Origin of the sequence: Kocuria kalidii, assembly GCF_044462225.1 — a bacterium.
Taxonomy (GTDB): domain Bacteria; phylum Actinomycetota; class Actinomycetes; order Actinomycetales; family Micrococcaceae; genus Kocuria; species Kocuria kalidii.
This window is the reverse complement of record NZ_JBISWJ010000076.1, coordinates 1-56,245: the sequence shown is the minus strand read 5'-3', so window position 1 is coordinate 56,245 and position 56,245 is coordinate 1. Positions and strand designations below refer to the sequence as shown.

The window sequence follows — 56,245 nt, the reverse complement described above, 5'->3', positions numbered from 1 at the left end:
ACGCCCCGGCCCTTCTCGACCGGGGTGAACACCGAGACGGTGCCGTAGTCCTCCGGCTCGCCCGTGGCGCGGCCGTCCGTGCCGACCGGGGGCATGACCTCCTCGAGGGTGATGCCCGCCGCGGGGCCGTCCGCGGTCCGGGGCAGGGCGCCCTTGCCGTGGCGGCTCGAGACCACCCCGTACGGCACGCGCAGGTCGGCGCGCAGCGTCTCGATCTTGAGGACGTCGCCGGGTCGCGCCTCCTCGACGAACACGGGGCCGGTGACCACGTGCGGGCCGTCCCGGTCGAAGTCGCGCTCGGTGCGGTCGTAGTCGCGGGCGATCTCGGTCGCGTCCTCCAGGACCTGCGCACGGGGCACCCCCTGCTCGCCGAAGAACCCCACCGGGTCCCGGCCCTGGTCCTCGAGGATCCCCTCGTGCGAGACGGCGTCGATGGTGACCGTCCGGCCCGAGCCCATCCGCAGCGAGGGCTCGGCGTCCAGGGACGGGACGTAGCCCCACAGCACGCTGTCCACGTCCGAGGGGAGGTAGTGGTCACCGGGGATCGGACCCCGGCCCGACTGGAGGACGGTGCCGCGGAAGCCGGGACGCCCGCCCCGGGGAGCGGAGTGCTGGGCACCTGCGGCCGAGGCGGCGGCGGTGGCCGCGCTCGCCCCGGTGGTGGTGACGGCACCGGCGGCGGCCACGCCGGCGGCCGCCCGGAAGAAGGTGCGCCGCCCGAGCCCGCGCTGGAGTTCGTCGGCGGCTCGTCGTGCGAAGTGCTCACGCATGGGGTGTCTCCCGTGGTCAGAGGCGGGTTCGTGGAACGACTACGACCCTAGGGAGACGGTGTTACGGGTTCGGCGCCCCGGTGTTTCCGCACCGAGACGGCGCCGGGGACTCGCACCGGGAAGCCGCGGCGATTTCGTGCGGCGGGTGCGGGACGTTGGACAGGTCACCGGGCGCCCCGGCCGTGGTGCTACCGGCGGCAGTCGGCCCGACCTCGTTGTCGGGACCGTGCACGGACGCCCGCGTGACCTGCGTCACCCACAGTAGGGTGTCGAGCCGGCTTCTCGCGCCGTCCATGCGAAATATGACGGTTACGAAAGCACATCAATCGGGTGCGACGGTGCGGGCCGGGGCTTCAGGAGAAGTCGGCCTTGCGGATCCGCCCGTGGGCGCCCACGGAGCTGTCCTCCAGCCGGGTGACGGCGAACTCCGCGGCGGTGGAGAGATAGGCCTGGGCGATGGGCCGGTCCATCCCGCGGTCGCCCGCCAGGAAGTCCACCCCGGCGCTCACGGCCCGCTGCATGGCCGCGGTCAGGCAGAACGTGCGCTCGTCGTCGGCGCCCTCCGTCCCCGAGCGCCCGACGACGATCCAGTGCTCGTCGGTCTCGGCGAACGGCTGGCGGTGCGCCACGGAGGGGACGTCCCGGCCGCCGGCCCGGCACACGGTCACCCGGAAGGTGCCGCACAGGGGCCGGCCCGCCGCACCCAGGGCCCGGTGGAGCTCCCGGGGGCAGAAGGCGGCGCCGTCCGCGCGGACCGGCAGATAGGCGGTGCACCCGGCCTCGAGGGGCCCGCCGCACGGGTCGGGGTCCACGACGGCGAGCACCTCGACCTTGAGCGCGTCCCCGGACCGGGCCGCCGGTAGGAGCACCGCTCCCGTGACCGTGTGCGGGCCGATCCCGTCGAGCACGGGGACGCCGGAGCCCTGGTCGTTCTGCCGGTCGCCCTGGTGCCCGTCGGGCCGATCGTTCTGCTCGTCGTCCCCCGGCGCCGCCGCGGCCGGCCCGCCGGGCGTCGAGGCCCCGTCCCGGCCGGGGCCCGCCGCGGGCTGCGGCCGCTGGAAGCCCGGCACGCCCAGCCCGGACGACGGGTGGGCGGCCCGCGCCGCCGCGGCACGCGCCCGGCGCCGCTCGTCCTCGGTCCCCGCGGGCTCCACGGCCGTGCCGCCCACCACCCGCAGGTCCGGTCGCCGCCCGTGCGGCACCACGGGCGCGGGTCCTGGTCCGGCGTGCTCGGTCATGGGGTGCTCCTCGGGGGCGGGGCGAGCGGAACTGCTCCGACAGTAGGAAGTCCGTGTTACTGCCACGGGCACGAGGTGTTTCCGGAGCATGACGGTCCTCATAACGAGACGAAGCATGTCACGGCGGGACGCGCAAGCCCCACTCATGACGATTGCGACGGAAGCGCCCCCGGCCCGGCACCGCCCGCGCGGCGCGCAGGCGGGCACGCCGGGGCGGCCCTCGTCGTCGACCCCCACCACGGCACCGGAGCGCTCGGCGCGCACCGGTGCCGGGACGTCGGCGGCGGTGCGGGGCGGTCGGGTCACGGAAGTCCTCCGGCAGTCGGGCGGATGTTGCACAGATCACATTTCCACGAATCTCTGTGAAACTGCAACTACCTGATGCGCTCGTCCGCGGGTCCGGACGTCGGCCGCTCCCGTCCGCCTGCCGTGCAGGTCCCGGATGCGCCATCCTCGTCAAAGGCACCCGACCGCCCCGATCCCAGGAGGACCCATGACCCCCGCCGCGACCGACCTGCTCGACGTCGAGGCAGACCTCAGCCCGGAGGAGCTCGGGACCCGGGACGCGGTCCGCGAGTTCGTGGACCGGAGGGTCCGGCCGAACATCGCCCGGTGGTACGCCGACGCCGTCTTCCCGCAGGAGATCGTTCCCGAGCTGGCGGAGCTCGGACTGCTCGGCATGCACCTCCGGGGCCACGGCTGCGCCGGGAGGACCGCGGTGCAGTACGGGATCGCGATGCAGGAGCTCGAGGCCGGGGACTCCGGGCTGCGCACGTTCGTGTCCGTGCAGGGCTCGCTCGCGATGTCCGCGATCGCCGAGCACGGCTCCGAGGAGCAGAAGCGGCGCTGGCTGCCCGGCATGGCCGCCGGCGAGATCATCGGCTGCTTCGGTCTCACCGAGCCCACCGCCGGCTCGGACCCCTCGACCATGGCGACCACGGCGGTGCGCGACCGCGACGAGTGGGTCATCGACGGCGCCAAGCGCTGGATCGGTCTCGCCTCGATCGCCCACGTGGCCGTGATCTGGGCCCAGGCCGCCGACGAGAGCGGGCAGGAGCGCGTCCGGGGGTTCCTCGTGCCCACGGACACCCCCGGGTTCACGGCCACGCCGATCGAGCCGAAGCTGTCCATGCGCGCCTCCGTCCAGTGCGACATCGCCTCGAGGGCGTCCGGCTCCCGGCCGACGCCCTCCTGCCGCTGAACCCGGGCCTGCGGGGACCGTTCTCCTGCCTCAACGAGGCCCGCTACGGCATCGTGTGGGGCGTGCTGGGCGCCGCCCGGGACAGTTTCGACGCCGCGCTGGCCTACTCCCAGCAGCGGATCCAGTTCGACAAGCCGCTCGCGGCCTACCAGCTGTCCCAGGCGAAGCTCGTGAACATGGCCCTGGAGATCCAGAAGGGACAGCTGCTGGCGCTGCGGATCGGGCGGCTCAAGGACGAGGGCCGCCTGGAGAACCACATGATCTCGGTGGGCAAGCTCAACAACTGCCGGATCGCGGTCGACGTGTGCCGGGAGGCGCGCACGATGCTCGGCGGCAACGGGGTCACCCTGGAGCACTCGCCCCTCCGGCATGCCGGCAACCTGGAGTCGGTGCGCACCTACGAGGGCACCGACGAGGTGCACACCCTCATCCTCGGCCGGCACCTGACCGGGCACTCCGCGTTCCGCTGACCCCGCGGCCGCCGACCGCCCCGCAGGGCCCGGCCGACCCCGTGCCGGCGTGGTGGGCCGGGCTCCCGCGGGGCAGGGGACGGCGGCAGGGGCACGCGCCGGCGCCGGCCGAGCTGACGAAGATCACACTCCGGGGGCATGGGATGCCCGGGAGGACGCGCGTAGCATCGAAAGTCACCCCCTCCTTTCGCTCGGGCTCGACGACGTGCTCGTTCACCGTCCCTGCGCCCTCTCCGGAAGGACCCGCCGTGTCCGCACCCAGCACCGCCCTGCTCCAGGTCGTCAACGCCCCCGGTCCCGCCGGCACCCGGCTCGCTCTCTTCGCGCTGGCGATGGGCGGCTTCGGCGTGGGCACCACCGAGTTCGCCTCGATGGGCCTGCTGCCGTTCATCGCCGAGGACCTCGGCGCCTCGATCCCCGCCGTCGGCCAGTCCATCTCGCTCTACGCGCTGGGCGTGGTGATCGGCGCCCCGCTCATCACGACCCTGGCCGCCCGGGTGGAGCGCAAGACCCTGCTCCTGGCACTGATGCTCACGTTCGTGGTGGGCAACGGGCTCTCGGCGGCCGCACCCTCCCTCGGGTGGCTGTTCGCCGCCCGGTTCCTCTCGGGCCTGCCCCACGGCGCCTACTTCGGGGTCGCCGCGGTGGTGGCATCCTCCCTGGTGGCCCGTGACCGGCGCGGCACCGCGGTGGCCCGGGTGATGCTGGGGCTGACGATCGCCAACATCGTGGGCGTGCCGTTCGCCGCGGCCCTGGGCGGGGCCTTCGGCTGGCGCTCCGCGTACCTGCTGGTGGTGCTCCTGGGCGCCCTGACCATCGGGGCCCTGGCCCTCTGGGTGCCGCGCACCTGCAACGAGGGCATGGCCTCGGCCCTCCAGGAGGTCCGCGCCCTCGCCCGGCCGCAGGTGGCCCTGACGCTTCTGGCCGGGGCCGTCGGCTTCGGCGGGATGTTCGCGGTCTACACCTACATCTCCCCGACCCTCACCGAGCTCACCGGTCTCGACATCGGCACCGTGCCGTGGGTGCTGGCCGTGTTCGGCGTGGGCATGACCGTGGGCTCGCTGCTGGCCGGCCCGCTCATCGACCGCTCGATCGAGCGCACCGCCCTGGGCGCCGGCGCCGTCTCCGGCGTGGCCCTGGCCTTCTTCGCCCTGTTCGTCCACGTCCCGGCCGCCGCCGTCCTGGGGGCGCTGTGGATCGGCATCATGGGCTCGATCTTCACGACCTCGCTCCAGGTGCGCCTGCTGCGCGAGGCCAAGGACGCCCCCTCCCTGACCGCCGCCATGAACCACGCGGCGTTCAACCTGGCCAACGCCTCGGGCGCCTTCCTCGGGGGCATCGTGATCTCCGCCGGCTGGGGCTACCGCTCCCCCGCGTGGGTGGGCGTGGGCCTGGCCGTGGCCGGGCTGCTCATCCTGGGCTACGCGGCGCAGCGGCGCCGGCACGAGGCGCTCGCGGCCCGGTAGGCACGCCGCACGCCGGGCACACCGTGCGTCGGGCACACCGTGCGTCGGGCACACCGTGCGTGCGGCCCCGGACCGGTCCTGGGCCGCACGCACGTTCGGGCCGGTCCCCATCCGGGCCGGTCCCCGTCCGCGCCGGTCCCTATCCGGGCCGGTCCCCGTCCGGGCCGGTCCCCATCCGGGCCGGACTTCCGTCCGGGCCGAGACGACACCCGGGCTCGTACGTCAGTCCGTGCCACGCTCCCGGGACAGCACGCGACGGCGGGTGACGCGCACCAGCCCGGCCACCAGCCGCTCGAGGGGTCCCTGGCCCATGGCCATGCGCCAGAGGAGGGCGAAGGCCACGGCCACCCCGACGTGGACGAAGAACCACAGCGGCTGGTCGTAGTGCACCTCGGTGGACAGGGCCAGGAGATGGGCGGAGTAGACGGTCAGCGTCATGGCGCCCATGGCGCTCAGGGGCAGCAGCCAGGTCCCGAAGCGGCGGGCGAGCAGGAGGAAGGCGCCCAGCGCGGCCACCGCCGAGCCCAGGCCCAGCAGCAGGGCCGGTGGGGTGTTCGTGTACGGGCCGGCGATCGTCAGCCACCACCAGGTGGTGGTCGGCAGCGTCGGGTCGGGGCCCCACACGATGACGTCGTTGACGAGCTCCGGGTCGAGGCCGGGGGTGCGGTCCACGAGCTGGTCGAAGCCGCCGGCCAGGTCGACGAGCACCCAGGAGGTCAGCGCGGCCGCGACGGCCAGCAGCACCCCGCCGAGCAGCAGCCGGGCCTGGACCCGGATCGCGGCCAGGTCGAGCCGGCCGAGCGCCAGGCCGGTCAGCAGGTACGCCAGGTACGGCAGGGCCGGGTAGGTGCCGGTCAGCAGCAGCTGGGCGGCCGTGGCACCCGGGTCCATGACCAGGTCGGTGAGAGCCGGGTTGGAGCCGCCGGCGGCCGGCAGGACGTCACGGAGGACGTGCACGAGCACCGGTCCGGCCAGGGCGAAGCAACCCGCCCAGGCGAACAGCGCTCCCGCGGACAGACCCAGGAAGGGAATGGTCAGGAGGAAGAAGGCCCCGTAGTAGACGAGGATGTTGACGGCCGGGACCTCGGCGACCGTGTTGCCCGGGATCACCTGGTTGAGCGCCAGGCCCAGACCCGCGATCAGGAGTGCGCGCACGGCCACGCCCGCCCGGTCGGCGGTCATCGGCCGGCCGCTGTGCGGTCTCCGGCCACCGGTGCTGAACGCCAGTCCCACTCCGGCGAGGAGGGCGAACAGGGCGACGGAGCGGCCGGCGAAGACGGTCCACTGCGCGGTGGGCTCGAACGTGTCCGGATCCCACGAGGGCAGGATGTGGATCGCGATCATCCCGATCAGGGCCAGGCCGCGGGCGGCGTCGATCCCCACCAGGCGGCGTTTGCCCGGTGCCGCGACGGCCGGCCCTGCGGCCGAGCCGTCGGTCGAGGCCTCGTCCGCAGGAAGGGCACCGGTCCGCTGCGCGGAGGGTCCCTCCCAGGGGACGCCCCGCGATCGGTGGTCCCGGGAATCGGTCATGACGGCGGCCCCCTCGGCGCATCGCGACGGCGGACCCCCTGCCCACCGGCCCGGACCCGAAGGACCGGTCTGCGCCCCACCCTGGTGTCCGCGCATGTGCCGGATGTATCAGGATGCTGTGGTTCTCCTGTGAAAGGTGACGCGTCCCGGACCGGTGCCCGACCGCCGGCGCGGCCCCGCAGCTCCTGGCCGGGCGGAGGGCACCGAGGAGTCCCGCTGTGAAGTCCCGCCGTGAAGTCCCGCCGTGAAGTCCCGTCGTGAACTTCCGCCGTGACGTCCCACGGTGACGTCCCGCTGGCCGCCCGGTGCTGGTGCCGGGGCTGTGCCGGCGCACGCGGTCTTCCTCCGAGCCGCGGCACCACGGCACAGGCTGCGCACAGCCTGCACAGGAGATGCGCCTAATCTGGTGGGGAAGAGTGGCCGTGTCACGTCCGCCCGGAACCGGGAGCTCCCATGTCCCACGCCTCCAGCTTCTCCGCCCTCACCGAGGTCCTGCCCCGGCTGACCCACCCGGACGGTTCGCCGATCCGGGTGCTGGTCGTGGACGACGAGCCGGCGCTGGCCGATCTCGTGGCCATGGGCACGGGGCTGTGCGGGTGGGAGGCGAGGATCTCCCACGAGGGCTACGACGCCGTCGCCCAGGCCCGCGACTTCGCCCCCGACGTGCTGGTCCTGGACCGGATGCTGCCCGGCCTGGACGGGCTGGAGGTCCTGGCCCGGATCCGCCAGTCCTTTCCGGAGGTGCCGGTGCTGTTCCTCACGGCCAAGGACACCGTGGCCGACCGGATCGAGGGGCTGGCCTCGGGCGGGGACGACTACGTGACCAAGCCCTTCTCGATCGAGGAGGTGCTGATCCGGCTGCACCGGCTCGTCCAGCGCTCCGGGGCCGCCGCCCAGGACAGCGCCACCCTGGTGGTGGGTGATCTGGTGCTGAACATCGACAGCCGCGAGGTCACCCGCGCCGGGGAGCCGATCGAGCTGACCACCACCCAGTTCGAGCTGCTGCGCTATCTGATGGAGAACCCGCGCCGGGTGCTGTCCAAGGCCCAGATCCTGGACAACGTGTGGCACTACGACTTCTCGGGTCAGGCCAACATCGTGGAGCTCTACATCTCCTACCTGCGCAAGCGGATCGACGCCGGCCGCACCCCGATGATCCACACCGTGCGCGGCGCCGGATACGTCATCAAACCCGCGCCCTGATGCCGCACGGCCTCCGGACCCCGCCGACCGGGCGACACCTGCGGCTGTCCACCCGGCTCATCGCCGGGGTCCTCACCCTCATGGCCGTGGTCCTCCTCGTGCTCGGCGCGACCATCGTCGAGCTCACCCGCCAGGACCTCGTCGAGCGGCTCGACGGGTCCTTGCGCCAGGCCACCGGGCGGGCGCTGACCTTCACCGGGGGCGACCCGATCCAGGAGCGGGACCCCCTCGACGCCCCCGGCCAGCCGGTGGGCATCCTGGTCGCCGTGATGCAGGAGGGGGAGGTCGTCACGGCGTCCTACCGCACCGGGTCCGGGGTACCCGCCCCGCTGCCCGAGCGGGACGTCGCGGCGCTGCGGGAGGCGGGCGCCTTCGCCGCCGAGAGGTCCGAGCGCCGAGGCTTCGCAGACCGCCGCCGCTCCACGGGCACGGAGCAGGGCCGGCTCTCCGACGTGGTCCTGTCCGTGGGCGAGTACCGGGTCGAGTCGGTCGCCAAGGGCCCACGGGGACTCGACCGGGTGCTCGTCGTCGGGCTGCCCACGGCGACGGTCGACGACACCGTGGCGGAGCTCGTGACCACCATGGCCGTGGGCAGTCTCGTCGCGCTGCTCACCGTCGCAGTGGCCGGCACCGTCGTCGTGCGCCGCGCCCTGCGCCCGCTGGAGCAGGTCTCGGCCGCGGCGGCCGACGTGGCCCGTCTTCCGCTGGCCTCCGGGGAGGTCTCCCTGGCCGAGCAGCACGTGCCCGCCGAGCTCGCCCGGCCCGGCACCGAGGTCGGGGAGGTCGGTCACGCGCTGAACTCCCTGCTCGGCAACGTCGACTCCGCCCTGGCCGCGCGCCAGCAGTCCGAGACCCGGTTGCGCGAGTTCGTGGCCGACGCCTCCCACGAGCTGCGCACCCCCCTGGCCGCCGTGCGCGGCTACACGGACATGCTCCAGCTCACCGAGCCCCTGACCGACACCGGCCGGACCTCGCTCGCCCGGGTCGAGCAGCAGACCCTGCGGATGACCGCCCTGGTCGAGGACCTGCTGCTGCTGGCCCGCCTGGACGAGGGCCGCCCCCCGGAGCTGCGGAACGCGGACCTCGGCGAACTCGTGCTCGAGGCCCTCACCGACGCCTCGGCCGCGGGCCCCGACCACGACTGGTCCCTGGACGTGCCCCAGGAGCCGGTGCCCGTGCGCGCGGACGTCGTCCAGCTGCACCAGGTGCTGGCCAACCTGCTCTCCAACGCCCGCAAGCACACCCCGCCCGGCACCGCCGTGACCGCGGCCGTGCGGGCCACCCCGGACGGCTGGGCGGAGGCCTCCGTCCTGGACGAGGGCCCGGGCATCCCACGGGAGTTCCAGGCCAAGCTCTTCGAGCGCTTCAGCCGGCTGGACACCTCCCGGGCCTCCCGGGAGGGCAGCACCGGGCTGGGTCTGTCGATCGTCCGCTCGGTGGTCCACGCCCACGGCGGCACGGTGGGCGTCGAGTCCCGTCCGGGACGCACGCGCTTCACCGTCCGGCTCCCCCTGCTGGGCTCCGCCTGAGCCGCCCCCGCCGGGGGGCCTGCCGAGCCGTCCTTCCGAGCCGTCCTCCCACGGACATTCCGGCGTGGGGATACCGTGGAGGACCAGGACGATCCGACCTGGACCGGTCATCCCGGTCCTGGTCCTGCCGAAAAGGTCGACGAGGGTTGATCGGAGTCGATGAGGACCGATGACGAGGAGAAGAGACATGAGCGGCAGGCGCAGCAGCGGGACCGGGCCCCGCCCCGACCGGACCACCGCGCGGTGGGTGCTCCTGTCCGGCGCGGCCGCCGCCGTGGCCCTGAGCGCTCTCCTCCGGTCCCTGTTCCCGGCCTCCCGGGCGGCGGACGGCCCGGACCGGGTCCGCACGGACGACGGGGTGGAGCTGTGCACGGAGGTCCTGGGCCGGGAGGACGCACCGGTGACCGTGGTGTTCGCGCACGGGTTCGCCTCCCACGCACAGGAGTTCCGGCACCAGTACGAGGCCCTGGGGCGGCGTGTCCGGGTGGTGGTCTTCGATCAGCGCGGCCACGGCGGCAGCGGGTGGGGCAGCTATCGGTCCGCCACCATGGACCGGCTGGGGCAGGACCTGGGAGAGGTCATCGACCAGCGGACGGGCGAGGAGCCGGTCGTGCTCGTGGGGCACTCCATGGGCGGGATGGCGGTCATCTCGCTGGCCGGCCAGCGCCCCGAGCTGTTCGGGCGCCGCATCACCGGGGTGGCGCTGCTGTCCACGGCCGCGGGGCACCTGCCGAAGATGGAGATGCCCGACCCGATGGCGCGCTACGGGGTGCGCACCGGGCTGGCCCGGGCCGTGGCGTGGTCGCTGTGGCTTCTCGCTCCGGCCATCGACCGGATGGCCCCGTTCCGCCGGGCCGGGGGTCGCCGCTGGCTGCAGAAGCAGCTGTTCGGCGACGAGGAGCTCTCGCCCGAGACGATCTCGACCGTGCAGGACACGTGGGTCCGCACCCGGCAGTCCGTGGTGTCCGCCTTCTACCCGGCCATGGTGGGCTACAACCGGACGGACTCCCTGGGCGTCTTCCGGCGCGTCCCCACGGTGGTGCTCACCGGCGACCGGGATCGGACCATCCCCTGGGAGCGCGGCGAGCACCTGGCCGAGACCATCGGGGACAGCGCCCGCTTCGTGCGCGTCCCCGGCGCCGGGCACATGGTCAACCTCACCCACCCCCGGGCCGTGAACGACGCCCTCGCCGAGCTGCTGGACCGGGCGGAAACCGGCACCGGGCCGAAGCATTCGTCCTGAGTCCCGCGGAGGTTCCGGACTATCACGATACGGTCACGATGTGCAGCCGACCCGTCCCTGGGCGGCATTCCGATTGTGCCCCCTCCTCACCTGTGCCTACGGTCGGGGATCAGCCGCTACGCACGCCGCGGGGACACCCGTTGCCGGCCCACTCGCAGGAGGTCCACCGTGACACCGTCCCGACGTCCCACTCTCCGCACGACCGCCGCAGCCGCCCTCGCCGTCGCCGGTCTGGGGCTGACCTCCTGCGGCGCAGCCACGACGGACACGACGGATGAGGTCGAGGAGACTCAGGAGGAGGGGATCCTGGAAGGCGGGGCGCCGGCCGAACCGTACATCGGCCCCTACGACAGCGACTTCGTCGACGTCCGGGACGACTACGCCGGCATGGACGTGGTGCTGACCGGGCAGGTCCAGGAGACCGTGGACGCCGTCGGCTTCACGATCACCGGCCCCGAGGACTCCACCGTCGAGCCGTTGCTGGTGTTCTACAACCCGGACGAGGCCAGCCCCGAGGCCGGGGAGACCGTGGCCGTCACCGGCACGATCCACGACGTGTTCAACCCTCCGGTCGTCGAGGAGAACGTCGGGGGAGAGCCCGGGAGCGGCGAACTGGCGTACTACCACGGCCAGCCCTTCCTCCGGGCCGAGAACGTGGCCGTCGCAGCACCGGAGGACGCGGCTCCGACCGGCTGATCCCACACCGGTCCGGGTGGTCACCGCCGACGTTCCTCCGCGCGGACCGGCCGCTCTCGCGCAGGGACTCCCCCTGCCTCACGCCGTGTCCTTTTCCGAGGCATCCTCCTCGGCGGCGTCCTTCTGGGCGCCTCCGGTCCCGGCACGCCGGCGGTCCGCCGTTCGGGCCCGGTGGAACCGCTCCAGCCGTGCGTGCAGCTGCTGCGGGGTCATCCCGTGACGCCGGACCTGCCTGCGGATCTCCCAGGGATGGTAGAAGGGTTCCCCGTCGATCTCGTCGTCCGTGCGCCACTCCCCGCCCGCGAGATAGCGCACCACCGTGTTGAGGAAGGCCACGACCGGCACCGCGAACAGCGCGCCGACGATGCCGTAGAGGACCGCGCCGGTCGCCACGGCCAGGAACACGGCCAGTGGATGCACGGAGACGGCCTTGCCCATGATCAACGGCTGGAGCACGTTGCCCTCGAGCTGCTGCACGAGCAGCACCACGCCCAGCATCAGCAGCGCGGTCGTCGTGCCGTTGGCCACCAGTGCCACGAGCACCGCGACCGCACCCGTGACCACCGCACCCACGATGGGGATGAACGACCCCAGGAACACGAGGATGCCGATCGGCAGGGCCAGCGGCACCCCGAGCAGGGCGGCACCCACCCCGATGCCCACGGCGTCCAGGGCCGCCACCAGGCCCTGGGCCCGGGCGTACTGGACGAGCGCCGTCCAGCCGTGCCGGCCCGCGCCGTTGACCGCGCGACGCACCGGGACCGGGAAGAGCCGGACCAGGAACAACCAGATCCGCTCGCCGTCCATGAGCAGGAAGAACAGGGTGAAGAGCAGGATCACGACACCGGTCAGCACGTGGCCGGCCGTGGAGCCGAAGGACATCGCCCCGTCCAGGATCGCCTGGCTGTTGTCCTGGACCGTGAGCCCCACGTCGCCGATCCAGTCGTCGAAGGTGCCCACGTCCCACCCGAACGGTGTGCCCTCGAGCCGGTCCAGCAACTGCCGGACGCCGGTCACCGCGCTGCCGGAGACCTCGGCGAAGCCTGCGACGATCTGCCGCCCGGCCAGGACGAGCAGTCCCACCACCACACCGACCAGTCCGAGGACCGTCAGGCCGGCGGCCGCTCCCGCCGGCACGCGGTGGCTGCGGGCCCAGCGCACCAGCGGGAAGAGGAGGCCGGCCAGCAGACCGGCGATCAGCACCGGGATGACGACCACCGCGACCGTCGAGAGCAGGTAGCCGCACAGGCCCACCGCGGCGACGACGACGAGGAGCCGCCAGGACCATGCGGCGGCCACGCGCACCGGCACCGGCACCCCCGAGGCGGCATCGCCGTGCAGCGACGGCAGGTGACGGTCGGGTCCCGGGTCACCGGCACGCCCGGCGCCGTGTGCGGTGGAAGGCATGGTGGCATCCTGACACGGTCACCAGCACGCAAGCTGGTGGAACGCCGCCGACGACCGTGGAACCGGAGGATCGGGACAGGTCGCGCGGGACCAGTGGGTCAGCTCTCCGGGTCAGGACTCCGGGTCACAGAACTCCGGTGAGGACCTTGGGCCGGTCACTCCTCGGGTGCCGGCTGCACGTCGTCGGCGACCACGCCGAGATCGAGCTCGCGCTCGACGAGATAGTTGTTCTCCTCCTGGTCGAAGTCGAAGCCGCCCCAGGCCTCGACGTCCGTGAGCACGATCTGGCGGACGGTGCCGGTGACCTCCACGCGGTCGCCGTCCTCGAGACCTGCGGCGGCCGCGTCGAAGCCGACCACGGGGGTGTCCTCGTCACCGACGGTGAACAGGTTGGGGCCGTGGACCTCGGTGACCTCGTTCTCGAAGGTGACCGTCTCGCCCAGCACGGCCGACGCCGCTTCCGTGCCCTCGTCCTGGGCCTCCTGCACGGGCGTCTCGTCCGCACAGCCCACCATCAGCACGGAGGCGAAGGCCGCGGCCACCGGCCACGCCGCCAGTCTCTGTCGTCGGGTCCGCATCATGTTCTCCTTCGGTCGGTCTGTTCGATGGCTTCGAGCGCTCCCACCGGGCCCCGCCCCGGGGCGGGGCCGATCCGAGGGTGCTGTGGATGTCGCTGCGGGTCGTGGCCGGGGTCAGCTTCCGACGCCGGTGACCGTCCCGTCCTCGGCGTTGATCCCGACGTCGAGCACCTCGCCGGTGCCGGTCTCGTTGATCTGCACGACCCAGGTCAGCAGGCCGCCGATCTCTCCGAGGTCCCCGGCACGGGCCAGCGTCCCGTCGACCTCTCCGAAGGCGGTCTCCACCGCCTCGGCGAGCGTGACGGTGGCCCGGTCCAGCTCGGCGACCTTGTCGTCGGTCAGGGCCACCTCGTCACGCACCTCGAGGACCTCCTGGCCGTCGGCCGAGACGATGACGTCCTGGCGGGTCTGCCCGGAGGCGACGGCCACGATCCAGCTCTCGCCCTGACCCTCGCGGTCGAGCGTCACGGCCCGGCCGTCGTCCACCGCGCCCTCCGCGGTGGCGATGACGGCAACCGCACCGGCCGCACCGGCCACGGGATCACCGGCCGGTGCCGCGGAGTCGGTCGGCGTGGAAGTGGGCGTGGAGGTGGACGTGGCGGCGCCGGGGGCGGTGCTGGGGGTGGCGGTCATGTCCCCGCCGGGGGTGCTGGTCTCGGTGGCGACGGGGCCCACGACCTCTGCCGTGGTGTCCTCCTCGGTGCAGCCCGTCAGGGCGAGTGCGGACACGGCCAGTGCGGCCAGGATCGGCTTTCGATAATAAGTAGGCTTCATCTTTCCCATGCTCGCCCATGTCAGACCACAATTCAAGGGGTGCCCCGCCGCGGTGACACGTCCGCCCTCGGAGGCCGCGGTCCTCGGCGCAATGTTTCTGAGGATCGCCTGTCAGTCTCCGGATGCGGGCCTCCGGCGGTTCCCCATCCCGGGCACGGCGGCTACGGTCGGACCTGTGCGAGGTGGCCGGGTCCAGCGGCTCGGATCCACGTCGTCGCACCCATGACCGCAGAGTCCGGACGAAGGAGCGAGACCATGATGCATGTGCCATCGATGCTCAAGAGCTACCCGAAGGACCTGGGCGGGGTGGACCCGGTGAAGCTCGCGGCGTGCATCGCCGCGTGCTTCGAGAGTGCCCAGACCTGTACGGCCTGTGCCGACGCGTGCCTGTCCGAGGACTCGGTGGGAGAGCTGACCCAGTGCATCCGCACCAACCTGGACTGCGCCGATCTGGCCTCGGCCACCGGCAACGTGCTCTCCCGGCACACCGGCTACGACGTCAACATCACCCTGTCGGCGCTGCGCGCGTGCTGGATGGTGTCCAAGGCCTGCGCGGACGAGTGCGAGCAGCACGCGGACAAGCACGAGCACTGCCGCATCTGCGCCGAGGCCTGCCGGCGGTCCGAGCAGGCGTGCATGGACCTGATCACGGCGCTGGGCTGACCCGTGGCACAGCACACGGAGCACACGAACGAGCAGTCCGGGAACAGGAGATCGATGTCGACGTCCATCCACGCGCAGCACCGCCTCGCCGGGGTCCGGAAGCCGGCCACCGTCCTGGCCCTGGCCCTCGCCGCCGGTGTCATCACCGGCTGCGGGCCCGGCGGCGCGCCGGAGTCCGGCGTCGACGCGGACTCCAGCCCCGCCCAGCTCGAACAGACTCCCGGCGAGGAGGTCGTCAGCGTCTACACCGGCCCGTACGACGAGGAGTTCCGCGCGGACGTGTCCTCCTACGCCGGTCAGCAGGTGACCCTCACCGGGGCGGTCTCCGAGCTGGTTCCCTCCCGTTCCGCCCTGGTCCTCACCAGCACCGAGGACCCGGACCTGGACCCGTTCCTGGTCAGCGCCCAGTACGCGTTCCCCGAGGCCGAGCAGGGCGCCGTCATCGAGGTCACCGGCATCCTGCAGGAGGAGTTCCAGGCGCGGATCGACCAGGACGACCAGGACAACGAGGCCGGCTTCTACGACCGTCACGTCGGGGAGCCCTACCTCGACCAGGCCGCCCTCAGCACCGAGCCGTGACGGGGCGCCCGCCTCAGGCGGGCTGCAGCTCGATCGTCAGCAGCTGGGGCGGGGCGTTGATCCGCACGGGCAGCAGGCTGAACCCGATCCCGCAGGTGACGAACATGTCGTTGCCCTCGGCCCCGTAGCCCTCGGGGGCGAAGCCGTCGGCCACGAGCTCCTCCTCCTCGGTCAGGCCCAGGTAGGACCATTGGGAGAGCAGCGGCAGGGCGATCTGCCCGCAGTGCGTGTGCCCCGCCACCGACATCGGGGCCGCATCGGCCGGCAGCTCCTGGAACGTGGTGGGGTTGTGCATCATCACGAGCCGTGGTGCCGCGTCGGGCACGTCGTCCAAGGCCGCCGACGGGTCGGCCTCCCCGACCGAGGACGGTCCCACCCCGACCACGAACAACCCCGGTCCGGGGCCGGCGCCGGGGGCGGGCACGGAGGTGGCCTCGTTGGCCAGGACCTCGATGCCGCGGTCCTCGAGGGCGGTGGTGAGCTCGTCCACGGCGCCGACGGCGTAGTCGTGGTTGCCCATGATGGCGTACACGGGGATGTCCGTCTCCGTCAGGGGCTCCAGCAGCCGGGTCACGTCCCGGACCTTCTCCTGGATGCTGCTCTCGCTCTGGTACAGGAAGTCACCGGGCAGCAGGACGGCGTCGGGCTCCGCCGCCACGGTCCGCTCCACCACCCGCTCGACCATCCCGGTGTTGTCCCACCACATGCCCACCTGCAGGTCGGAGAACACCATCACCTCCGCCCCGTCCCAGTCCGGACCCAGCCCGGGGATGCGGGCCTGGATGCGCTCCTCGTCGAGGACGAACCGCGGTTCGACCGCCACCCCGTAGACGGTCACAAGCAACCCCAGGGTGACCACGACCGCGACCAGACCGGTCAGGAAGGACCGGGCACGACTGCGCCGATGCCCTCGGCGGCCGGGCCCGCCCGCGTCGTCCCGGGCAGCTGGGTGGGTCATTCGAAGTCCTCTCGCAGGTGACCTTGCCGGCACTCGTGGCCGCGGCATGGCGGCGAACCGACCTCACAGCGCCGGACCGCCCGGGCTCCACCCTAGCGACCTCCCCCCGGCCGCCGACGGCTCCGGCGCTCCGATCCTCCGCCGGAGGACGTCCCGACCGGCGCACGACGAGCAGGAGGGGGTGCACCTGCCCGCCGTTGTCACTGGCCGGCCAGCTTCGGCGGCTAGGGTGGCAGAACGCAGGTCCATGACATGCCACCGTAAACAACCGACGCCGGAGCACCGAGGAGCACGCTGATGACCCACCGCACACTGACCCTTGCCGCGGCCGGATTGGCCGGGGCGATGCTGCTGACCGGATGCCAGGACGAGACCAGGCTGACCCAGCTGGACCAGTCCGGAGTGTCCACCGAAGAACTGGTCGGGGAGGAGATGACCCTGACCAACGAGGTGGAGGAGATCTTCGGTGAAACTTTCCTGACCATGGGGGACGAACAGACGGTGGTCTTCGTGACCGAGATGCCCGAGGACCTGCGCCCCGGCGACGAGGTCGAGGCCACCGGCACCGTCGCGGCGGACGACCTGTTCAGCGAACCCGGCGACCGTGACCGGCTCCTCCAGCTGACGGACGAGGAGACCGCCAACTACCTCGTCAACCGGGAGTCCGAGCCCTACCTCACCGAGGCCACCGTCACCGTGGTCGAGTAGGAGCCCGACCCGGCCGACCGCAGGCGGGTCCGCTCGGCGGCCGTGATGCAGCGGTCCCGCCGCCGGGCGGCGGAGCCAGGACGACGAGAGAACCCCTCCGACCGCTTCCGCGGCCGGAGGGGTTCTTCTCTCGTCGTCCAGGGTGGGGCCTACTCCTGCTCGAGCACCTGGGCGTCGTCCGCGACGACCCCGAGGTCGAGCTCGCGATCGACGAGGTAGGACACCTCGTCGTCGTCGAAGTCGACTCCCCAGCCGGTCTCGATGTCGGTCTCCACGATCTGGCGGACCGTGCCCGTCACCTGGACCATGTCGCCGTCCTGGATGTCCATGGCGGAGGCGTCCACGCCCACCACCGGGGTGTCGTCCTCACCGACGGTGAACAGGTTCGGGCCGACGATCTCGGTGACCTCGTTCTGCATCGTGACCGTCTCCCCGAGAATGGCCGCCTGCGCCGTGGCCTCTCCCTCCTCGGCCTCCTGCACCGGGGTCTCCTCGGCGCAGCCGACCATCAGGGCCGACGCGAAGGCCGCCGCGGCGGGCAGGGCGAACATCTTCTTCTTCGAACTGGTCAACATGGCGTTCTCCATTCGATCGTGCGGACAGTTACCTGCTTCACCCTAGGAGCACAGCCTGCTTCGTTCCTCTGCATGCCGTCACACCGCCATAACGAATTCCTGGCCTTTCCGTCGGTGCCACCTGGTCGGACGCTCCACGCATGTCCCGTGGCGGCCGTCGCAGGGACCCCCTGGGCCGGGCTACTGGAGGGCGGAGGTGAGCCGGGCGGTGTTGTCGAAGTACTTCTGGTACCAAGGGCGGGCCAGCCAGTCCTCGAGCCGCAGTTCGTGGCTGTGCTCCCGGTAGCCCGCGACGACGTCGTCCAGGCGGGACAGGAACTGCCGGCCGATGACCATGAGGTTGATCTCGTGGTCGAGCACGAAGGAGCGGATGTCCATGTTGGAGGAGCCGACCACCGCGGCCTCGTCGTCGATGAGCACGAACTTGGAGTGCAGGACGTACGGGGCCCGGTAGAGGAAGATCTGGACGCCGTCCTTGATCAGCCGCTCGTAGAAGGACCGCTGGGCGTGGTGGGTGAGCGCGTGGCTGGAGGTCTCGCCCATGTAGAGGTGCACCTGCACACCACGGCCCACCGCGGTGCGCAGGGAGTTGTACATGGAGTCCTCCGGCACGAAGTACGGGCTGCACACCGTGATCCGCCGCTTGGCGGAGGCGAAGAGGTGGTTGAACAGCTGCAGGTTCGACTCCTGGGCCAGCCCCGGCCCGGAGGGCAGCACCTGGCAGACCAGGTTCCCCGGGGCCGGCTCCTCGTCCCGTTCCCGCTCGGGGACGGAATCCGGATCCAGGATCATGTCGTCGGTCTCGCAGTACCAGTCGGTGGCGAAGACCGCGTCGAGGTGCTCCACCGCCGGACCCTCGACGCGCAGCACCAGGCCGATCCACTGCAGGCCCTTCTTCCGGTTCTTCTTCTTGTTGTAGCTGCGGTCGATGACGTTCTGCGATCCGGTGAACCCCACCGTCCCGTCCACCACGAGGATCTTGCGGTGGTTGCGCAGATCCGGTCGCTGGTACTCCCCGCGCCAGGGCCGCACCGGCAGCATCCGCCGCCAGTCGATCCCGGCCGCGTCCAGCCGGCGCACCAGCTGCTTGTACCCGGGATAGCCGGCCGAGCCGAGGTGATCGAGCAGCACCCGCACGGTGACCCCGCGGCGGTGGGCGTCCTCCAGGGCGGCGATCACCGGCTCGGTCGTGGGATCGGCGACGGTGATGTAGAACTCGAAGTGCACGTAGTGCTCGGCGCCGCGGATCTGCTCGGCCATCGTGCGCAACGAGGCGTCGTAGTCGTCGAGGATCTCGATGCGGTGGCCGTCCACCACGGGGAAGGCCCCGTTGTGCCGGTTCAGCCGGACCGTCTCGGCCAGCCAGTCGGGCATCTGCTGGAGCTGCTGAGCACCGGAGCCGCGGCCCCCGACCAGTTCCGCCGCCTCGCGCTGCTTCTGCTTGCGCGCCTCGGGCAGGTCCGAGCGCCCCAGCACCAGGAACACCAGCCCGCCCAGGATCGGGAAGAAGAAGATCACCAGCAGCCAGCCCCAGGCCGCCGAGGGCCGCCGGTTGTGCGGGACCGTGCCCAGTGCCACGAGGCGGATGACGAGGTCCACCGCAAACAGCACCGCCGCGGCCCACGGTGGCACAGCGTTCGAGATCAGCTGCGGAACGTCCATCCGCCCACCCTACGGGCACTCCGTCCACCGCGTCCCCGGTGGACGGTGCCGCGGACGGGCGGGGACGGCCGGGATCCCCGGCGAGCGCACCGGTCACAGGGCACGTGCGTCCCACCCGGTCCCCGGGGCGCGACCGCTCAGCCGCGCTGCGCCGGACCGGTCCGCAGGACGAGCTCCCGGCCTGCGCCGGCGGCCCGCGCCACCACCCGCTCCAGTGGGCCCCGCCCGAAGGAGCGGTGCCAGGCCACGGCGAAGAGCCCCGCGACCACCACGTGGACGAGGAACCACAGGAAGGGCATCTCGTAGTGCAGCATCGCGGCCAGGGCGAGCAGGTGCGCCGAGTAGAGGGTGAGCGTCATCGAGCCCATGGCAGCCAGGGGCAGCAGCCAGGACTCGGCCCGGCGGGCCACGAGGAGGAACAGGCCGAGCACGGCCGTGCCGGTGCCCAGGTCCTGCAGGATCGCCACCGGGGTGTTGGTGTGCGGGCCGGGGATCAGCAGCCACCACCAGGAGGTGTCGGGCAGCTCCGGGTCCGGGCCCCAGACGATGATCTCGTCGATCCGGTCCTCGCTCAGCCAGGGCGTCGAGGCCATCAGCTGGTCGTAGCCGCCCGACTGCAGGATCAGCACCCAGTAGACCAGCCACGCACCCACGGCCAGGGCGGCCCCGGCCCGGACGAGCCGGGTCTGGACCCGCAGCGACCGCAGGTTCAGCCGGCCGATCGCCAGACCCGCGAGCAGGTACGCCAGATACGGGACCGCGGGATAGGTGCCCGTGAACAGGAGCTGGGCGAGGACCGTCCCGGGCTCGGAGAACACGTAGGAGACGGTCGGGTTGTAGATCTCGAAGGCCGGCAGCACGCCGCGCAGCGCCTGCATCAGGACCGGCCCCACCACGGCGGTCGTCCCGGCGAGGACGAACAGGGTCCGTGCGGGCAGGTGCAGGAAGGGGATCACCAGCAAGAAGAACATCCCGTAGTAGACGAGGATGCCGTAGGCGGGCGGGTCCTCGGGCATGACCTGGTTGATCAGCAGCCCCAGCACGGTGATCAGCACCGCCCGGATCAGCAGCCCCACCCGGTCGGCGGTCATCGTGCGGCCCCGGTGCGGGGTGCGCCCGCCGGAGGAGAAGGCCAGGCCCACTCCGGCCAGCAGGGCGAACAGGGCCGCGGCGCGGCCCGCGAACAGCTCCCACTGGAGCGTGGCCCCGTAGGTCTCGGGGTTCCAGGCGGGGAGGATGTGGATCGAGATCATGCCGATCAGGGCGAGGCCCCGGGCGGCGTCGATCCCGACCAGGCGCCGCTTCCGGGCCGGCGGCAGCGCCGGACCCTCTGTTGCTGACCGTGCACCGGGTGCAGGGTGGTGGAGGTTGACCATGGCGGCGCGTTCCTTCTGTCGGACGTGCCGACGGGCCCCGCCCGCCGGCCCGGACCTCCCGGTCCGTCTCGTCCTCCAGCTGACCAGGCCGGATTGTGCCCGCCTTGTGGCGATCCTGTGCCGGGGCTGTCCAAGCCGCGCGGGTGCGCCTACCGCCGCGCGGTCTTCTCCAGCCCGCTCACCAGCAGCACCGCGCACGCGGACCAGATCGCCCCCGCCGGGCCGAGGGGTGCGGCGACCAGGCCGGCGAGCAGGGGCATGGCCACCTGCCCCGCCCGGTTGCCGACGAGCCGCACGGCGAGCGCCGAGCCCCGCCACGACGGGGGCACCGAGGTGGACACCAGCGTCATGGTGATGGGCTGTCCCAGTCCCAGGCAGAAGCCGCCCCCGAAGAGGAGGAGCGCGGCGAGCCACGGCACCGAGATGACCGCCGGCGGAACGGCCAGCGCGCACCCGGCGCCGTAGAGACTGACCAGCAGGAGGGCCCGCCGGGACATCCGGTGGGCCAGCCACGGCAGCAGGACGCGGGAGAGGATCGAGGCGCCGCCGCGCACGGCCAGCAGGACGCCGATCCACGCCGGGGAGACCCCGGCGCGCTCGCCCACGAGCGGCAGGAACGCGGTGAGGATGTCGAGCATCGCGAGCAGGGCCAGGGACGCCAGCATGTGGGACGGGACGCCGGGGACCTTCAGGATCCGCAGCATCGACGCGCGCGGTGCCGCCTCCGGGACCGCCTCGAGCTCACCGGTGGCCGGAACGGTCCGCCCGGCGGCGGCCGCGTCGTCGTCGGCGCGTGCGGGCTGCCGGGGGGTCCCGGACGCCCGGGGGCGCAGGAGCATGACCGGCACGACGAGCAGCGAGAGCCCTGCGCCGATCCACAGGGACAGCGTGATGTCGGCGACCCGCTCGGGCGAGGCGACGTCGCCGTCCGAGCCGAGCAGCGCACCGGCCAGCAGCGGTCCCACGAGCTGACCGGCGGAGAAGGCCGCGGTGAACCAGCCGAAGCCCTTGTCCAGCTGGTCCGGCGGGGAGAAGCGGGCGACCGCCGACTGACCGGCGATGGTGAACAGCAGGTGCCCCATCCCGAGCAGGGCGCTCGCCGCGGCGACGAGCGCCGCGCTGGGCGCGACGGCCAGCGCCACCGCGCCGAGGGCCAGGACCAGGGCCCCGGCGACGACCATCGTCCGCAGGTCCCGCACCCGGTCGGTCATCCGGCCCAGCCACATCGCGGTGGCCAGGGGCAGCACCGCGTAGGCGGCCGTGACCAGGCCGACCGTCACGGAGTCGGCGTCCAGGGACAGCAGCTTGTAGGTGGTGACCGGGCGCACCAGGTTCAGGGCGGTCTGCGTGAGCAGCGCCCCGGCCACGAGGAACCACAGCCAGGCCCCGGACCGGGCCCCCGGGGCGGTCGAGGGCATGGCTCAGGGGCGCCGGGGCTTGACCGCGATCACCGGGGCGTTGGCCTCGAGGAGGATCTGCTGGGCCGAGCTGCCCAGCAGCAGCTTGCCCACGGGGCTGCGGTGCTTCACGCCGATCACCACGGCGGAGGCGTCCACCTGCTCCGCGGCGTCGAGGAGCTCGCCCACGGCGTCCCGGTTGCGGGAGTCGGGGGTGCGGAAGGTGACGGGCACGCCGTCGATCGCACCGGTCTCGGGGTCGAGCTGGGCGCCCTCGAGGTTGAAGACCAGCAGGTCCTCCTGGCGGCGTCCGGCCTCCTCGACCGCGGCCGCGAGCGCGGCCTCGCCCTCGGGGGTGCTGGTTCGGGCAACGACGACGGTCATGGGAGCCTCCGCGGTGGGATGGGGGATGTCGGGTGGGGAGATCGGGATGGGAGCTCGACGAACAGAGCGAGATCCACCCTACGGCCGAACCTGTGAGCGGCGTCTCTCCCGGCGTGAGCAGAATGCGCAGAACCAGCACAACGATCACTACGCACGAAAGGCGGATCAACGGCCGCCGCGTGATGGGGGTCACTTATCGTCGGATGAGCGGCTCGGACGGAGCCATGCACCCGCACCCCACGACCCAGGAAAGTGGATCCCCGTGAGTTCACCACCAGATCAGGCCCGGTCGGGCACCCGGCGCCGGCACCCGGTCGTCATGACGGTCTACGGCGTCGTCGCCGCCGCAGTGATCGGCCTGGCCGCCTTCTTCTCGTTCCAGTCGGCCACGGCCGGCTCGGACATCCGCTCGAACCTCACCCTCATCGCCCCGGCCGGCGCCGGCGGCGGGTGGGACACCTTCATGCGGGAGCAGCAGCAGGCCATGCGCGTCAACAGCCTGGTCAACAACTCCCAGGTGGTGAACATCCCCGGCGCGGCCGGCACCATCGGCCTCGGCCAGCTCTCCACCATGGAGGGGCAGGCCAACACCCTGATGGTCACGGGTGCGGGTCTGGTCGCCGGCGTCGCGCAGCTCGACTCGGCCGTCACCCACGACGACGTGCGGCCGATCGCCCGGGTCGTCGAGGAGTACGACGTCGTGGTCGTCCCCGCGGACTCGCCCTACGAGACGATCGACGATCTCGTGCAGGCCTGGCGGGCGAACCCCGCCGAGGTCGCCTGGACCGGTGGCGGCACCTTCGACCAGCTCGTGATGACCGAGCTCGCGCTCGAGGCCGGCATCGAGCCCTCGGAGACCACCTACATCCCCAAGTCCGGCGGCGGCGAGGCCACCCAGGCGCTCATCACCGGCACCGCGGACGCGGCCACCTCCGGGTACATGGACGTGGCGGACCAGATCGAGGCCGGACGCCTGAAGGCGCTGGGCATGGCGGCCCCGCAGCGGCTGGAGGGCGTCGAGATCCCGACGCTCACCGAGCAGGGCTTCGCGGTGGACCTGGCGAACTGGCGGGCCGTCCTGGCACCCCCCGGGATCACCGACGAGGAGTTCGCCGAGCTGCGGACCCTGCTCGAGGAGTCCGTCGCCACCCCGGAGTGGCAGGAGGCCGTCGAGCGCAACAAGTGGACCGAGGTGTACCTGGCGGGCGACGAGTTCGACGCGTTCATGGCCGCGGAGCAGGAGCGCATCGCCGCCCTGGTGGAGGAGATTTCCTGATGAGCACACCCACGTCCTCGCACACCGGCGCCGCCGGGGAGCACCAGACCGACACCCGGTCCCCGGAGTCCGGACCGGAGACGGCGACGTCCTGGTGGAGCGGACGCAGCGGCCTCGTGGTGCCCGCGGTCATGGCAGCCTTCAGCACCTACCTGCTGATCGGCGCCCTGACCATGGAGATCCCCGAGGGCACCGACTTCCCGGGTCCCACCTTCTATCCGCTGATCCTGACCGTGGCCGGCTACGTCCTGGCCGCCCTGCTGGTGCTCCACTACCTGCGCACCCCCGAGCACGCGGTGGAGCTCTCGGACCGCACCTGGCGGACGCACTCGGACTGGTCCGCGGTGGTCTGGTCCGCGGGCGGGTTCCTGGTCTTCGCGCTGGCGCTCGAGGTCCTGGGCTGGATCCTGGCCGCCGCCCTGCTGTTCTGGGCCGTGGCCCGCGGCTTCGGCAGTCGCCGGCCCTTGTTCGACATCACGCTCGCCCTGTTCGTGAGCAGCGCGATCTACCTGGCATTCACCGTCGGCCTGGGGCTCAACCTCCCGTCCGGCATCCTGGGAGGCGGAATCTGACATGGATTCACTCAATCTGCTGATGGAGGGGTTCGCCGGCGCGCTGACCCCCATGAACCTGCTGTGGGTCGTGGTGGGCTGTCTGCTCGGCACCGCCGTGGGTGTCCTGCCCGGCCTGGGCTCGTCCATGGCCGTGGCCCTGCTGCTGCCCATGACCTTCGCCCTGGACCCCACCGCGGCGTTCATCCTCTTCGCCGGCGTGTACTTCGGCGGCCTGTTCGGCGACTCGACCATGGCCATCCTGATGAACACCCCGGGCCAGGGCTCGGCGATCGCCTCCACGTTCGAGGGCCACAAGATGGCCAAGGACGGCCGGGCCCCGCAGGCCCTGGCCACCGCGGCGATCGGCGCGTTCATCGGCGGCATGATCGCCTCCGTGGTCGTGGTGTTCCTGGCGCCCCGGCTCGCGGACTTCTCCGCGAACTTCGGCCCGGCCGAGTACTTCGCCCTGGCGCTGTTCGCCTTCGTCGCCACGTCCTCGGTGGTCTCCGACTCGGCGGTCAAGGGCCTCGCCTCCCTGGTCCTGGGCCTGGGCATCGCGACGGTGGGCATCGACGCGATCTCCGGCTCGGAACGCTTCACCTACGGCTCCGCGAACCTGTTCGACGGCGTCTCCCTGGTGACCGTCTCCGTCGCGGTCCTGGCCCTCGGCGAGGTCCTGCACGTGGCCTCCCGGATCCGCCGGGACCCCGCGGCCCACCAGATGAAGGTCACCGGGCGCCCCTTCCTCTCCCGTGCCGAGCTCAAGGAGGCCGCCCCGGCCTGGGCCCGCGGCACCGCGATCGGCCTGCCCTTCGGCGTCATCCCCGTGGGCGGGGCCGAGGTGCCGACCTTCATGTCCTACGACCTCGAGCGCCGCCTCGACCGCCGCCGGAAGAACCCGACGTTCGGCAAGGGCGCCATCCGCGGTCTGGCCGCCCCCGAGGCCGCCGGCAACGCCACCACCGGCACCGCGATGGGTGCGCTGCTGGCCCTGGGCCTGCCCGTCTCGGCGACCGCGGCGATCATGCTCGCGGCCTTCCAGCAGTACGGCCTCCAGCCCGGCCCGCTGCTGTTCGACCGCGCCCCCGAGCTGGTGTGGGCGCTGCTGGCCAGCTTCTTCATCGCGATGGTCGTGCTGCTGGTCATCAACCTGCCCTTCGCCCAGGTGTGGGCGAAGCTCCTGCTGATCCCCAGCCAGTACCTCTACGCCGGGATCACCGTGTTCTGCGGGCTCGGCATCTACGCCACGTCCGGGGCCATCTTCGACCTGCTGCTGCTCCTCGGCCTGGGTCTGCTGGGCTTCGTCATGCGCCGCCACGGCGTGCCGGTGGCCCCGCTGCTGATCGGCATGGTGCTGGGCCCGCTGGCCGAGACGAGCCTGCGCGACGGCCTGCTGTCCTCCAACGGCGACTACTCGATCTTCGTGACCGGGCCCATCCCGCTGGTGCTCTACGGGCTGCTCTTCGTCGTGCTGGCGCTGACCGTGCGGTCCAAGATCGTCAACCGGTCCCGCAAGGACGTGTAGCCCCCCGTTCCCCCGTGTGCCGCCGCACCCCGCCCCGGACGTCCCCGGGGCGGGGTGCGGCGGTTAAACACAGACGTTACGGAGGAGAAACCACTCCGCCGCACCCCCCGGACATGCTTTACCTGTCAGATGACAGGAACTCCGCTCGGGCGGAGCCCAGGCGGGGAGACGCACATGATCATTCTCGGGGTCGGCATCACCGTGCTGGCGGTGCTCATCATCGGCGTGCTCATGGCGCGCAAGGTGGACGGCGACAGCACCAACTACCTCGTGGCCGGCCGGTCGCTGGGGATGCCGCTGGTCGCGGTGTCCCTGACCGCGGCGGCCGTGGACTCGAACGCCACCGTGGGCAACACGGACCTCACCTCCGGCTACGGCTTCTGGGCCGGCGCCTCGCTGGCCCTCGGCCTGGCGGTGTGCCTGCTGCTCGCCGGACTGTTCCTGGCCAAGCCCATGAACCGGCTGCGCCTGTTCACCCTCGGTGACTTCTTCCGGATCCGCTACGGCCGGACCACCGAGGCGCTCGCCTCCGTGATCATGATCTTCGCGTTCACCTTCCTGCTGGCCGGCAACCTGGTGGCGTGCGGCTTCCTGCTCGAGCACTTCGCGAACGTCCCGTACTCCATCGGCGTGGTCGTGGCCAGCGCCCTGGTGCTCAGCTACACCCTGGCCGGCGGCCTGTTCTCGGACGCCTACACGGCGGTGCTCCAGACCGTGATCACCGTGGTGGCCGCCGTGGCGCTGATCGTGTGGGTCGCCCTGACCTACGGCATCGTGGTCCCGGAGGGCATGGGCCCGTTCGACCTCGAGCAGCTCACCAGCTCGGAGGCCGGCGCCCCGATCAACTGGGCCACGCTCATCGCCCTCGGCATCGGCGACCTCGTGGCGATCGACTTCATGCAGCGGATCTTCGGGGCGAAGAGTCCCACGGTGGCCCAGCGCTCGTGCTTCCTGGCTGCCGGCACCACCGCGGTCATCGGCACGATCTTCGCCCTCGTGGCCCTCACCGCCACGTCCGTGCTGGGCCTCTCCGCGCAGGACGGTCCGATCCTCTACACGCTGCTGGGCGAGTACGCTCCCCCGCTGCTGGCCGTCCTCGTGCTCTCCGGGATCGTGGCCGCGTCCTTCTCCACCGCCTCCGGGGCCATTCTGGCCACCTCCGCCGTGACCGTGCGCAACGTCTTCAACGTCCGCCGCACCGAGATCACCGGCGCCCACGACCCCCTGCTGCGCTGGACGCGCCTGGCCATGCTCCCGGTGGTGGTCATCGGGATCCTGCTGGCCGTGCGGGTGAGCCAGACCGGGATCCTGCTGACCCTGGCCTTCGACCTGATGCTCGCGAGCCTGTCCGCCTCGTTCATCCTCGGCACCTTCTGGCGGCGCCCCGGCGCCCGGGCCGCCCTGGCCGCGGCGGTCGTGGGTCTGACCAGCCGGCTGGTGCTCCTCGTGCTGACGCCCACGATCTACGGCGCCCCCAACGAGCTCCTCCACGTCGAGAACAGCATCGTCACCAGCGCGTTCGACGGCTGGGCCACCCTCGTGGCCGGTGCCCTGGGCTGGCTCACCTACGTCCTGGTCGGTCTCACCGCGGCCCGCGCCCAGGTCGAGACCGACACGCAGCGGCTCGAGCTGTACCGCCTCTACCGCGAGCAGACCTCCTCCGGGTTCACGCCCCGGGTCCGCGCGGCTCCGTCCCCCGCGCAGCCGGCCGATCCGCAGGTCCCGGCCGGGGTCTGAGCGCCCGCGACGACGGACCGGTCCGGGCGCCCCGGTTCACCGGGCGGCGGCGCGGACGCCGTTCAGCGCTGCGGTGCCCCTCGCGCCCGGAGCCGGCGCGTGCCGCCCCGGCGGTCCGGACGGAGACCGGAGGCGTGGTCGGGCAGAGGCGCAGGGGCGCGGAAGTGCGGTGGTGCGGTGGTGCGGTAGTGCGGAGGTCATCCCGCCCTGGCGGTGTGCTGGCCGTCGGCCGCGCCGGCGGGCAGGGCCGCGATCTGGTCCTCGAGGTGGAAGACCTCGGTCAGCCGGAGGAAGCCCTGGTCGGGAGGGACGTCGAGGTCCTCGAAGAAGGGGGCCATCTCGGCCTGCCACCGGGCGTTCACCGCGGTGCTCTCCATCCCGGCGCGGGCCGCCGTCAGGTCCTCCGTCTCGAGGTACCCGATCAGCAGGCCGTCCTCCCCGAGGAACAGCGAGTAGTTGTGCCAACCGGTGGCCTGCAGCGCCCGGAGCATGTCGGGCCAGACCTCGGCGTGCCGGCGGGTGTACTCGGCCAGCCGGTCCTGCTTGATCTGCAGCCGGAAGCAGACGCGTTCCATGGAGGCTCCTTTCGCGTGCCCGGCGGAGCGGGCCGGGAGGGGGACGGAGGAAGGCGGTCCGAAGGGCCGCGTGGTGCTCGGGGCCGCGCGGGGAGAGGACCGGTTCGCACGGGCCGCGGACCGCCTCCTCCGCGGTGTCCGCACCTGGGCACCCGGATCCGCAGGGCCATGGGTAAAACGTTTCAACACGATGTGCTCCGCATCGTAGACATGGACCCGGAGGGTCGTCAACGGTCGGCCCGCTCCCGTCGGCGCCGTCGTTGATCCGTATTGCGGAGGTACCTACGATGAGCGCCGGAGACACCGGCCCGAGGAGCGGGATCAGCAGAAGGACGAGCCGAGGGACGACCTGAGGGACGAGCGGAAGGACACCGTGAGGGACGTCGGCGTCGAGGACGTCGTCCGCTCGGCCGACGGGGACGCGTCCGGGCCGCGATCCGTCCCGCCGGCGTCGGCGACGCCACCGGGGACGTGTCCGCCCGCCGATCTCACGTTTCGACCGGTGCGTCCGTCTACGGGGTGATGGAGACGAAAGAGCCTTTCGAGACGCTGGTGACCCGGCACGGCCCCGTGGTCTGGCGGGTCTGCCGTGCCGTGCTGAGCACCCCCGCGGACGCCGAGGACGCGTGGTCGGAGACGTTCCTGGCCGCGCTGCGCGCGTACCCGGAGCTTCCGGCCACGGCGAACGTGCAGGCGTGGCTGGTGACGATCGCCCACCGGAAGGCGGTCGACGTCGTCCGGGCCCGGGCCCGGGCGGCGGTGCCCGTGGCCTCGCCCCCCGAGCCGGCCGCGCACCGGGACGCGCCGTACGAGCACGACTCCCCGCTGTGGCAGGCCGTGGCCGCCCTGCCGCCCAAGCAGCGGCACGCGGTGGCCTACCGCTACCTCGGCGGCCTTCCGTACCGGCGGATTGCCGAGCTGCTGGGCGGCACGCCGGAGGCCGCCCGCCGGGCCGCCGCCGACGGGGTGGCCACCCTCCGCAGGACCCTCGCCACCCTCCCTGCGGAGCGCCGCGGGGAGACCGACCGGACAGGAGACGACCGATGACCACCGACCACCCCGATGCGCCGCCGCAGCGATCCCTGCGAGCGCCGCTGTCCGGTCTCCGCGCCGACCCCGTTCCGGAGGCCGTGCTGCGGCACCTGCACCGGCGCCTGGAGGACGGAGCCGCCGCGGCGGACGTGCTCGACGTCGCGTACACGACGGTCGGCACGCCGGTGGGGATGCTGCTGCTGGCAGCCACGCAGGAGGGCCTGGTCCGGGTGGCCTACGCCCGGGAGGACCACGACGCGGTCCTGGCGGACCTGGCCCACCGGGTCAGTCCGCGGGTGCTGTGCGCCCCGGATCGCCTGGAACCGGCCGTGCGGCAGCTCGAGGAGTACTTCGCCGGGATCCGCACCCGCTTCGACCTGCCCCTGGACCGCTCGCTCTCTCGCGGGTTCCGGCGCCTGGTCCAGGAGCACCTGCCCGAGATCGGCTACGGCCGCACGGAGAGCTACGGCACGGTGGCCCGCTCGGTCGGGCGTCCGCAGGCCGTGCGGGCCGTGGGCACGGCCTGCGCCACGAACCCGCTGCCGGTGGTCGTGCCGTGCCACCGCGTGCTGCGGGGCGACGGCGGCCTGGGCGGGTACATCGGCGGCCTCGAGGCCAAGACAGCGCTGCTCGAGCTGGAGGCGGCGGCCTGAGGCCTCCCGGCCGTGCCGCGCACCGTGACCGAGCGCCGCGGAGCGACGTCCATGGAGCGGGTGGCCCCGGCGCGGGTGCGGGCGGTCCGCCACGGCCCGACGACGCGGCCCAGCATCATGACCTGACGGCGCGGGCCGACCTCACGGCTCAGCATCACGGCCCGACGGCGCGGCCCGACCTCGCGACCCGACGTCACCGTCCGACGGCGCGGCCCGAGGTCGTTGCCCGCCGTGCCGGCCCTGCGCGGCACGTCAGAGGGGCGGTGCGACGTCCGCGTGCCGGGTGGCGTGATCGTAGGCGCGGGCGGTCCGCAGCAGCTCGACGTCACGCCCGTACGCGGCGACGAGCTGCAGCCCCACGGGCAGACCACCGGGGCTGAAGCCGCCCGGCACCGAGACGGCGGGGCACCCGGTGGCCGAGATCAGGCTCGCCGAGCGCATCCACTCGACATATGTCTGCATCGGCATGCCCGCCACGGTCCGGGGCCAGCGCTCTCCGGACGGGAACGGCAGCACCTGCGAGGTGGGCGTGAGCAGCACGTCCCAGCGGTCGAAGAACGCGCGCACCGCCTCGTGCAGGCGCGTGCGCGCCAGGGCGGCGTCCATGAGCTCCTCGGCGGTCAGCGCCAGCCCCTTCTCGACGTTCCAGACGATCTCCGGCTTCACGAGCTCCCGGTGCTCCGCGACCACCGTGCGCAGGGCGACCGCCATGTCGAAGGCCCGGGACACGTCGAACACCTCGTCGGCCTCGCGCAGGTCGGGGACGGCCTCCTCGACGACGGCACCGAGCTCCTCGAACACCTCGGCCTGGGCGATCAGCACCTCGATGACCTCCGGCTCCACCGGGACGCCGAGGCCGAAGTCGGCGCTCAGCCCGATGCGGACGCCGGCGAGGGGGCGGGTCCCCGGATCGGGGGGATCCTCCGCCGCGAGCGCCCGGAACCCCGTCCGCGGCGCCGGGCAGTCCAGCGGGATCCGCGGGTCGGGGCCGGCCAGCACGGACATGGCCAGGGCGAGGTCGTCCACGCTCCGGGCGAGCGGGCCGGTGCGGCCCAACCACGCCCAGGCGTTGCCGGTGGGAGCCGAGGGCACGACGCCGGCGGAGGGCCGGAACCCGGCGATGCCGCAGAACGCGGCCGGGTTGCGCAGGGACCCGCCCATGTCGGAGCCGTCACCCAGGGGCTGGATCCGGGCGGCGATCGCCGCGGCCGCCCCGCCGCTGGACCCGCCCGCGCTGCGGTCGAGGGCCCAGGGGTTGTTCGTGGTGCCGAAGATCTCGTTGAAGCTGTGGGAGCCCGCGGCGAACTCGGGCACGTTGTTCTTGCCGGTGCTGATCACCCCGGCCGCCCGGAACCGCGCGACGATCAGCTCGTCGTGCTCGGGGACGTGCTCGGCGAACACCGGGGAGCCGGAGGTGGTGCGGATCCCGGCGGTGGCGTGGGTGTCCTTGTGCGTCATCGGCACCCCGTGCAGGGGCGGCAGCTCGTCCGCGGGCGTGCCGGCGGTGAGCTCGTCGGCGCGGGCGGCGTCCTCGTACGCCCGCTCACGGACCTGCGTGACCACCGCGTTGACGGCGGGGTTCACGGCGTCGATCCGCGCGAAGTGGGCGTCGAGCACCTCCCGCGCGGAGACCGTGCGGGTCCGGACCGCCGCGGCGAGGTCCCGGGCGGAGAGCCGGCAGAGGTCGGTGGTGTCCGTGGTCATGCCCGCCACCGTACGACCCCGGCACCGGGAGTCCGTGGAGGCGGGCCGTGGGACCGCGGGCCGCGGGGACCCGGGCGATGGGATCGCAGACCCGGGGATTGCGGTCCGGGGCATCGCGGGCCGCGGGGCACCGGGTCCCACAGCCCGCCGTCGGGCCGCGAGCCGCAGGGAGGCAGGCCGCCGGTGCCGCTCAGGCCGCGGCCTCCCGGTAGGCGGCCCATCCGCCGTGGACCGTGATGTCCTCGGCGCTCTCGAGCGCCCAGGGCTCCACCAGGAACCCGGGCAGCTCCCGGCCGTCGGCGAGCTCGACCCTGCCGATGGCCATGGGCGCGGGGAGAGCCGCGACGAACGTGCCGAACGCGGCGGCCTCCAGCGCCCAGACCTCCACGGCCAGGGCCGCCCCGCGCCCCGGGACGCGCACCACGCCGGGCTTTGCGGGCACGGTGTCCAGGGCGAACATCCGGTACGCGGCGGCCGTGGTCGTCGCCGCCACGAAACGGGCGTCGAGCGCGAGCAGCTGCGGGTTGAGCGGCTGACCGCGCAGGTGGGCCCCCGCGACCACCAGCAGGACCTCCGGGGCGCCGAGGCCGGCGGACGAGGACACGGCCGGCGAGTGCAGGGCGCCCGAGTCCGCAGCCGGCGGGCGCGGGGGGTCAGCAGCCGGCGGGGGCGCGGGGTCAGCAGCCATCGAAGCCCCCTTCCCGGGCCACGTCCACGAGCCGGTCGTCCTGGAACGCGTCCCCCACGAGCTGCACGCCGAAGGGGAGGCCGTCCACCCGGCCGGCGGGAACGGCGAGCGCGGAGAGGTCGAGCAGGTTCACGAAGTTGGTGAAGCGGCCCATCCGGCTGTTGGCGCCCACGGGATCGGCCGCGACCTCGGCGAGGGTGGGGTGGTGTGTGGTGGTGGGCAGCACGAGGGCGTCGAGCGCGCCGAACACCTGCCGGGCCCGGCGGGCGCAGCCGTCGAGGAACTCCTGGTCGGCGAAGACCCGGTGGGCGGGAATGTCCCGGGCCCCGGTGATGATGCGCCCGACCGTGGGGTCCACCTCGTCCGGGTGGGCGTCCACGAACGCCCCCACGGCCGTCCACCGCTCGGCGACGAACGCGCCGTCGTAGAGCAGGGTCGCGGCGGCGAGGAACGGCTCGACGTCCACCGGCACGGTCCGGAAGCCCCGCTCCCCGAGCCCGTGGACCGCGGCGGCGTAGGCCTCGGTCCAGCCGGGGGCGAGGTCGCCGAGCTGCTGGGGCTCGGCGTACCCGACGACACGGTCCAGCCGGGCCGGCCGCGGCACGGCGGGCGGACGGGAGGGGGCGTCGCCGTCGTCGGCCCCGGCCATGACGTCCGCCGCGAGGCGGGCGAGGCGCAGCTCCCGGGCCATGGTGGTCACCACGTCCTGGCTCCGGCACGCGGGCACGACCCCGGTGGAGGGCACGGTGCCCTTGGTGGGCTTGACCCCGTACAGCCCGTGCAGGGCGGCGGGCACCCGCCCGGACCCGGCCGTGTCGGTGCCCAGGGCGAAGTCCGCGAGGCCGAGGGCCACGGCCACCCCGGAGCCGCTGGAGGACCCTCCGGAGATCCGCGCGGGGTCCTCCGCGTGCCGGACCGGGCCGTGCGGACTGCGGGTGCCCACCAGGCCGGTGGCGAACTGGTCGAGGTTGGTGCTGCCCAGCACCACCGCGCCGGCCTCCTTGAGGCGGCGGACCACCGTGGCGTCGGCCGCCGGCTCGTAGCCGAAGGCGGGGCACGCCGCCGTGGTCGGCAGGCCGGCCACGTCGATGTTGTTCTTCACCGCGAACAGGGTCCCGGCCAGCGGCAGGTGCTCGCCGCCGGCCCGGGCGGTCAGGACCCGGGCGACGTCCTCGGCCACGTCCTGCTGGGGGCGCAGGCCGATCCACACCTCCGGCCGGTCCACCTCCTCGATCAGGCGGTAGCGCCGCGCCACGAGCTCGTGCGCGGCGCGCTCGGCCGCAGTCGGCTCGGTGGCCGGGTCCGTGCTCGGGTCGGTGGCCGGATCGGTGGTCCCGGCCGTGGCCCGTGATGCTGTCGTCGTCATGCGCGCTCTCCTCGTGTGGTGGGGTCCGGCCCGCGGCTCAGACCGTCTCGGTGGCCGGTGCGGGTCCGGCCGGTGCAGGGACGGCCGGTGCAGGGACGGCCGGTGCGGGGACGGCCGTGCGGACCACGGCCAGGACCGCGCCCGGGCCCACGTGCGCCCCGGGCTCGACGACGATGCTGTGCACCACGCCGTCCGCGGGCGCCGTCACGGGGGCCTCCATCTTCATGGCCTCGACCGCCATCAGGGTCTGTCCCTCCCGCACCCGGTCCCCCACCCGGACGTCCACGCGGAAGACGTTGGCGGCGAACTGCGCCTCGACGCCCTCGCACCCGTCGGGGACGTCCACGGCGACGTCGTCCTCCACGGCGACCTCCGCGAGGGCGGCCACCCGCTCGAACTCGCCGGCGTCCTCCCAGGCCTGCCGCTCGACGTCGAAGGCCGCCCGGCGGCGGGTCTCGAAGGCGTCGATGTCCTCCCGGTGCTCGGCGAGGAAGGCCTCGTGCTCGGCCATGGAGAACTCGCCCTCCTCGATCCGCAGGGGCAGCCGGCCCACGGCCATGTCCGCGCGCATGTCCGCCAGCTCCTCGGAGGAGACCGGGTACCACTTGATCCGGTCGAAGAACCGGAGCAGCCACGGGGTGCCCTCCTCGTAGGGTCCGCGCTGCCGGTGGGTGGACCACACCTGGGTGGTCCGGCCCACGAACTGGTAGCCGCCGGGGCCCTCCATGCCGTAGATGCACAGGTACGCCCCGCCGATGCCCACGGCGTTCTGCGGGGTCCAGGTCCGGGCCGGGTTGTACTTCGTGGTGACCAGCCGGTGCCGGGGGTCCACGGGGGTGGCCACGGGCGCGCCCAGGTAGACGTCGCCCAGGCCCAGGACCAGGTACTCGGCGTCGAAGAGCACCGAGCGGACGTCCTCGACCGAGTCCAGGCCGTTGATCCGGCGGATGAACTCGATGTTCCACGGGCACCACGGGGCGTCGTCGCGCACGCCCTTCTCGTAGCGCCGGACGGCCTCCCGGGTGGAGGGGTCGTCCCAGGACATCGGCAGGTGCACGGTGCGGCTGGGCAGCCGCAGGTCGTGCGTCGCGGGCAGCCCGGCGTCGAGGACCAGCACGAGCTCGTGCACCTCGTCCAGGCCGAGCCGGTCCGGGTCGAGGTGGATCTGCAGGGACCGGATGCCGGGGGTCATCTCGAGCACGCCGGTCAGCGTCCCGTCGTCGACCTGCTGCTGCAGGGCCCGGCGCAGCGCCTCGATCCGCATCCGGGAGGCGATGTCCAGGGTCATCTCGCCGTACTCGACGAGCACGTTGGAGTCGCCGCTGCGCCGCACGGTCAGGGAGGGGCGCTCCGCGGTGGCGGCCACGGCGGTGACCACACCGCCGTCGACCACGGCGTCCCGGCCCGGGACGACCCGTGCCCGGGGGTCGCGGCGCAGGTCCGCGGCCTGGGCCTGGGTGATGGGCACGAAGCGCACCCTGTCCCCCGCCCGCAGCTGGCCCAGCTTCCACTTCTGGCCCTCGGCCACCGTGGCCGGGCACGTGAACCCGCCCAGGCTGGGGCCGTCGGGGCCGAGCAGGATGGGCATGTCGCCGGTGTAGTCCACCGCGCCCACGGCGTACGGGGTGTCGTGGATGTTCGAGGGGTGCAGGCCGGCCTCGCCGCCGTCGCGCCGGGCCCACTGGGGCTTGGGCCCGATCAGGCGCACGCCGGTGCGGTCGGAGTTGAAGTGGACCTCCCAGTCGGCGGCGTAGAAGTCCTCCATGTCGGCCACGGTGAAGAACTCGGGGGCGGCGTGGGGTCCCTCCAGGACGCCGACCTCCCAGTAGGCGCCCACCTGGGGTCGTCGGGCCAGGGGGACGTCGGCGACCTCGTGGGCGACGGCGGGGGTGTTGATCCCGAGGACGTCGCCGGGGGCCAGGGCACGGCCGGCGGCGCCGCCGATCTCGCCCTGCACGAAGGTCGCGGCGGAGCCCAGCACCAGCGGGACGTCCAGGCCGCCCTCCACGAGCAGGTAGGCGCGCATGCCCTGCTCGACGCGGCCGATCGCCAGGACGTCCCCGGCGGCCGGCTCGAGCACGGCCCACTGCGCCACGGGCTCCCGGTTCACCCGCACCTCGACGGGGGCGCCGGTCACCATGACCCGGGCCGGCGTGTGGAAGCGCAGGGTCGGCCCGGCCGCCGTCACCTCGAGGCCGGCCGCGTGCTCGGGGTTGCCCAGCGCCTCGTTGCCCAGCCGGAAGGACAGCTCGTCCATGGGGCCCGACGGCGGGATGCCCACGGGCCAGTACCCGATCCGGCCCGGCCGGTCCTGGACGGTGGTCAGGAGCCCGGACTTCAGGACCTCGATCCGGGGCTGGGCGCTGCGCACGCCCTCGAGGGTGGAGGTGGAGTGCTCGACGGCGGCCACCGCGGGCAGGTCCGTGATGGCGCGGAGCAGGCCCAGGTTGTTGGCGACCCCGTGGATGCGGGCGTCCTCCAGGCCCGCGGCGAGACGCTCCCACGCCTGCTCCCGGTCCTCGCCGTGGGCGACGAACTTGCTCAGGAGCGGGTCGTAGAAGGCGCTGACCTCGGTGCCGACCTCGATCCAGGAGTCGACCCGCAGGGACTGCGGGACCACGAGCCCGGTGACGGTGCCGGCGCTCGGCACGTTGTCCAGGTCGGTGTTCTCCGCGTAGACCCGGGCCTCCACCGCGGCGCCCCGGGCGACGAGCTCGCAGCCCAGCATGGAGCGGTCGCCGCCGGCCAGGCGCAGCATCCACTCGACGAGGTCCACGCCGTAGACGGCCTCGGTGACGGGGTGCTCGACCTGCAGCCGGGTGTTGACCTCCAGGAAGGCGGCCTCCTGGCGGACCGGGTCGTAGATGAACTCGACGGTCCCGGCGGAGCGGTAGGCGACGGACGCGCACAGCCGCCGGGCGGCGTCGTGGATCGTGCTGCGCACGTGCGCGGGCAGGTCGGGGGCGGGAGCCTCCTCGACCACCTTCTGGTGGCGGCGCTGGAGGGTGCAGTCCCGGTCCCCGACCACGAGGACGTCGCCGTGCCCGTCGCCGAAGATCTGCACCTCGACGTGCCGGGCGCGGTCCACGAGCCGTTCCAGGAAGACCCCGGCGGAGGAGAAGTTCGCCCCGGCCACGCGCCGGACGCTCTCCCACGCGCCGCGCAGGTCCTCGGCGTCGCGGCACTCCTGCATGCCGATCCCGCCGCCGCCGGCGGTGGCCTTGAGCATCACCGGCCAACCGATGTCCTCGGCCTGCGCCAGGGCGTCCTCGAGGGAGTCCAGCAGGCCGGTCCCCGCGAGCAGGGGGACCTCCGCGACCACCGCCGCGTCCCGGGCCGTGTGCTTGGACCCGAAGATGCGCAGCTGGTCGCCGGTGGGGCCGACGAACGCGATCCCCGCGGACTCGCATGCAGCCGCGAAGTCCGTGTTCTCGGAGAGGAAGCCGTAGCCGGGGTGGATCGCCCCGGCCCCGGTGCGCCGGGCGGCGTCGAGGATCCGGTCGATGTCCAGATAGCTCTCCGCGGCGGGCGAGGCCCCGAGGTGCACGGCCTCGTCGGCCGCGCTCACGTGCAGGGAGCCGCGGTCGGCGTCCGAGTACACGGCCACGGCCCGCAGCCCGAGGGCCTGGACGGCGCGGATGATCCGGACCGCGATCTCGCCGCGGTTGGCCACGAGGACGGTGTCGAAGGCCGTCATGCTCACGCCTCCTGCCGGGCCGGGGCCGCGGTGCCGGCACTGATGATCATCTCGGCACGGGACGGGTCGAAGCCGTTGCACGGGTTGTTGATCTGCGGGCAGTTGGAGACGACGACGAGCACGTCCCGCTCCGCCCGCAGGCTCACCGACAGCCCCGGCGCGGAGATGCCGTCCACGATGCCGAGCGCGCCGTCCGGGTCCACCGGGACGTTCATGAACCAGTTGACGTTGGAGACCTGGTCCCGCTTGCCCATGCCGTACTTCGAGAGCTCGGCCAGGAAGTTGTCGGCGCACCCGTGCTGGGACCAGGTGTGGTGGCCGTAGCGCAGGGTGTTGGACTCCTTGGAGCAGGCGCCGCCGAGGGTGTCGTGGCGCTCCACGTCCGTGCCGACCACGGTCAGCAGCGGCTCGTGCTCGTTGCTGCGCAGCACCGAGCCGGCGGTCAGGTAGACGCTGTCCTGACCCTGCAGGGTGGCCTGCGCGCTGTAGGCCCGGGCGGTGTCCGCGGCGTCGTAGACCAGGAAGTCGACGGCCTGGTTGCCGTCCACGTCCACGATGGTCAGCACCTGGCCGGCCGCCAGGACGGCGGACCAGGGGGCGAGCGGGGCCACGGTCTCGCGGCGGAGCTCGGGGCCGAACCGGGACGCGGGGTCGGCGTGGCCGGAGGTCCCGGCGGCCGGGACGGTGGGGCGTGCGGTGGTGGGAGCAGTCATGGCGGATTTCCTCGTTCTCGTCGCTCGGGGGTCTCAGGCCAGGCCGCGGGCGCGGAGGTACTCCGCGGTGTTCTGGTAGGCGCGGCGGCGCTCGGGGGCGGAGTTCCAGGCCGGGGCCTCGGGCGTGGTGGGTCGGGCGCGCCACGCGACGACGTCGAGCGGGGTGCTCACGTACTCCTCGCGCGGGTCCAGCGGGTGGGCCGCGTTGGCGATGAGCAGCACGCACGGCATCTCGGTGACGAGCGTCAGGGCGGCGCCCGCCCCGGCGGAGCCCGTGAACACCGGGTGGCCGGAGGGGGTGACCTCGACGCCCTGGAAGAAGGAGACGCAGGGGGCGACGTCCCGCCGGGAGAGCCCGTGCTTGGCACCGGCGAGGACCAGCAGCTCACGGCCTGCGGGGCTCGGCCCCTGCGGCTGGCCGTCCCCGTAGCGCTCCTCGTTGCGGGCCCGGGTGCTGGCCCCGTACAGGGCGTCGTGGCGGCCCGAGCCGTCCTCGACCACCGTGGCCATCGCACGCCCCTGGTCGGAGAGCAGGACCTGGCCCGCGCCGGAGTACACCTGCCACTGGATCTTCACGGTGTCGGCCACGTTGAGCCGCTCGAAGGGCTCGGCGGCGTTGTAGAGCAGGACCGAGGCGCAGGCGTCGCCCAGCACGTCGGTGAGCCGGACGGCGGTCCCGCGGTCCAGGACCTTGTGCGTGTAGTTCCCGCCGGCCACGCGCTCGGCCCACACGAGGTCCTGCGGGGCCACCCGGCCCGGTGCCTCGGTGGAGGTGGTGGCCGGGACGGTGGGGCGGCACTCGACCGCGGTGCCCTCCTGGGCGCGGGCGTGGGCCCGGGCCCCGGCGGTGGTCCCCGTCGAGGACGTGGTCTGGGTGTCGGTCATGGCCGGCTCCTTCTGACGTGACGAGAGAGTTTCCTGTCGATTGACAGATATCGAACCAGGGCGGGGTTTCCCCCGGGTTCGGCGCCGGTTTCGGCCGTGTAACTCCGGTCCCGCCCCCGCGATCGCCGGGATTGGTAGGTTCGGGGACGTGACCAGGACCCCGGGACGCCCGCGCAAGAGCACCACCTCCCCCACCGGGCGCGGAGCCGAGCAGGACATCCTCCACGCCGCCGGGGAGCTGTTCGTGCGCCGGGGCTTCGGACGCACGAGCACCCGGGCGGTCGCCGAGGCCGCCGGTCTCCAGCAGGCGAGCGTCTACCACTGGTTCCGGTCCAAGGAGGACGTCCTGCTGCGCCTCGTGCTCGGCACCGTGCTGCCCTCGCGCCGGCTCGCGGAACGGCTGCTCACCGCGGACGCCCCCGGGCACGTCGCGCTCTGGGCCCTGTGCTTCGCCGACACCCGCCTGCTCCTCGACGACCCCCAGAACCTCGGGGCCCTCTACTTCGCCGCGGAGCTGCGGGCGGAGGGCTTCGAGGAGTTCCACGAGAACCGGGACGCCCTGGAACGGATCTACGGAGCGCTGCTGGAGCGCACGAGCGGGCACCCCGCCGCACCGTTCGACGCGGCCGTGGTGATGGGTCTCGTGGAGAACGTCATCCTCCAGCGGCAGCGGGCGGACCCGCGGCTGCCCGAGGACGCGGCGGCCCGCATCGCGGACGCGGCGCTGCGGCTGGCGGAGGTGCCGGACCGGGTGACGGAGGAGACCCGGCGCCGGGCCCTGGACCTGCTGGAGCGCCTGGAGACGGCGGACTGACACCCCGTGACCGGACGGACCGTCACCCCGGTGACCGGCGCCCGGCCCCGAGCCGCCTAACATGGGTAGATGCTCTCGCGCCACGGAACTCCGGTCCCGACCCGCCCTGCGCCCCGGAGCGGGGGTGAGCGCTGATGTGCGGTCTCGCCGGTGAGGTCCGGTTCGACGGTGCCGCCGCGGACCCGGGCACGATCCACCGCATGACGTGCGCCCAGGCCGGCCGCGGCCCGGACGGGCAGGGCGTCTGGGCCCAGGGACCGGTGGCCATGGGCCACTGCCGGCTGCGGATCGTCGACCTGAGCCCGTCGGGCGGACAGCCGATGGTGGACTCCCGGCTGGGCCTGTCGATCGTGTTCAACGGCATGATCTACAACTACCGGCAGCTGCGCGAGGAGCTGCGCGGGATGGGCTACGAGTTCTTCTCGACCTCGGACACCGAGGTCGCCCTGAAGGCCTACCACCACTGGGGCCGGGAGTGCGTGCACCGGTTCCACGGCATGTTCGCGTTCGCGATCACCGAGCACACGAGCGGGCGCACGGTCCTGGCGCGCGACCGGCTGGGCATCAAGCCGCTCTACGTCGACCACACGGGGGCACGGCTGCGCTTCGCCTCGACGGTGCAGGCGCTGCTGGCGGCGGGGGGCGTCGACACCTCGATCGACCGCACCGCCCTGTCCTACTACCTCACCTTCCACTCGGTGGTCCCGGCCCCGCGCACCGTCCTGAAGGGCGTCCGGAAGCTGCCCCCGGCGACCGTGCGCACCGTCGAGCCCGACGGCTCGGCCTCGGACCTCGAGTACTGGAACCCCCAGTTCACCCGCGACGAGGACCGCTCGGACTGGTCCGAGCAGGACTGGCAGGACGGGCTCGTCGAGAAGCTGCGCACCGCCGTGCAGCGGCGCATGGTGGCGGACGTGCCGGTGGGCGTGCTGCTGTCCGGCGGCATCGACTCGAGCCTCGTCGTCGCCCTCCTGGCGGAGGGCGGCCAGGAGGACCTGCGGACGTTCAGCATCGGCTTCGAGTCCCGGGGCGAGGAGTCCGGGGACGAGTTCGAGTTCTCGTCCCTCGTGGCCCGCCGCTTCGGCACCGACCACCACCAGGTCGCGATCGACGACGCGCGACTGGTCCCGGCGATCGACCGGACCGTCGCCGCGATGAGCGAGCCGATGATCAGCCACGACTGCGTGGCGTTCTACCTGCTCAGCGAGGAGGTCTCGCAGCACGTCAAGGTCGTGCAGTCGGGCCAGGGCGCCGACGAGGTGCTCGGCGGCTACCACTGGTACCCGCCGCTGGCCGACGTCGCGCGGGACGACGCCCGGCAGACCTACTCCGAGTCGTTCTTCGACCGGCCGTGGTCCCGGCTCGCGAAGGTGCTCTCCCCCGAGTGGATGGCGACCCACGACGCGCCGACGGCGTTCATCGAGCGGCACTTCGGCCGTCCGGGCGCGGAGACCGCCGTCGACGCCGCCCTGCGCACCGACTCCACGGTGATGCTCGTGGACGACCCGGTCAAGCGCGTCGACAACATGACCATGGCGTGGGGGCTCGAGGCCCGGGTGCCGTTCCTCGACCACGAGCTCGTCGAGTTCGCCGGGCGCATCCCGCCGGAGCTCAAGCTCGCCGACGGCGGCAAGGGCGTCCTGAAGCGTGCGGCGCGGGGGATCGTCCCGGACGAGGTGATCGACCGGAAGAAGGGCTACTTCCCCGTGCCGGCGATCCGCACCCTCGAGGGCGGGACCCTCGAGCGGGTCGAGGCCGCCCTGACGGACCCGGCGGCGGTGCGGCGGGGGCTCTACAACTCGGAGGTCGTGGAGACCCTGCTGGCCGACCCCAACCAGCACCACACGCCGCTGCGCTCCAACGTGCTGTGGCAGCTGGGTCTGCTGGAGATGTGGCTGCAGGAGAACGGCATCTCCTGAGCCGGGTGCACCGCTGCGACCGGCCGGGTCACGCCGGCCTCCCGAGCTGCTGCTGCCCGCCCAGCCACTCCACGGCCCGGCGCACGATCTCGGGCGGAACGGTGTGCCCGCCCGCGAACTCGGCGTAGGTGACGTCGTAGCCGTCCTCCTCGAGCCGGGGCACGATGCGTCGGCTCGTCCGGTCGACCGGGAGGGTCTCGTCGCCGGTCCCGTGGGAGACGAAGATCCTCGGCGTTCCGCGTCGCCCCGCCGGCGGGACAAAGCCCGGCGAGGACGGCGCCAGGACGGCGAACCCGTGCTCGGCGGCGGAGTTCCTGAGCAGGTCGAGGCCGCCGTGGGTGTGCGCGTGGCGCGGGCCGTGCTCCCGCCCCGGCAGGTGGTGGCTGGGTCAGCCGCCCAGGGCCCGGGCGCGCGCCGCGGACGGGGAGACGCCGTAGGCGGCCTTGTACACGCGGGAGAAGTGGGCGGCGTCGGGGAAGCCCCACCGGGCGGCGATCCGCGCCACGGGCACCCCGGCGCCGACGGGGTCCTCGAGCGCCCGCCGGCAGCGCTCCAGCCGGCGGGTGCGGATCCAGGTGGAGACCGTGGTGCCCTCCTCCTGGAAGACCTGGTGCAGCCGGCGCACCGAGATGTAGTGCGCCCGGGCGATCGTCGTCGGTCCGAGGTCCGGCCGGGCGAGATTGGCCTCGACGAAGTCGTGCACGCGAGCCCGCAGCCGGTCCTTCTCGTGGGAGGAGGCCGCCACCTGGTCGTCGAGCTCGAGGTTGAAGGAGGTGGTGAGCAGGTCGAGGGCGGAGTTGCCGAGCCGCTGGCCGTTCATCCCGTCCAGGGCCTCCATGTGGTCCGCCATCGACCGGAGGAAGGACGCCACCATGTCGTGCACGGCGCCCTCGGGCCCGAGCCGGCAGGCGCGCAGCTGGGCGACGGCGGCCGGCGGGAGGTCGAGGACGCGGTGGTCGAACATCAGGACCAGCAGCCGGGACTCCTCGGGGAACTCCAGGCGGTAGGGCTCGGAGGTGTCGTAGAGGGTGAGGTCGCCGGGGTCCAGGACGCTCCGCCGGCCGTCCTGCTCGACGACGCAGCGCCCCTCGAGCTGCAGGTTCACCTTGAAGCGACCGCCGCCGGCGTCGTCCGAGCCGGTCGGCACCCGCTCGACCGCGTGCGGCGAGAACCGCAGGTGCGAGACGTGCAGGTTCCCGGCCTCCCGGCCCACGAGACCCGCCCGGAAGGTCCGTGCGGCCGTGGTCGTGCAGCTCAGGGGGACGAAGGAGCGCGAGGTCAGGCGCGACCAGTCCTGGATGGACGCCACGAGCTCCGGGCTCGCGGCGTCGGGCCCCGGTCCGGTCCTCGTGGTGACCATTCGGCAGATCCCTTCCCTGTCCGGCACGGCGGCCGGCAGGGCCCGGACCACCGGGGCCCGGGCCGTGACCGGCATCACATCTGGGTCGCCATGCTATACCGAACGGTAGGTCATCCGCCGATTGTGTCGCCGGAGCCAGGTGACCGCGACGACGGCCACGGCGAGCTCGACCCCCACCACGAGGAGCATGCCGCCGTGGCCCGCCCCGGCGGTGCTCGCCGCGGAGACGGCGGAGGTGTCCGCGTGGTGCCCGAGGTGGCCGTGCGCCCCGGAGCCCGCGTCCAGCAGCGGGAGGAGCAGCACGTGGCCGAGCGCCATCGCCAGGGCCATGCCCATGGTCATCCGCACCGTGCCCGCGGGGTCGGCGGTCCGGACGAGGCCGGGCAGGCAGGTCAGGCACAGCACCGCCATGACCCCCATGAGCGCCGACCACCCGGGGCCGTGGGCGCCGCCGAGGCCCATCTGCCCGTGCAGGGCGACCGAGGCGGCCGTTCCCAGCACGAGCAGCGCGCGGAGGAGGTCGGCCTGCGGCCGCGGCACCCGGAGCGGGGCCTCCGCCCGGTGCAACGATCCCACCGGTCGCGGCGCCCGGAGCGGGCCGCCGACCCGGCGATGCGCCCCCGGCGGACCGCCCGGCGGTCGCGGCGCCCGGCTCGCCGCGACCGCGCCGGCCGCCCCGGGCGCCCCGAGGTCCGGGGTGGTCACCGCCCGCCCCTCGAGTCCCCCACGACGCCCGCGGTCTCGGGCGTCTCCGGGGCCTCCTGGGCGCCGGGTGCGTCCGGGGCGTCCAGCTGCGGCACGGATCCGCCGCCCTCCACGGCGCGGCCCGAGCCCACTCCGGCGAACACCTCGGGCCGGTGGCGCCGGAGGTACTCGCCCCAGAGCAGGCCCGCGAGCCCGGCGGCCAGGATGACCGCCGGCATGACGACGGCCAGGGGGCTGGGCCCCTCGGCGCCGATGAGGACGTCGAAGTTCACCAGGACCAGGACGAAGACCGTGCCCAGGCCCACCGCGGACAGCGCGGGGGCGATCCAGCGCACCCAGGCCGAGCGCCCGCCCGGGTCCCGCCGGAAGTGCCCGATGACCGCCAGGGAGGTGACGGCCAGCAGGAAGACCAGCCCGAAGGCGCCCGCGTTGACCAGCCAGGTGAACAGCGTCAGCACCGGGAAGAGGGGGCCGAGCTCGGAGCCCTGCCCGGCGATCGCGAAGACCGTCACGAGCACCACGGCGAGCGCGCTCTGCGCGAGGGATCCGGCCACCGGGGCGTGGTTGCGCCGCCCGACGGCGCCGAGCCACCGCGGCAGCACGCTCTCGCGGCCCAGCGAGAAGAAGTACCGGGCGACCGCGTTGTGGAAGGCGATGAGCGCGGCGAGCAGGCTCGTGATGAACAGGACCTGGGCGATGTCCGCGAGCAGCGCTCCGCCCTGCTCGCCCAGGAACACGAACACGAGGTCCGGCCCGTACTCCTGGGAGGCGCCCACGATCCCGCCCGGGCCCACCCCCACGGCCAGGGCCCACGCGGAGAAGGCGTAGAACACCGAGATGACGGCCACCGCGGTGAACGTGGCCCGCGGGACGGCCCGCGCCGGGTCCTTGGCCTCCTCGCTGTAGATCGCGGCGGACTCGAAGCCCATGAACGCGGCGATCCCGAAGGACAGCACGGCGCCGATCCCGTAGGTGAAGAACTCGGAGGGCATCAGGGGCTGGGCGCTGATGCCCTCGGGAGCGACGCCCAGGGAGATCACGTCGACCACGATCACCACGAGGAACTCGAGGGCGACCAGGACCGCGATCACCTTGGCGGAGAGGTCGATCCGGCTCACGCCCAGCAGCCCCACGAGGACGAGTCCGGCGAAGGCCGCGGCCCACCAGGGCACGGCCAGGCCCAGACGCGCCTCCAGGAAGGAGGACAGGACGAAGCCGAAGATGCCGTAGAGACCGATCTGCATCGCGTTGTAGCTGATCAGGGCGAGCCAGGAGGCGCCGATGCCCTGGCGGTGGCCCAGGCCGTCGGCCACGTAGGCGTAGAACGCACCCGCGTTGGTGATGCGCGAGGACATCGCCCCGTAGCCCACGGCGAACAGCGCGAGGATCACGCCGAGGACCAGGAAGCCGAGGGGCACCCCGAGCAGGCCGGTCACGGCGAACGTGGACGGGACGCCTCCGGCCAGGACCGTGAGCGGCGCGGAGGCCGCGATGATCAGGAAGACCAGCGACGGGACGGTCAGGGTCCGGCGTTCCAGGCCCGTGCTCTCGGTGACGTGGCCGTGCGCCGCGGCCCGGTCGCGGGCGGTCGGTGCGGTGCTCACGGCTCAGCCCTCGCATCCGCGGTCGCGGGCGGGACGGCCGTCGGGCCCGGGCGGTGCGGTGCTGGGAGCGGACGGTGGCGCGGTGGGAGCGGACTGCTGCACGGTGGTACTCCTTCGGCGGGAACGGGTGCGGCCCCGGGTGGGAACACGCCCAGTGTGACCCCGGGCACAGTTCCCGGCGGAGGTTCGGACGGTTCACTGCACGCGCCGTCAACGGACGTGCAGGGGCGGTCAAGGGACCGCGTCACGAGCGCGTGGCCTACCGTGGGTCCCGGGGACCGGACGGCTCGGCGGAGGGAACAGCAGTGGCGAGGAACGACGACGCGCGGCACGAGGGCCGGCGGCCGGTCGACGAGACCGAGCAGCTCGGCCTGGCGGAGGAGATCGCGCGCCGGCTCGACCGGCCCATGGGCGTGCTGGGCATCCTGTTCCTGTTCGTGGTGCTGGGCCAGCTGCTCGCCGAGGACCCCGGGCTCGTGGCCGTCCTCAACGTGGTCGGCTGGCTCTTCTGGGCCGTGTTCGTCGGCGAGTTCCTGCTCCGGGCGTACATCGCCCGGTTCTCCGCCCGGTTCTGGAAGCGCAACTGGTGGCAGGTGCTGTTCCTGCTGCTGCCCTTCCTGCGCTTCGTCCGCGCCCTGCAGGCCGCCCGGCTGCTCCGGCTCACCCGGCTGACCCGGGCGGGGAGCGTGCTCTCGGCCGGGGTGCGGGGCTCGCGCTCGGCGGGGAAGCTGCTGTCCAGCCGGATCGGTTGGCTCGCTGCGGTCACCGGCGTCGTCGTGCTGGTCTCGAGCCAGCTGCTCTACCTCCTCGGCTACTACGAGGGGTACGGCCTGGCGCTCTCCGACGCGGCGATGTCCACGGTCACGGGCCGGGAGCTCGGGGCGCAGGGCGGCTTCCCCCGCGTGCTGGAGGTGGTGCTGGCGCTCTACTCGGTGGCCGTCTTCGCGACCCTGGCCGGCTCGGTCGGTGCGTACTTCCTGCGCGGCGAATCGGACGACAAGCCCGGCAGCGAGCTCGGCAGCGAGCCGGGCGCCACGTCGAACGACGAGCCGGGCGGCACCTCGGGAACCGGGCCGAACGGTGGGCCGAGCGGCGGCGCAGCCGGGACGGAGGACGGGAACGCCGACAGGAACAGCGACGGGAACGCCGCCGGGAATGCCGGGAGGACGGCGGCCGTGGACCCGGCCGCCGGGCCGCCGGCCGGACCGGCGCACTGTTCGGAGCGGGGCACCGGCTTGTAGGATCGTTCCGACCGAACAGATCAGCATGCTGTCCAACCGACCCGGGGGGACAGCTCTGAGAAGGAGGATCGATGAAGGCTCTGACATGGCAGGGAAAGCGCTCGGTGAGCGTCGAGGAGGTTCCGGATCCGCAGATCCAGGAGCCCACGGACGCGATCGTCCGGATCACCTCGTCCGGGATCTGCGGGTCGGACCTGCACCTGTACGAGGTGCTGGGCCCGTTCATGGACAAGGGCGACATCGTCGGCCACGAGCCCATGGGCATCGTGGAGGAGGTCGGCTCGGCCGTCACGGACCTCAAGCCCGGCGACCGCGTCGTGATCCCGTTCAACATCTCCTGCGGGCGCTGCCACATGTGCAGCCAGGGGCTGCAGTCGCAGTGCGAGACCACCCAGGTCCGGGAGTACAACAGCGGGTGCGCCATCTACGGCTACTCCCGCATGTACGGTTCGGTGCCGGGCGGCCAGGCCGAGTACCTGCGGGTGCCGCACGCCGACTACGGGCCCGTCAAGGTCCCCGAGACGGGTGAGGACGAGCGCTACCTGTACCTCTCCGACGTGGTGCCCACCGCGTGGCAGGCCGTGCAGTACGCCGCTCCCCCGGAGGGCGGCTCGCTCGCGGTGCTGGGCCTGGGCCCGATCGGCCAGATGTCCGCCCGGATCGGCCGGCACCTGGGCTACCGCGTGTTCGCGGTGGACCCGGTCGCCGAGCGCCGGGCCATGGCCGAGCGCCACGGCATCGAGACGATGGAGTCCTCCGGCGACGTGGCGGAGCGGCTGAAGGACCTCACGGACGGCCGCGGGCCGGACTCCGTGGTGGACGCTGTCGGGATGGAGGCGCACGGCTCGCCGGTGGCGGGCATGGCCCACCAGGCGGTCGGGCTGTTGCCGGGCCCCCTGGCCCGCAAGGCCATGGAGACCGTCGGCACGGACCGGCTCGACGCCGTCTACACGGCCATCGACGCCGTCCGCCGCGGCGGCACGATCTCGCTCAGCGGTGTGTACGGCGGCACGAAGAGCCCGCTGCCGCTGCTCACGATGTTCGACAAGCAGCTCCAGCTGCGCATGGGCCAGTGCAACGTGAAGCGGTGGATCGACGACCTGCTCCCGCTCGTGGACGACCCGTCGGACCCGCTGGGCGTGCTCGACCTGGCGACCCACCAGGTACCGCTGGACCAGGCGCCGGAGATGTACGAGAAGTTCCAGAAGAAGGAGGACGGCTGCATCAAGGTGGTGCTCAAGCCGTAGTCCCGGACACCCGGGTCTCCCACCGGCCCCCGTCCCTCCCGAGGGACGGGGGCCGGTGCGCGCTCGGCCCACGGTGCTCAGCCGACCGTGATGTGCACCCGGCTCAGCCGACCGTGATGTGCACCCGGGCCGGCCGCAGGGCGTCGACGTCGCCGTCCAGGGCGAGGGCGGGCGTGGTCGAGCCGAGCGCGGCGTCGGGGACGCCGCGCACCGCCATGCGGAGGGCGAGCTCCGTGGTCAGCCACGGGGTGGTGCCGTAGCCGGGATTGCCCTGCGCCTCGAGCACGGCGGGAAAGCTGCTCCCCTCGTGGGTGGTGAACACGCCGCGGGTGGTCCACGACCAGCCGGTGAGGACGTCGCCCTCCGGGCCCGTCCCCACCTGCGGCAGCACTCCCGCCAGGACGTCGGCGAGCCGCGCGCGCACCGGGTGCGGCAGGCCGGTGGCGAGCCCGGCGAACGTCTGGAAGGCGGCCACCGCCTCCGCCGCGAGGAGGCGCCCGGCCCCCCGGGGCCCGCCCGAGCGGCCCATGGCCGTGGCCTCGCGGAACGCGACGGGGTGGGCGGCGGCCCCGGCCACGGGGCTGAGGGCCTGGGTGCGGTGCACCACCGGGGGGTTGATCGCCGCGAGCGGGCTCATGGGCGCGAGCACCCGGCCGTCGGCGGTCCGGGCGCGCAGGCGCAGCGGGCTGAACGCCCGCACGGCGTCGGGGTCCGACGCCGTCCCGGTGCCCGGGGCAGGCTCCGGGAGACGGGCGGCGACGTCCCCGGTGCGGGCGGGGTCGGGGTCCCGCAGGACCTCGACGAGGCTCTGCACGGTCCCGCCCGAGACCGACTCCGAGAAGCCGGTCCCCGGCGGGGTGCACACGGAGGTCACGAGGTCCGCGGTGCGCAGGACCTCGCCGCGGGCGGCGGCGTGCCGGCGGGCGGCGTCGACGAGGACGTCGGCGGGCAGGGCCTCGAAGCCCGCCGTGTGCACGATCGCGACCCCGGCGGCCCGCGCGGCCTCGTGCAGGTCCCGGTCGGTCCGGTGGGCGAGCTGGGACTCGCCGGTCACGTCGACGTAGTGGGTGCCCTCCGCGACGCACGCGGCGAGCACCGGCGGCGCCAGCCGGGTGTAGGGACCGGCGAGGTTCACCAGCACGTCGACCCGGCGCACGAACGCCCGCAGCGAGTCGGGGTCGGCGATGTCGGCGGGCAGGACCTCGGGGGCGGGGAGGTCCCGCTCGGCGCACAGGGCGCGCACGCGCTCGGGGTCCCGGGCGCCGACGACGACGTCCGCCCCCGCCTCGGGCGCCCGCGCCAGGAGGTGGGTCAGCGCCACGCGCCCGGTGATGCCGGTGGCGCCGAGGAGTCCTACGACGGGCCGGGGGTTCTGGTTGGGTTCCATCCGGCAACTCTAGGGGCACGGCCCGGCCGGGCGCAGAGGACACCGGTCCGCCGAAGACGCAGGTCAGCCGGGGACCCCGCAGGTCAGCCGGCGGCTCCGCGGGTGCCGCACCGTCCCTGGCGGCGATCAGGTCCGGGGCCTACCGTGGAGATCGAGGTTCCACACCCCGCGACCCGTGCCACCCGAGAAAGGCCCCGCCGCCGTGACCGCTTCCCCCGCCCGACATCCCGATTCCCGGCCGACCGCCGCGGACCGCACCCGCCAGGTGGTGGTCACGGTCAGCGAGGTCGCGTGCGTCCTGGGCACGCTCGTCGGGATCGGCATCTTCGGCACCCGGGTCGCGGAGTCCTCCGGCGGCAGCCTCGCGGCGGACGCGACCCTGCTCGCGCCGGCCGGCACGGCGTTCTCGATCTGGTCGGTGATCTACCTGGGACTGTTCGCCTACACCGTCTGGCAGTGGCTGCCCTCGCGGGCCACGGACCCCCGGGCCCGCGCCACCGGCTGGCTCGCGGCGGCGTCCATGCTCCTCAACGCGGGCTGGCTGCTCGTCACCCAGCAGGGCTGGATCTGGGTCAGCGTCGTGGTCATCGTCGCCCTGGTCCTGGTCCTGGGTCTGCTGGTGGACCGTCTGACGCGTGTTCCGGGCCGGCGAGGTCCGCTCGACACGGTCGTGGTGGACGGCACCTTCGGGCTCTACCTGGGCTGGGTGTCCGTCGCGACGGCCGCCAACGTGGCGGCTGCTCTCGTGGACTCGGGCGTGCCGCAGGAGGGCCGGGGCGCCGAGTGGATCGGCGTCGCCGTCGTGCTCGTGCTGGCCGCGGTCGTCGCCGCCGTCCAGAGGCGGGTCGGCGGCCGCTGGGCCGTGGCCGCCGCCTCGGCGTGGGGGCTGTCCTGGATCGCGGTCGGCCGGGCCACGGACCAGCCGCAGTCGATGCTCCTGGCGTGGGCCGCGGCCGCGGCGGCGGTCCTGGTGGTGCTGGCCACGGCGTACTTCCGCCGGCGCGGCGGCGTCCGGGACGGCGAGGAGCGGCAGAGCGCCGACGGTCAGCCGCGCAGCCGCAGCAGCGCCCGCAGCGTCGCGTCCCCGTAGCCACCGCCGAACCGGACGGCGTGCACCAGCAGCGGCGGCAGCTGGTACCACGGCACCCGCTCCTGCCAGCCGGGCGCGAGCGGGTGCTCGGCGTCGTAGGCGGCCAGGCAGTCCTCGCCGAAACCGCCGAACAGCAGCATCATCGCGATGTCGACCTCGCGGTGCCCCCAGTACGCCGACGGATCGATCAGCCAGTTGCGCCCGCCGGCGTCCACGAGCCGGTTCCCCGCCCACAGGTCTCCGTGCACGAGGGTCGGCGGCTCCTCCGGTCCGGCGAGCTCCTCGGACCGCGGGGCGAGCTCCTCGAGCAGGTCCGCGGCGCGCGGGGCGATCCGCCCGGCGGCGACCGCGGCTCGCAGGAGCGGACGGATCCGGCGGTCGAGCAGGAAGGCCGCCCAGTCCTGGGTCGGCGACAGGTCGACCTCGAAGGACCCGATCCTCCCGGGCAGCTCCGGGTCCAGCCCGCCGAAGGCCGTCCCCTCCGCCCGGTGCAGCGCCGCGAGCCCGCGCCCGCACTCCTCCTCGGTATCGGGCCGGTGCCGGCCCCGGCCCTCGTCGATCCACTCGAGCACGATGCCGTCCTCCGTCCAGCGCACGACCTCCGGCACGCCGAGGGACGTCGGTGCGTGCTCGCGCAGTGCGCGCAGCCCGGCGACCTCCGCCGCCATCATCCCGGCGGGCGGATCGGCCATCGTCTTGACGAACAGGGGACCCCGGGCCGTCTCGAGGCGGAAGGCCGCCGCCGTGTCACCGCCGCCGACCGGGACGGCATGCTCCACTTCGAGACCGTCCGTCAGGTCGGCGGGCAGGTCGGCGGTCGGGTCGTGGGTGCTCATGCTCCCCGTTCTACTCCATCCGGCCCGTGGTCGGCACCCGGCGCCTGCCCGGCGCCCGGCGCCTGCCCCGCGCGGGGTGCCCGGGCCGCCCCCGAGCCCGAAGCCCGCACCGGGCGGGCACCCGGCACCGGGGCCCGCGCCTACGACCGGAACCGCTCCGCACTGTCCTCACCGGCGCGCGCCCGCACCACGGCGTCGACGGCGCGGATGAAGCCGAGGTGGCTGAACGCCTGCGGGAAGTTCCCCGCGAGCCGCCCGCTGACGGGGTCGTACTCCTCGGCGTAGAGACCGAGGTCGTTCGCGTAGCCCGCGAGCTGCTCCAGCAGCTCCCCGGCGTCGTCCACCCGGCCGCTGCGCGCGTACTGCTCCACGAGCCAGAACGTGCAGATGAGGAAGGGGTACTCGTCGCCCTCGAGACCGTCCAGGCCGGAGGCGGTCCGGTAGCGGTGCACCAGCCCGTGCTCCCCCCGCAGGTCCCGCTCGATCCGCGCCACGGTGCCGAGCATCCGCGGGTCGTCGTAGGCCACGAAGCCCGTGTGCGGCAGCTGCAGCAGCGAGGCGTCCACCTCGGTGTTGTCGTAGGTCTGCGTGAACGTGTTCAGCTCGGCGTCGAAGCCGTGCTCCATGATCTCGGCGCACAGCCGGTCCCGCAGCTCGCGCCACCGCTCGACCGGGCCGCTCAGACCGTGCTGCTCCACGGCGCGCACGCCCTGGTCGAAGGCGGCCCACATCATGGCGCGCCCGTGCACGAAGAACGCGGAGGGCCCGCGCATCTCCCAGATCCCGTGGCCGGCCCGGTCGTAGTGGCGCTCGCAGAAGCGCAGCAGGTTCTTCTGCAGCCCCCACGACCACCGGTCCTCCTCCACCCCCGCGTCCCGGAGCGCGGCGAGCGCGAGCATGACCTCTCCGACGACGTCCGCCTGGTACTGGTCCACCGCGCCGTTGCCGACCCGCACCGGGGTCGATCCCTCGTACCCGCCGAGGTGGTCCAGCTCGGTCTCGGGCAGCTGCCGCTCCCCCGCCAGGCCGTACATGATCTGGACCTGGTCGGGGTCCCCGGCCACGGCCCGCAGCAGCCAGTTCCGCCAGTGCAGCGCACCGTCGGTGAAGTCGTGGGCGACGAGCACCTCGATGGTCAGGGCCGCGTCCCGCAGCCAGGTGTAGCGGTAGTCCCAGTTGCGCACCCCGCCGAACTCCTCGGGCAGCGAGGTGGTGGGGGCCGCCACGATCCCCCCGGTGCCGCGGTGGGTGAGGGCGCGGAGCACGAGCAGCGAGCGCAGCACGGCCTGCTCGTGGCGCTTGTGCGTGCCCACGTGGGAGGACCACTCGGTCCAGAAGGAGACCGCCCGGTCCAGCGCCCCGCCCGGGTCCACCGGCATCGGGACGTCGTGGTGGGACTCGTACCAGGTCAGCACCCAGTCGTGGGACTCGCCGGCGGTCAGGGGGAAGCGCCCGCCCAGCCGGCCGGAGACCGCGCCCTCGTCGTCGTCGGGGCGCCCCGGTTCCGCCGCGGCCGCCTCCTCGATCGCGTCGGCGCGGGGGGAGTCCTGGGGGTGCAGCATCGGGCCGGACAGCAGCAGGGCGTCGGGACCGGCGATCGAGAGCAGCCCGCACGTGCCGTTGCCGTCGATGTCGACCCGCCGCGTCCAGGGCAGGGCGCGCCCGTAGTCGAAGCGGATCCGCAGGTCGTGCTCCACCTCGACCGTGCCCGAGACGCACTCGACCCGCCGGACGAGGTCGGCGTGGTCCGGGTGGTCGTCCCGCGCCCCCACCGGGGGCAGGAAGTCGGTGACCACGACGGTCCCGGTGGGGGTGCGCCACGTCGTCTCGAGCACGAAGGTGCGCGGCAGGTAGCGCCGAGACGTCACCTCCCCGTCGACGGCGGCGAGCCTCCAGCGCCCGTCCTCCGGCGTGCCCAGGAGGGCCGCGAAGACCGACGGGGAGTCGAAGCGGGGGAAGCACAGCCAGTCGACGCTGCCGTCCCGGGACACGAGCGGGCCGGTGTGCAGATCGGAGAGGAGGGCGTAGTCCTCCAGATGGGTGGAGGGGGGCCGGGTCGCGTCGTCGCTCATCCACCCATTCAACCAGCCGACGCCGAACTCCCGCTGGACACGGCGCCGCCGTCACGGAGGACACGGGACGGACGGCACGGGAGGCGCGGGCACACCGGGCACGCCGGAGCACGGGAGACGCCGGAGCACGACCGCACCCGGAGCGCCGGACGGGGCCGGAGGGGGCCGGAGGGGGCCGGAGGGCGTCCCGGAGCGCAGGAGGCGTGGCCCGCGGGGCCGGGGTAGCGTGCTGGCATGGACAAGATCAGGACTCTCGTCATCATCGGCGCCACCGGCGACCTCACGTCCCGCCTGCTGCTGCCGGGGCTGGGCACGCTCCTGACCTCGGCCCCGGAGCTCCGGATCGACGTCGTCGGATCCTCGCGCAGCCCCGAGGCCGACGTCGACTGGACGCAGGTCGTGGCGGAGGCCTTCGCCTCCGTCGGGGCGTCGGGGCCCGCGGTGGAGCACACCCGTGGGACGGCGCGGTACCTCGCGTGCGACGTCACCGACCCCGAGGACCTCCGGGGCCTGCTCGACGACGTCGAGGGGCCGGTGTGCCTGTACTTCGCCCTGCCGCCGTCGGCCACCGCGCGGGCCTGCGAGGTGATGGCGGAGCTCGACCTGCCGGAGGACCTGGTCCTGGCCCTCGAGAAGCCGATCGGCTCCGACGCGGAGACGGCCCGGGAGCTGAACCGGCTCGTGGCCCGGCTCGTCCCGGAGGAGCGGACCTTCCGGGTGGACCACTTCCTGGGCATGCCGGCCGTGCTCAACTTCGTGGGGCTGCGCTTCGCCAACCGGCTGCTGGAGCCGCTCATGAACCGGGAGCACGTGGAGTCCGTGGAGATCGTCTTCGAGGAGACCCTGGGCCTGGAGGGCCGCGCGGATTTCTACGACGCCACGGGGGCGCTGCGGGACATGATCCAGTCCCACCTGCTGCAGGTGATGGCGCTCGTCATGATGGAGCCGCCCTCGTCGTTCGACCAGGTGGAGATCCCCACCCTGACCAGCCACGTCCTGCGGGCCGCGAAGCCCTGGGGGGACGACGTCGCGGGGGCCGCGGCCCGCGGCCGCTACAGCGCCGGCAGCGTGGACGGCCGCGAGCTGCCCGACTACACGGCCGAGGAGGGGGTGGACCCGGACCGCGGAACGGAGACGTTCGCCCAGGTGGTCCTCGAGGTCGACACGTGGCGCTGGAACGGCGTGCCCGTCACGCTGCGCTCGGGCAAGGCCGTCGGCGCCCCGCGCCAGGAGATCGCGATCACGTTCCGCCGGCCGCCGCACGACTACGAGCAGCTGCCCCGCGCCGGCGACGTCGCCCCGGACGTGCTGCGCATGGGCCTCGAGGAGGAGCAGCTGAGCCTGGAGCTGAACGTGGGCGGACCCTTCGACTCCCGCGGGATGACGCGGGTGACGCTCTCGTCCGGGATGGCGCGGCCGGGCCTGACCGCCTACGGCAGCGTGCTGCGGGGCGTCCTCGAGGGCGACCACACCTTCAGCGTCCGCGGGGACGCGGCCGAGCAGGGGTGGCGGATCGTCGACGAGGTGCTGGCCGCCTTCGAGGACGGGCGGGTCCCCCTGGTCGAGTACCCGGCCGGCAGCTCCGGCCCGGTCTGAACGACGCCGGGCCGGGCCGCCGCCGAGTCCCCGCGGGGCCGTCTACAGGTCGCCGATCGCGGAGCCGAGCAGCCGGACCGGCTCGAAGCCCTCCGCGTTGACGTTCTTCGCCTGCGCCCCGCGGAAGGCCGCCAGACCGCGGACCCGCCCGGGGGTCATGTAGGGCTTGCCGGCCTGGTTCCGGTGGGCCAGCACGGCTTCGACCTTGACGTCGACGTAGCCGTCGATGTCCACGAACACGGACGGGTTGAACTCCCGGGTCACCGACGGCGACTCGAAGCACAGGATCGAGTGGTGGGCCCGCGCGGCGCGCAGGGTGGCCTGGTGCACGGCGTAGTGGTCCTGGTGCTGGTCGTGGGCGGAGTGGGTGAAGATCACGTCCGGCTCGAACTCCCGGATCGCGGCCTCGATGGCCCGGACCATGTCGTTGCTGACGGTCTCCAGCTTCGTGTCGGGGAAGTCGTGCACGCGCAGACCCGTGAGTCCGAGGAACGCGGCGCCGCGCTGGGCCTCGGCCGGGCGCAGGCTCTCGTTGCCGCCGACCTCGCCGGAGCTCATCACCAGGCCGCGGACCTCGTGGCCGGTGTCCACCAGCTTGGCCAGGGTCGCCCCGCAGGCGAGCTCGAGGTCGTCCGGGTGGGCCCCGACGGCCAGCACCCTCCGCCGCTCGACCACGGTGGTCGCGGGGATCCTCCGTTCGGCGATGACGAAGCCGAAGGAGCCGGTGGCGACCAGGGTCGCCACCGCGATCCCGTCGCAGATCAACGTCGAGGGCATGATCGTGGCGCACCACAGGTTGAGCACCAGCAGCACCGCGTAGACGACGACGATGGACCGGCGCAGCGTCCTGGCGCCCTCGATGAAGCGCTTGTGGCGCGTGTAGTTCGCGTTCGACAGGACGTAGACGAGGACGACGGTGCTCAGCAGAGCACCCACGACGGATGGCAACATGTTTCCCCCCAGAGATCATCGGCCCGGCCCGGATGCTCCCTCGCCCCCGGGTCGTGGACGCCACCGGCCCCCCGACCGGTTCGACGTCCGCCCCGCCGCGGTGGTGTCCACCGGGTCGGGTATGGATCAGTTTGCATGAGGAAACAGTTTTTTGCATCTGTTAATGCCCGTTCGGACGACCCCACATCCGCCCACATCGGCACTCGTCCCGTGCGGCGGACGCGCCGGCATCCCATGCGTTGCGAACCACCGCTCAGCGCTCTTTTTGATCAGCCTGCTTTTCTGTTCGGGCCGATCGTGTGAGACTGGAACTCCCAGCACCGCACCCGACCAGCAATCCGAAAGAGGCAGACACATGCTCAGCACACTCCAGGACTTCGGCATCCGCAGCGAGCACGCCTACATGGCGGGCTTCGTGTCCATCGGCCTGTCCTTCACCTCCTGGGCCGTGGACTTCAGCAAGTCCAAGGACAAGGCCCAGGCCGACCGCTGGGGCCTGTTCGTGGGCGAGTGGGCCCCGACCTTCTTCGCCCTCGGCGTCGCCCTCAAGCTGGAGGAGACCACCGGCGGCAAGAAGAAGTAGCCACCGGCCCCGGTCAGCACCGCGGCGG

General features: G+C 73.4%; 48 protein-coding genes and 1 pseudogene (1 of these 49 cut by a window edge). 22 read left to right on the top strand and 27 right to left on the bottom strand.

All coding sequences use genetic code 11. The features are described from left to right. Together ACH9D3_RS11075 and ACH9D3_RS11070 are read right to left on the bottom strand one after the other, a co-directional pair. Positions 1-770, bottom strand: partial view of an acetamidase/formamidase family protein gene (locus ACH9D3_RS11075; RefSeq protein ID WP_396410940.1) — the 5' portion only. It extends 604 nt beyond the left edge of the window; 770 of the gene's 1,374 nt are visible here — the first part of the coding sequence; the start codon lies at positions 768-770; its stop codon lies beyond the left edge, outside the window. Between the two features lie 353 nt (positions 771-1,123). After that, entirely contained in the window at positions 1,124-2,008 is an 885-nt protein-coding gene (locus tag ACH9D3_RS11070; RefSeq protein WP_396410939.1) for a hypothetical protein, read from the bottom strand. A 493-nt stretch (positions 2,009-2,501) separates the two neighbouring features. Here ACH9D3_RS11070 and ACH9D3_RS11065 point away from each other — a divergent pair. Both ACH9D3_RS11065 and ACH9D3_RS11060 read left to right on the top strand, forming a co-directional pair. Next, positions 2,502-3,679, top strand: a pseudogene (locus ACH9D3_RS11065) (acyl-CoA dehydrogenase family protein). Positions 3,680-3,927: 248 nt separating this feature from the next. After that, on the top strand, positions 3,928-5,145 hold the full coding sequence (locus ACH9D3_RS11060; RefSeq protein WP_396410938.1) for an MFS transporter: 1,218 nt from the start codon (positions 3,928-3,930) through the stop codon (positions 5,143-5,145). 222 nt (positions 5,146-5,367) lie between these two features. On the opposite strand, the gene ACH9D3_RS11055 is transcribed toward ACH9D3_RS11060, so the two are convergent. Further along, positions 5,368-6,675 (bottom strand): heparan-alpha-glucosaminide N-acetyltransferase domain-containing protein, encoded by a 1,308-nt coding sequence (locus ACH9D3_RS11055; RefSeq protein WP_396410937.1) that lies wholly within the window; start codon positions 6,673-6,675, stop codon positions 5,368-5,370. 453 nt (positions 6,676-7,128) lie between these two features. On the opposite strand from ACH9D3_RS11055, the gene ACH9D3_RS11050 reads away from it, so the two are divergent. The 4 genes from ACH9D3_RS11050 (at position 7,129) to ACH9D3_RS11035 (ending at position 11,346) form a co-directional block, all read left to right on the top strand. After that, positions 7,129-7,878 (top strand): winged helix-turn-helix domain-containing protein, encoded by a 750-nt coding sequence (locus tag ACH9D3_RS11050; RefSeq protein WP_396410936.1) that lies wholly within the window; start codon positions 7,129-7,131, stop codon positions 7,876-7,878. Further along, entirely contained in the window at positions 7,878-9,407 is a 1,530-nt protein-coding gene (locus ACH9D3_RS11045; RefSeq protein WP_396410935.1) for an ATP-binding protein, read from the top strand. The genes ACH9D3_RS11050 and ACH9D3_RS11045 overlap by 1 nt, the downstream gene beginning before the upstream one ends. Positions 9,408-9,594: 187 nt before the next feature. Further along, positions 9,595-10,650, top strand: a complete 1,056-nt coding sequence (locus ACH9D3_RS11040) for an alpha/beta fold hydrolase (protein WP_396410934.1) — start codon at positions 9,595-9,597, stop codon at positions 10,648-10,650. Positions 10,651-10,818: 168 nt separating this feature from the next. Further along, positions 10,819-11,346 carry a hypothetical protein gene (locus ACH9D3_RS11035; protein ID WP_396410933.1) on the top strand — a complete coding sequence of 176 codons (528 nt, stop codon included), beginning with the start codon at positions 10,819-10,821 and terminating at the stop codon, positions 11,344-11,346. 78 nt (positions 11,347-11,424) lie between these two features. Here the strand turns inward: ACH9D3_RS11035 and ACH9D3_RS11030 are convergent, their stop codons facing one another. The 3 genes from ACH9D3_RS11030 to ACH9D3_RS11020 all read right to left on the bottom strand — a co-directional run bounded on the left by ACH9D3_RS11030 (position 11,425) and on the right by ACH9D3_RS11020 (position 14,114). After that, on the bottom strand, positions 11,425-12,753 hold the full coding sequence (locus ACH9D3_RS11030; RefSeq protein WP_396410932.1) for an AI-2E family transporter: 1,329 nt from the start codon (positions 12,751-12,753) through the stop codon (positions 11,425-11,427). Positions 12,754-12,908: 155 nt separating this feature from the next. After that, positions 12,909-13,334 (bottom strand): hypothetical protein, encoded by a 426-nt coding sequence (locus tag ACH9D3_RS11025; protein ID WP_396410931.1) that lies wholly within the window; start codon positions 13,332-13,334, stop codon positions 12,909-12,911. 111 nt (positions 13,335-13,445) lie between these two features. Beyond that, positions 13,446-14,114, bottom strand: coding sequence for a hypothetical protein (locus tag ACH9D3_RS11020; RefSeq protein ID WP_396410930.1), 669 nt, complete (start codon positions 14,112-14,114; stop codon positions 13,446-13,448). Between the two features lie 246 nt (positions 14,115-14,360). On the opposite strand from ACH9D3_RS11020, the gene ACH9D3_RS11015 reads away from it, so the two are divergent. Both ACH9D3_RS11015 and ACH9D3_RS11010 read left to right on the top strand, forming a co-directional pair. After that, positions 14,361-14,768 (top strand): four-helix bundle copper-binding protein, encoded by a 408-nt coding sequence (locus ACH9D3_RS11015; protein WP_396410929.1) that lies wholly within the window; start codon positions 14,361-14,363, stop codon positions 14,766-14,768. Between the two features lie 54 nt (positions 14,769-14,822). After that, on the top strand, positions 14,823-15,347 hold the full coding sequence (locus ACH9D3_RS11010; protein WP_396410928.1) for a hypothetical protein: 525 nt from the start codon (positions 14,823-14,825) through the stop codon (positions 15,345-15,347). Positions 15,348-15,360: 13 nt separating this feature from the next. On the opposite strand, the gene ACH9D3_RS11005 is transcribed toward ACH9D3_RS11010, so the two are convergent. Then, positions 15,361-16,305: a metallophosphoesterase gene (locus ACH9D3_RS11005; RefSeq protein ID WP_396410927.1), complete on the bottom strand. Its 945-nt coding sequence runs from the start codon at positions 16,303-16,305 to the stop codon at positions 15,361-15,363. A 297-nt stretch (positions 16,306-16,602) separates the two neighbouring features. Between ACH9D3_RS11005 and ACH9D3_RS11000 the strand changes: the two genes are divergently transcribed. Further along, on the top strand, positions 16,603-17,013 hold the full coding sequence (locus tag ACH9D3_RS11000) for a hypothetical protein (RefSeq protein ID WP_396410926.1): 411 nt from the start codon (positions 16,603-16,605) through the stop codon (positions 17,011-17,013). Between the two features lie 149 nt (positions 17,014-17,162). On the opposite strand, the gene ACH9D3_RS10995 is transcribed toward ACH9D3_RS11000, so the two are convergent. The 5 genes from ACH9D3_RS10995 to ACH9D3_RS10975 form a co-directional block, all read right to left on the bottom strand. Then, complete coding sequence (locus ACH9D3_RS10995) at positions 17,163-17,588, bottom strand: hypothetical protein (RefSeq protein ID WP_396410925.1); 426 nt, start codon at positions 17,586-17,588, stop codon at positions 17,163-17,165. A 180-nt stretch (positions 17,589-17,768) separates the two neighbouring features. Then, positions 17,769-19,250 carry a cardiolipin synthase gene (gene cls, locus ACH9D3_RS10990; RefSeq protein WP_396410924.1) on the bottom strand — a complete coding sequence of 494 codons (1,482 nt, stop codon included), beginning with the start codon at positions 19,248-19,250 and terminating at the stop codon, positions 17,769-17,771. A 137-nt stretch (positions 19,251-19,387) separates the two neighbouring features. Next, positions 19,388-20,626, bottom strand: coding sequence for a heparan-alpha-glucosaminide N-acetyltransferase domain-containing protein (locus tag ACH9D3_RS10985; protein WP_396410923.1), 1,239 nt, complete (start codon positions 20,624-20,626; stop codon positions 19,388-19,390). 149 nt (positions 20,627-20,775) lie between these two features. After that, positions 20,776-22,044, bottom strand: a complete 1,269-nt coding sequence (locus ACH9D3_RS10980) for an MFS transporter (protein WP_396410922.1) — start codon at positions 22,042-22,044, stop codon at positions 20,776-20,778. Positions 22,045-22,047: 3 nt separating this feature from the next. Further along, positions 22,048-22,407, bottom strand: coding sequence for a universal stress protein (locus tag ACH9D3_RS10975; protein WP_396400163.1), 360 nt, complete (start codon positions 22,405-22,407; stop codon positions 22,048-22,050). 319 nt (positions 22,408-22,726) lie between these two features. On the opposite strand from ACH9D3_RS10975, the gene ACH9D3_RS10970 reads away from it, so the two are divergent. From ACH9D3_RS10970 to ACH9D3_RS10955, 4 genes are all read left to right on the top strand, one after another. Then, positions 22,727-23,683, top strand: a complete 957-nt coding sequence (locus ACH9D3_RS10970) for a tripartite tricarboxylate transporter substrate binding protein (protein WP_396400172.1) — start codon at positions 22,727-22,729, stop codon at positions 23,681-23,683. Continuing rightward, the gene (locus ACH9D3_RS10965; RefSeq protein ID WP_396400162.1) at positions 23,683-24,255 is read left to right on the top strand and encodes a tripartite tricarboxylate transporter TctB family protein; all 573 of its coding nucleotides are present in this window, start codon (positions 23,683-23,685) and stop codon (positions 24,253-24,255) included. The genes ACH9D3_RS10970 and ACH9D3_RS10965 overlap by 1 nt, the downstream gene beginning before the upstream one ends. Before the next feature lies 1 nt (position 24,256). Further along, positions 24,257-25,762, top strand: a complete 1,506-nt coding sequence (locus ACH9D3_RS10960) for a tripartite tricarboxylate transporter permease (RefSeq protein ID WP_396400161.1) — start codon at positions 24,257-24,259, stop codon at positions 25,760-25,762. A 174-nt stretch (positions 25,763-25,936) separates the two neighbouring features. Then, positions 25,937-27,499, top strand: coding sequence for a sodium:solute symporter family protein (locus ACH9D3_RS10955; RefSeq protein WP_396410921.1), 1,563 nt, complete (start codon positions 25,937-25,939; stop codon positions 27,497-27,499). 197 nt (positions 27,500-27,696) lie between these two features. Here the strand turns inward: ACH9D3_RS10955 and ACH9D3_RS10950 are convergent, their stop codons facing one another. Next, entirely contained in the window at positions 27,697-28,074 is a 378-nt protein-coding gene (locus tag ACH9D3_RS10950; protein WP_396410920.1) for an L-rhamnose mutarotase, read from the bottom strand. A gap of 522 nt (positions 28,075-28,596) precedes the next feature. Between ACH9D3_RS10950 and ACH9D3_RS10945 the strand changes: the two genes are divergently transcribed. Both ACH9D3_RS10945 and ACH9D3_RS10940 read left to right on the top strand, forming a co-directional pair. After that, entirely contained in the window at positions 28,597-29,121 is a 525-nt protein-coding gene (locus ACH9D3_RS10945) for a sigma-70 family RNA polymerase sigma factor (protein WP_396411003.1), read from the top strand. Next, positions 29,118-29,759 carry a methylated-DNA--[protein]-cysteine S-methyltransferase gene (locus ACH9D3_RS10940; RefSeq protein WP_396410919.1) on the top strand — a complete coding sequence of 214 codons (642 nt, stop codon included), beginning with the start codon at positions 29,118-29,120 and terminating at the stop codon, positions 29,757-29,759. Before ACH9D3_RS10945 ends, ACH9D3_RS10940 begins: the two co-directional genes overlap by 4 nt. A 252-nt stretch (positions 29,760-30,011) precedes the next feature. Here the strand turns inward: ACH9D3_RS10940 and ACH9D3_RS10935 are convergent, their stop codons facing one another. From ACH9D3_RS10935 to ACH9D3_RS10910, 6 genes are all read right to left on the bottom strand, one after another. Beyond that, the gene (locus tag ACH9D3_RS10935) at positions 30,012-31,463 is read right to left on the bottom strand and encodes an amidase (RefSeq protein WP_396410918.1); all 1,452 of its coding nucleotides are present in this window, start codon (positions 31,461-31,463) and stop codon (positions 30,012-30,014) included. Positions 31,464-31,653: 190 nt separating this feature from the next. Next, on the bottom strand, positions 31,654-32,151 hold the full coding sequence (locus tag ACH9D3_RS10930) for an allophanate hydrolase-related protein (RefSeq protein WP_396410917.1): 498 nt from the start codon (positions 32,149-32,151) through the stop codon (positions 31,654-31,656). Continuing rightward, positions 32,141-33,517 carry an allophanate hydrolase gene (locus ACH9D3_RS10925; protein ID WP_396410916.1) on the bottom strand — a complete coding sequence of 459 codons (1,377 nt, stop codon included), beginning with the start codon at positions 33,515-33,517 and terminating at the stop codon, positions 32,141-32,143. The genes ACH9D3_RS10930 and ACH9D3_RS10925 overlap by 11 nt, the downstream gene beginning before the upstream one ends. A 37-nt stretch (positions 33,518-33,554) precedes the next feature. Further along, the gene (gene uca, locus ACH9D3_RS10920) at positions 33,555-37,214 is read right to left on the bottom strand and encodes an urea carboxylase (RefSeq protein WP_396410915.1); all 3,660 of its coding nucleotides are present in this window, start codon (positions 37,212-37,214) and stop codon (positions 33,555-33,557) included. A gap of 2 nt (positions 37,215-37,216) precedes the next feature. Then, the gene (locus tag ACH9D3_RS10915; RefSeq protein WP_396410914.1) at positions 37,217-37,927 is read right to left on the bottom strand and encodes an urea amidolyase associated protein UAAP2; all 711 of its coding nucleotides are present in this window, start codon (positions 37,925-37,927) and stop codon (positions 37,217-37,219) included. Between the two features lie 33 nt (positions 37,928-37,960). Continuing rightward, on the bottom strand, positions 37,961-38,812 hold the full coding sequence (locus ACH9D3_RS10910) for an urea amidolyase associated protein UAAP1 (RefSeq protein ID WP_396410913.1): 852 nt from the start codon (positions 38,810-38,812) through the stop codon (positions 37,961-37,963). Between the two features lie 148 nt (positions 38,813-38,960). Between ACH9D3_RS10910 and ACH9D3_RS10905 the strand changes: the two genes are divergently transcribed. Together ACH9D3_RS10905 and ACH9D3_RS10900 are read left to right on the top strand one after the other, a co-directional pair. Next, complete coding sequence (locus tag ACH9D3_RS10905; protein WP_396410912.1) at positions 38,961-39,626, top strand: TetR family transcriptional regulator; 666 nt, start codon at positions 38,961-38,963, stop codon at positions 39,624-39,626. A gap of 134 nt (positions 39,627-39,760) precedes the next feature. Then, positions 39,761-41,545: an N-acetylglutaminylglutamine amidotransferase gene (locus ACH9D3_RS10900; RefSeq protein ID WP_396410911.1), complete on the top strand. Its 1,785-nt coding sequence runs from the start codon at positions 39,761-39,763 to the stop codon at positions 41,543-41,545. A 28-nt stretch (positions 41,546-41,573) separates the two neighbouring features. On the opposite strand, the gene ACH9D3_RS10895 is transcribed toward ACH9D3_RS10900, so the two are convergent. From ACH9D3_RS10895 to ACH9D3_RS10880, 4 genes are all read right to left on the bottom strand, one after another. Continuing rightward, a complete protein-coding gene (locus ACH9D3_RS10895; RefSeq protein WP_396410910.1) occupies positions 41,574-41,708 on the bottom strand; it encodes a hypothetical protein in 135 nt (44 codons plus the stop codon). Between the two features lie 225 nt (positions 41,709-41,933). Beyond that, positions 41,934-42,905, bottom strand: a complete 972-nt coding sequence (locus ACH9D3_RS10890; protein WP_396410909.1) for an AraC-like ligand-binding domain-containing protein — start codon at positions 42,903-42,905, stop codon at positions 41,934-41,936. Between the two features lie 93 nt (positions 42,906-42,998). After that, positions 42,999-43,610, bottom strand: coding sequence for a hypothetical protein (locus ACH9D3_RS10885; RefSeq protein WP_396410908.1), 612 nt, complete (start codon positions 43,608-43,610; stop codon positions 42,999-43,001). Then, on the bottom strand, positions 43,607-45,214 hold the full coding sequence (locus ACH9D3_RS10880) for an amino acid permease (protein ID WP_396410907.1): 1,608 nt from the start codon (positions 45,212-45,214) through the stop codon (positions 43,607-43,609). Before ACH9D3_RS10880 ends, ACH9D3_RS10885 begins: the two co-directional genes overlap by 4 nt. Before the next feature lie 305 nt (positions 45,215-45,519). Between ACH9D3_RS10880 and ACH9D3_RS10875 the strand changes: the two genes are divergently transcribed. Together ACH9D3_RS10875 and ACH9D3_RS10870 are read left to right on the top strand one after the other, a co-directional pair. Next, a complete protein-coding gene (locus tag ACH9D3_RS10875; RefSeq protein ID WP_396410906.1) occupies positions 45,520-46,455 on the top strand; it encodes a hypothetical protein in 936 nt (311 codons plus the stop codon). A gap of 71 nt (positions 46,456-46,526) precedes the next feature. Further along, positions 46,527-47,702, top strand: a complete 1,176-nt coding sequence (locus tag ACH9D3_RS10870) for an alcohol dehydrogenase catalytic domain-containing protein (RefSeq protein ID WP_396410905.1) — start codon at positions 46,527-46,529, stop codon at positions 47,700-47,702. Positions 47,703-47,805: 103 nt separating this feature from the next. Here the strand turns inward: ACH9D3_RS10870 and ACH9D3_RS10865 are convergent, their stop codons facing one another. Further along, complete coding sequence (locus ACH9D3_RS10865) at positions 47,806-49,089, bottom strand: saccharopine dehydrogenase NADP-binding domain-containing protein (RefSeq protein WP_396410904.1); 1,284 nt, start codon at positions 49,087-49,089, stop codon at positions 47,806-47,808. 202 nt (positions 49,090-49,291) lie between these two features. Between ACH9D3_RS10865 and ACH9D3_RS10860 the strand changes: the two genes are divergently transcribed. Beyond that, positions 49,292-50,179, top strand: a complete 888-nt coding sequence (locus tag ACH9D3_RS10860) for a tryptophan-rich sensory protein (RefSeq protein ID WP_396410903.1) — start codon at positions 49,292-49,294, stop codon at positions 50,177-50,179. Here ACH9D3_RS10860 and ACH9D3_RS10855 read toward each other — a convergent pair. Beyond that, the gene (locus ACH9D3_RS10855) at positions 50,134-51,015 is read right to left on the bottom strand and encodes a fructosamine kinase family protein (protein ID WP_396410902.1); all 882 of its coding nucleotides are present in this window, start codon (positions 51,013-51,015) and stop codon (positions 50,134-50,136) included. The genes ACH9D3_RS10860 and ACH9D3_RS10855 overlap by 46 nt on opposite strands. A gap of 140 nt (positions 51,016-51,155) precedes the next feature. Then, positions 51,156-53,087, bottom strand: a complete 1,932-nt coding sequence (locus ACH9D3_RS10850) for a glycoside hydrolase family 15 protein (protein WP_396410901.1) — start codon at positions 53,085-53,087, stop codon at positions 51,156-51,158. Between the two features lie 234 nt (positions 53,088-53,321). Here ACH9D3_RS10850 and ACH9D3_RS10845 point away from each other — a divergent pair, with 234 nt between their 5' ends. Beyond that, complete coding sequence (locus ACH9D3_RS10845) at positions 53,322-54,683, top strand: glucose-6-phosphate dehydrogenase (protein ID WP_396410900.1); 1,362 nt, start codon at positions 53,322-53,324, stop codon at positions 54,681-54,683. A gap of 42 nt (positions 54,684-54,725) precedes the next feature. On the opposite strand, the gene ACH9D3_RS10840 is transcribed toward ACH9D3_RS10845, so the two are convergent. Next, positions 54,726-55,634: a PIG-L deacetylase family protein gene (locus ACH9D3_RS10840; RefSeq protein WP_396400132.1), complete on the bottom strand. Its 909-nt coding sequence runs from the start codon at positions 55,632-55,634 to the stop codon at positions 54,726-54,728. A gap of 355 nt (positions 55,635-55,989) precedes the next feature. Here ACH9D3_RS10840 and ACH9D3_RS10835 point away from each other — a divergent pair, with 355 nt between their 5' ends. After that, positions 55,990-56,217 (top strand): hypothetical protein, encoded by a 228-nt coding sequence (locus ACH9D3_RS10835; RefSeq protein WP_396400131.1) that lies wholly within the window; start codon positions 55,990-55,992, stop codon positions 56,215-56,217. Positions 56,218-56,245: the final 28 nt, after the last annotated feature.

Bases quoted from the DNA above. Each gene is read 5' to 3' on its own strand.
- ACH9D3_RS11070 (WP_396410939.1), bottom strand. From the start codon at position 2,008: ATGACCGAGCACGCCGGACCAGGACCCGCGCCCGTGGTGCCGCACGGG.
- ACH9D3_RS11055 (WP_396410937.1), bottom strand. From the start codon at position 6,675: ATGACCGATTCCCGGGACCACCGATCGCGGGGCGTCCCCTGGGAGGGA.
- ACH9D3_RS11050 (WP_396410936.1), top strand. From the start codon at position 7,129: ATGTCCCACGCCTCCAGCTTCTCCGCCCTCACCGAGGTCCTGCCCCGG.
- ACH9D3_RS11045 (WP_396410935.1), top strand. From the start codon at position 7,878: ATGCCGCACGGCCTCCGGACCCCGCCGACCGGGCGACACCTGCGGCTG.
- ACH9D3_RS11040 (WP_396410934.1), top strand. From the start codon at position 9,595: ATGAGCGGCAGGCGCAGCAGCGGGACCGGGCCCCGCCCCGACCGGACC.
- ACH9D3_RS11030 (WP_396410932.1), bottom strand. From the start codon at position 12,753: ATGCCTTCCACCGCACACGGCGCCGGGCGTGCCGGTGACCCGGGACCC.
- ACH9D3_RS11025 (WP_396410931.1), bottom strand. From the start codon at position 13,334: ATGATGCGGACCCGACGACAGAGACTGGCGGCGTGGCCGGTGGCCGCG.
- ACH9D3_RS11020 (WP_396410930.1), bottom strand. From the start codon at position 14,114: ATGGGAAAGATGAAGCCTACTTATTATCGAAAGCCGATCCTGGCCGCA.
- ACH9D3_RS11015 (WP_396410929.1), top strand. From the start codon at position 14,361: ATGATGCATGTGCCATCGATGCTCAAGAGCTACCCGAAGGACCTGGGC.
- ACH9D3_RS11010 (WP_396410928.1), top strand. From the start codon at position 14,823: ATGTCGACGTCCATCCACGCGCAGCACCGCCTCGCCGGGGTCCGGAAG.
- ACH9D3_RS11005 (WP_396410927.1), bottom strand. From the start codon at position 16,305: ATGACCCACCCAGCTGCCCGGGACGACGCGGGCGGGCCCGGCCGCCGA.
- ACH9D3_RS11000 (WP_396410926.1), top strand. From the start codon at position 16,603: ATGACCCACCGCACACTGACCCTTGCCGCGGCCGGATTGGCCGGGGCG.
- ACH9D3_RS10995 (WP_396410925.1), bottom strand. From the start codon at position 17,588: ATGTTGACCAGTTCGAAGAAGAAGATGTTCGCCCTGCCCGCCGCGGCG.
- cls (WP_396410924.1), bottom strand. From the start codon at position 19,250: ATGGACGTTCCGCAGCTGATCTCGAACGCTGTGCCACCGTGGGCCGCG.
- ACH9D3_RS10985 (WP_396410923.1), bottom strand. From the start codon at position 20,626: ATGGTCAACCTCCACCACCCTGCACCCGGTGCACGGTCAGCAACAGAG.
- ACH9D3_RS10980 (WP_396410922.1), bottom strand. From the start codon at position 22,044: ATGCCCTCGACCGCCCCGGGGGCCCGGTCCGGGGCCTGGCTGTGGTTC.
- ACH9D3_RS10975 (WP_396400163.1), bottom strand. From the start codon at position 22,407: ATGACCGTCGTCGTTGCCCGAACCAGCACCCCCGAGGGCGAGGCCGCG.
- ACH9D3_RS10970 (WP_396400172.1), top strand. From the start codon at position 22,727: ATGACGGTCTACGGCGTCGTCGCCGCCGCAGTGATCGGCCTGGCCGCC.
- ACH9D3_RS10965 (WP_396400162.1), top strand. From the start codon at position 23,683: ATGAGCACACCCACGTCCTCGCACACCGGCGCCGCCGGGGAGCACCAG.
- ACH9D3_RS10960 (WP_396400161.1), top strand. From the start codon at position 24,257: ATGGATTCACTCAATCTGCTGATGGAGGGGTTCGCCGGCGCGCTGACC.
- ACH9D3_RS10955 (WP_396410921.1), top strand. From the start codon at position 25,937: ATGATCATTCTCGGGGTCGGCATCACCGTGCTGGCGGTGCTCATCATC.
- ACH9D3_RS10950 (WP_396410920.1), bottom strand. From the start codon at position 28,074: ATGGAACGCGTCTGCTTCCGGCTGCAGATCAAGCAGGACCGGCTGGCC.
- ACH9D3_RS10945 (WP_396411003.1), top strand. From the start codon at position 28,597: ATGGAGACGAAAGAGCCTTTCGAGACGCTGGTGACCCGGCACGGCCCC.
- ACH9D3_RS10940 (WP_396410919.1), top strand. From the start codon at position 29,118: ATGACCACCGACCACCCCGATGCGCCGCCGCAGCGATCCCTGCGAGCG.
- ACH9D3_RS10935 (WP_396410918.1), bottom strand. From the start codon at position 31,463: ATGACCACGGACACCACCGACCTCTGCCGGCTCTCCGCCCGGGACCTC.
- ACH9D3_RS10930 (WP_396410917.1), bottom strand. From the start codon at position 32,151: ATGGCTGCTGACCCCGCGCCCCCGCCGGCTGCTGACCCCCCGCGCCCG.
- ACH9D3_RS10925 (WP_396410916.1), bottom strand. From the start codon at position 33,517: ATGACGACGACAGCATCACGGGCCACGGCCGGGACCACCGATCCGGCC.
- uca (WP_396410915.1), bottom strand. From the start codon at position 37,214: ATGACGGCCTTCGACACCGTCCTCGTGGCCAACCGCGGCGAGATCGCG.
- ACH9D3_RS10915 (WP_396410914.1), bottom strand. From the start codon at position 37,927: ATGACTGCTCCCACCACCGCACGCCCCACCGTCCCGGCCGCCGGGACC.
- ACH9D3_RS10910 (WP_396410913.1), bottom strand. From the start codon at position 38,812: ATGACCGACACCCAGACCACGTCCTCGACGGGGACCACCGCCGGGGCC.
- ACH9D3_RS10900 (WP_396410911.1), top strand. From the start codon at position 39,761: ATGTGCGGTCTCGCCGGTGAGGTCCGGTTCGACGGTGCCGCCGCGGAC.
- ACH9D3_RS10890 (WP_396410909.1), bottom strand. From the start codon at position 42,905: ATGGTCACCACGAGGACCGGACCGGGGCCCGACGCCGCGAGCCCGGAG.
- ACH9D3_RS10870 (WP_396410905.1), top strand. From the start codon at position 46,527: ATGAAGGCTCTGACATGGCAGGGAAAGCGCTCGGTGAGCGTCGAGGAG.
- ACH9D3_RS10865 (WP_396410904.1), bottom strand. From the start codon at position 49,089: ATGGAACCCAACCAGAACCCCCGGCCCGTCGTAGGACTCCTCGGCGCC.
- ACH9D3_RS10855 (WP_396410902.1), bottom strand. From the start codon at position 51,015: ATGAGCACCCACGACCCGACCGCCGACCTGCCCGCCGACCTGACGGAC.
- ACH9D3_RS10850 (WP_396410901.1), bottom strand. From the start codon at position 53,087: ATGAGCGACGACGCGACCCGGCCCCCCTCCACCCATCTGGAGGACTAC.
- ACH9D3_RS10845 (WP_396410900.1), top strand. From the start codon at position 53,322: ATGGACAAGATCAGGACTCTCGTCATCATCGGCGCCACCGGCGACCTC.
- ACH9D3_RS10840 (WP_396400132.1), bottom strand. From the start codon at position 55,634: ATGTTGCCATCCGTCGTGGGTGCTCTGCTGAGCACCGTCGTCCTCGTC.
- ACH9D3_RS10835 (WP_396400131.1), top strand. From the start codon at position 55,990: ATGCTCAGCACACTCCAGGACTTCGGCATCCGCAGCGAGCACGCCTAC.